Source organism: Paenibacillus sp. BIC5C1, assembly GCF_032399705.1.
Classification (GTDB): Bacteria; Bacillota; Bacilli; order Paenibacillales; family Paenibacillaceae; genus Paenibacillus; species Paenibacillus taichungensis_A.
In genome coordinates, this window is the sequence record NZ_CP135922.1 from 6,803,209 (window position 1) to 6,860,879 (window position 57,671).

49 protein-coding genes and 1 pseudogene (2 of these 50 only partly in view) are annotated in these 57,671 nt (G+C 48.8%); 18 read left to right on the forward strand and 32 right to left on the reverse strand.

Translation table 11 applies throughout. From position 1 onward, the window contains the following. Positions 1 to 202, forward strand: partial view of a response regulator gene (locus tag RS891_RS30390; RefSeq protein ID WP_315794002.1) — the 3' end only. 728 nt of this gene lie to the left of the window's left edge; only the last 202 of its 930 coding nucleotides appear in the window; its start codon lies off the left edge, out of view; its stop codon occupies positions 200 to 202. A 123-nt stretch (positions 203 to 325) separates the two neighbouring features. On the opposite strand, the gene RS891_RS30395 is transcribed toward RS891_RS30390, so the two are convergent. Then, the gene (locus RS891_RS30395; RefSeq protein ID WP_024629767.1) at positions 326 to 502 is read right to left on the reverse strand and encodes an aspartyl-phosphate phosphatase Spo0E family protein; all 177 of its coding nucleotides are present in this window, start codon (positions 500 to 502) and stop codon (positions 326 to 328) included. Between the two features lie 472 nt (positions 503 to 974). On the opposite strand from RS891_RS30395, the gene RS891_RS30400 reads away from it, so the two are divergent. From RS891_RS30400 to RS891_RS30415, 4 genes and pseudogenes are all read left to right on the forward strand, one after another. Beyond that, positions 975 to 1,598, forward strand: coding sequence for an acetate uptake transporter (locus tag RS891_RS30400; protein ID WP_062322933.1), 624 nt, complete (start codon positions 975 to 977; stop codon positions 1,596 to 1,598). Positions 1,599 to 1,785: 187 nt separating this feature from the next. Then, positions 1,786 to 2,253 (forward strand): hypothetical protein, encoded by a 468-nt coding sequence (locus tag RS891_RS30405; RefSeq protein WP_315794003.1) that lies wholly within the window; start codon positions 1,786 to 1,788, stop codon positions 2,251 to 2,253. A 74-nt stretch (positions 2,254 to 2,327) separates the two neighbouring features. After that, a complete protein-coding gene (locus tag RS891_RS30410) occupies positions 2,328 to 2,597 on the forward strand; it encodes a helix-turn-helix domain-containing protein (RefSeq protein ID WP_315794004.1) in 270 nt (89 codons plus the stop codon). Positions 2,598 to 2,696: 99 nt separating this feature from the next. Beyond that, positions 2,697 to 3,207 (forward strand): annotated as a pseudogene (locus tag RS891_RS30415) (acyl-CoA thioesterase). A gap of 18 nt (positions 3,208 to 3,225) precedes the next feature. Here RS891_RS30415 and RS891_RS30420 read toward each other — a convergent pair. Continuing rightward, positions 3,226 to 3,864 carry a TetR/AcrR family transcriptional regulator gene (locus tag RS891_RS30420; protein ID WP_113053142.1) on the reverse strand — a complete coding sequence of 213 codons (639 nt, stop codon included), beginning with the start codon at positions 3,862 to 3,864 and terminating at the stop codon, positions 3,226 to 3,228. Between the two features lie 195 nt (positions 3,865 to 4,059). Here RS891_RS30420 and RS891_RS30425 point away from each other — a divergent pair, with 195 nt between their 5' ends. After that, positions 4,060 to 4,827 carry an SDR family NAD(P)-dependent oxidoreductase gene (locus RS891_RS30425; protein WP_113053143.1) on the forward strand — a complete coding sequence of 256 codons (768 nt, stop codon included), beginning with the start codon at positions 4,060 to 4,062 and terminating at the stop codon, positions 4,825 to 4,827. A gap of 126 nt (positions 4,828 to 4,953) precedes the next feature. On the opposite strand, the gene RS891_RS30430 is transcribed toward RS891_RS30425, so the two are convergent. The 3 genes from RS891_RS30430 to RS891_RS30440 form a co-directional block, all read right to left on the reverse strand. Then, positions 4,954 to 5,205, reverse strand: a complete 252-nt coding sequence (locus RS891_RS30430) for a hypothetical protein (protein ID WP_029880845.1) — start codon at positions 5,203 to 5,205, stop codon at positions 4,954 to 4,956. 116 nt (positions 5,206 to 5,321) lie between these two features. Further along, positions 5,322 to 6,623 (reverse strand): sensor histidine kinase, encoded by a 1,302-nt coding sequence (locus RS891_RS30435; protein WP_113053144.1) that lies wholly within the window; start codon positions 6,621 to 6,623, stop codon positions 5,322 to 5,324. After that, complete coding sequence (locus RS891_RS30440; RefSeq protein WP_113053145.1) at positions 6,623 to 7,300, reverse strand: response regulator transcription factor; 678 nt, start codon at positions 7,298 to 7,300, stop codon at positions 6,623 to 6,625. The genes RS891_RS30435 and RS891_RS30440 overlap by 1 nt, the downstream gene beginning before the upstream one ends. A 242-nt stretch (positions 7,301 to 7,542) precedes the next feature. Here RS891_RS30440 and RS891_RS30445 point away from each other — a divergent pair, with 242 nt between their 5' ends. From RS891_RS30445 to RS891_RS30455, 3 genes are read left to right on the forward strand one after another with little or no spacing between them, the layout of a single operon-like run. Next, positions 7,543 to 8,361, forward strand: coding sequence for a polyphosphate polymerase domain-containing protein (locus RS891_RS30445; RefSeq protein WP_113053146.1), 819 nt, complete (start codon positions 7,543 to 7,545; stop codon positions 8,359 to 8,361). Continuing rightward, entirely contained in the window at positions 8,354 to 9,037 is a 684-nt protein-coding gene (locus tag RS891_RS30450; protein ID WP_315794005.1) for a DUF4956 domain-containing protein, read from the forward strand. The genes RS891_RS30445 and RS891_RS30450 overlap by 8 nt, the downstream gene beginning before the upstream one ends. A gap of 22 nt (positions 9,038 to 9,059) precedes the next feature. After that, a complete protein-coding gene (locus RS891_RS30455; protein WP_315794006.1) occupies positions 9,060 to 11,378 on the forward strand; it encodes a carbohydrate-binding domain-containing protein in 2,319 nt (772 codons plus the stop codon). A 262-nt stretch (positions 11,379 to 11,640) separates the two neighbouring features. Here the strand turns inward: RS891_RS30455 and RS891_RS30460 are convergent, their stop codons facing one another. Together RS891_RS30460 and RS891_RS30465 are read right to left on the reverse strand one after the other, a co-directional pair. Then, positions 11,641 to 12,219: a class I SAM-dependent methyltransferase gene (locus RS891_RS30460; protein WP_315794007.1), complete on the reverse strand. Its 579-nt coding sequence runs from the start codon at positions 12,217 to 12,219 to the stop codon at positions 11,641 to 11,643. Between the two features lie 155 nt (positions 12,220 to 12,374). Then, positions 12,375 to 13,046, reverse strand: coding sequence for an FHA domain-containing protein (locus RS891_RS30465; protein WP_113053150.1), 672 nt, complete (start codon positions 13,044 to 13,046; stop codon positions 12,375 to 12,377). Between the two features lie 221 nt (positions 13,047 to 13,267). On the opposite strand from RS891_RS30465, the gene RS891_RS30470 reads away from it, so the two are divergent. Further along, positions 13,268 to 13,423, forward strand: a complete 156-nt coding sequence (locus tag RS891_RS30470; protein WP_181586560.1) for a hypothetical protein — start codon at positions 13,268 to 13,270, stop codon at positions 13,421 to 13,423. Between the two features lie 384 nt (positions 13,424 to 13,807). Here RS891_RS30470 and RS891_RS30475 read toward each other — a convergent pair whose 3' ends face one another. After that, positions 13,808 to 16,405 (reverse strand): DUF2339 domain-containing protein, encoded by a 2,598-nt coding sequence (locus tag RS891_RS30475; protein WP_315794008.1) that lies wholly within the window; start codon positions 16,403 to 16,405, stop codon positions 13,808 to 13,810. A 250-nt stretch (positions 16,406 to 16,655) separates the two neighbouring features. Next, positions 16,656 to 17,690 carry an LCP family protein gene (locus tag RS891_RS30480; RefSeq protein WP_309304326.1) on the reverse strand — a complete coding sequence of 345 codons (1,035 nt, stop codon included), beginning with the start codon at positions 17,688 to 17,690 and terminating at the stop codon, positions 16,656 to 16,658. Between the two features lie 110 nt (positions 17,691 to 17,800). Between RS891_RS30480 and RS891_RS30485 the strand changes: the two genes are divergently transcribed. Beyond that, positions 17,801 to 18,775, forward strand: coding sequence for an aldo/keto reductase (locus RS891_RS30485; protein WP_113053153.1), 975 nt, complete (start codon positions 17,801 to 17,803; stop codon positions 18,773 to 18,775). A gap of 95 nt (positions 18,776 to 18,870) precedes the next feature. Here the strand turns inward: RS891_RS30485 and RS891_RS30490 are convergent, their stop codons facing one another. From RS891_RS30490 to RS891_RS30500, 3 genes are all read right to left on the reverse strand, one after another. Beyond that, entirely contained in the window at positions 18,871 to 19,332 is a 462-nt protein-coding gene (locus RS891_RS30490) for a MarR family winged helix-turn-helix transcriptional regulator (protein WP_113053154.1), read from the reverse strand. A gap of 99 nt (positions 19,333 to 19,431) precedes the next feature. Next, positions 19,432 to 20,109, reverse strand: coding sequence for a TIGR00266 family protein (locus RS891_RS30495; protein ID WP_315794009.1), 678 nt, complete (start codon positions 20,107 to 20,109; stop codon positions 19,432 to 19,434). Further along, positions 20,106 to 20,501 carry a winged helix-turn-helix transcriptional regulator gene (locus RS891_RS30500; RefSeq protein ID WP_053782581.1) on the reverse strand — a complete coding sequence of 132 codons (396 nt, stop codon included), beginning with the start codon at positions 20,499 to 20,501 and terminating at the stop codon, positions 20,106 to 20,108. The genes RS891_RS30495 and RS891_RS30500 overlap by 4 nt, the downstream gene beginning before the upstream one ends. 163 nt (positions 20,502 to 20,664) lie before the next feature. Between RS891_RS30500 and RS891_RS30505 the strand changes: the two genes are divergently transcribed. Both RS891_RS30505 and RS891_RS30510 read left to right on the forward strand, forming a co-directional pair. Then, the gene (locus RS891_RS30505) at positions 20,665 to 21,864 is read left to right on the forward strand and encodes an MFS transporter (RefSeq protein WP_113053156.1); all 1,200 of its coding nucleotides are present in this window, start codon (positions 20,665 to 20,667) and stop codon (positions 21,862 to 21,864) included. Positions 21,865 to 22,064: 200 nt separating this feature from the next. Next, a complete protein-coding gene (locus RS891_RS30510; RefSeq protein ID WP_315794010.1) occupies positions 22,065 to 22,910 on the forward strand; it encodes an aldo/keto reductase in 846 nt (281 codons plus the stop codon). 251 nt (positions 22,911 to 23,161) lie between these two features. Here the strand turns inward: RS891_RS30510 and RS891_RS30515 are convergent, their stop codons facing one another. The 9 genes from RS891_RS30515 to RS891_RS30555 form a co-directional block, all read right to left on the reverse strand. Next, positions 23,162 to 25,261 carry a glycosyl hydrolase family 18 protein gene (locus RS891_RS30515; protein WP_113053159.1) on the reverse strand — a complete coding sequence of 700 codons (2,100 nt, stop codon included), beginning with the start codon at positions 25,259 to 25,261 and terminating at the stop codon, positions 23,162 to 23,164. After that, complete coding sequence (locus RS891_RS30520; protein ID WP_315794011.1) at positions 25,262 to 26,833, reverse strand: chitinase; 1,572 nt, start codon at positions 26,831 to 26,833, stop codon at positions 25,262 to 25,264. 371 nt (positions 26,834 to 27,204) lie between these two features. Next, complete coding sequence (locus RS891_RS30525) at positions 27,205 to 28,299, reverse strand: pectinesterase family protein (RefSeq protein WP_315794012.1); 1,095 nt, start codon at positions 28,297 to 28,299, stop codon at positions 27,205 to 27,207. Continuing rightward, positions 28,296 to 29,408, reverse strand: a complete 1,113-nt coding sequence (locus RS891_RS30530) for a glycoside hydrolase family 88/105 protein (protein WP_315794013.1) — start codon at positions 29,406 to 29,408, stop codon at positions 28,296 to 28,298. Before RS891_RS30530 ends, RS891_RS30525 begins: the two co-directional genes overlap by 4 nt. Positions 29,409 to 29,452: 44 nt before the next feature. Next, entirely contained in the window at positions 29,453 to 30,436 is a 984-nt protein-coding gene (locus RS891_RS30535) for a LacI family DNA-binding transcriptional regulator (protein WP_315794014.1), read from the reverse strand. A gap of 32 nt (positions 30,437 to 30,468) precedes the next feature. Beyond that, the gene (locus RS891_RS30540; RefSeq protein ID WP_315794015.1) at positions 30,469 to 32,064 is read right to left on the reverse strand and encodes an extracellular solute-binding protein; all 1,596 of its coding nucleotides are present in this window, start codon (positions 32,062 to 32,064) and stop codon (positions 30,469 to 30,471) included. A gap of 55 nt (positions 32,065 to 32,119) precedes the next feature. Next, the gene (locus RS891_RS30545; RefSeq protein WP_315794016.1) at positions 32,120 to 33,001 is read right to left on the reverse strand and encodes a carbohydrate ABC transporter permease; all 882 of its coding nucleotides are present in this window, start codon (positions 32,999 to 33,001) and stop codon (positions 32,120 to 32,122) included. Positions 33,002 to 33,030: 29 nt separating this feature from the next. Then, entirely contained in the window at positions 33,031 to 33,948 is a 918-nt protein-coding gene (locus tag RS891_RS30550) for an ABC transporter permease (protein ID WP_063565906.1), read from the reverse strand. A 474-nt stretch (positions 33,949 to 34,422) separates the two neighbouring features. Continuing rightward, a complete protein-coding gene (locus RS891_RS30555) occupies positions 34,423 to 35,316 on the reverse strand; it encodes a helix-turn-helix domain-containing protein (protein ID WP_315794017.1) in 894 nt (297 codons plus the stop codon). A gap of 118 nt (positions 35,317 to 35,434) precedes the next feature. Here RS891_RS30555 and RS891_RS30560 point away from each other — a divergent pair, with 118 nt between their 5' ends. Next, a complete protein-coding gene (locus tag RS891_RS30560; RefSeq protein WP_113053167.1) occupies positions 35,435 to 36,661 on the forward strand; it encodes an MFS transporter in 1,227 nt (408 codons plus the stop codon). An 85-nt stretch (positions 36,662 to 36,746) separates the two neighbouring features. Beyond that, positions 36,747 to 37,526: an ABC transporter ATP-binding protein gene (locus tag RS891_RS30565; RefSeq protein ID WP_315794018.1), complete on the forward strand. Its 780-nt coding sequence runs from the start codon at positions 36,747 to 36,749 to the stop codon at positions 37,524 to 37,526. A 115-nt stretch (positions 37,527 to 37,641) separates the two neighbouring features. Here RS891_RS30565 and RS891_RS30570 read toward each other — a convergent pair whose 3' ends face one another. Both RS891_RS30570 and RS891_RS30575 read right to left on the reverse strand, forming a co-directional pair. Further along, on the reverse strand, positions 37,642 to 38,370 hold the full coding sequence (locus RS891_RS30570) for a class I SAM-dependent methyltransferase (RefSeq protein ID WP_315794019.1): 729 nt from the start codon (positions 38,368 to 38,370) through the stop codon (positions 37,642 to 37,644). A gap of 145 nt (positions 38,371 to 38,515) precedes the next feature. Next, complete coding sequence (locus tag RS891_RS30575) at positions 38,516 to 38,956, reverse strand: MarR family winged helix-turn-helix transcriptional regulator (RefSeq protein ID WP_315796494.1); 441 nt, start codon at positions 38,954 to 38,956, stop codon at positions 38,516 to 38,518. A gap of 207 nt (positions 38,957 to 39,163) precedes the next feature. Between RS891_RS30575 and RS891_RS30580 the strand changes: the two genes are divergently transcribed. Continuing rightward, positions 39,164 to 39,604 (forward strand): GNAT family N-acetyltransferase, encoded by a 441-nt coding sequence (locus RS891_RS30580; protein ID WP_113053170.1) that lies wholly within the window; start codon positions 39,164 to 39,166, stop codon positions 39,602 to 39,604. 440 nt (positions 39,605 to 40,044) lie between these two features. Here the strand turns inward: RS891_RS30580 and rlmN are convergent, their stop codons facing one another. The 3 genes from rlmN to greA form a co-directional block, all read right to left on the reverse strand. Further along, on the reverse strand, positions 40,045 to 41,139 hold the full coding sequence (rlmN, locus tag RS891_RS30585; protein WP_113053171.1) for a dual-specificity RNA methyltransferase RlmN: 1,095 nt from the start codon (positions 41,137 to 41,139) through the stop codon (positions 40,045 to 40,047). Between the two features lie 175 nt (positions 41,140 to 41,314). Then, positions 41,315 to 42,670: a sodium-dependent transporter gene (locus RS891_RS30590; RefSeq protein WP_113053172.1), complete on the reverse strand. Its 1,356-nt coding sequence runs from the start codon at positions 42,668 to 42,670 to the stop codon at positions 41,315 to 41,317. A gap of 412 nt (positions 42,671 to 43,082) precedes the next feature. Then, entirely contained in the window at positions 43,083 to 43,559 is a 477-nt protein-coding gene (gene greA / locus RS891_RS30595; RefSeq protein ID WP_113053173.1) for a transcription elongation factor GreA, read from the reverse strand. Positions 43,560 to 43,797: 238 nt separating this feature from the next. On the opposite strand from greA, the gene RS891_RS30600 reads away from it, so the two are divergent. Together RS891_RS30600 and RS891_RS30605 are read left to right on the forward strand one after the other, a co-directional pair. Continuing rightward, a complete protein-coding gene (locus RS891_RS30600; protein WP_315794020.1) occupies positions 43,798 to 44,670 on the forward strand; it encodes an arylamine N-acetyltransferase family protein in 873 nt (290 codons plus the stop codon). 81 nt (positions 44,671 to 44,751) lie between these two features. Beyond that, entirely contained in the window at positions 44,752 to 45,444 is a 693-nt protein-coding gene (locus RS891_RS30605) for a 4'-phosphopantetheinyl transferase family protein (protein WP_315794021.1), read from the forward strand. Positions 45,445 to 45,531: 87 nt separating this feature from the next. On the opposite strand, the gene RS891_RS30610 is transcribed toward RS891_RS30605, so the two are convergent. The 6 genes from RS891_RS30610 to dhbC form a co-directional block, all read right to left on the reverse strand. Beyond that, positions 45,532 to 46,998 (reverse strand): MDR family MFS transporter, encoded by a 1,467-nt coding sequence (locus RS891_RS30610; RefSeq protein ID WP_315794022.1) that lies wholly within the window; start codon positions 46,996 to 46,998, stop codon positions 45,532 to 45,534. Next, positions 46,995 to 47,231, reverse strand: a complete 237-nt coding sequence (locus RS891_RS30615) for an MbtH family protein (protein ID WP_064641631.1) — start codon at positions 47,229 to 47,231, stop codon at positions 46,995 to 46,997. Before RS891_RS30615 ends, RS891_RS30610 begins: the two co-directional genes overlap by 4 nt. A gap of 12 nt (positions 47,232 to 47,243) precedes the next feature. Beyond that, positions 47,244 to 54,482, reverse strand: coding sequence for a non-ribosomal peptide synthetase (locus RS891_RS30620; protein ID WP_315794023.1), 7,239 nt, complete (start codon positions 54,480 to 54,482; stop codon positions 47,244 to 47,246). Continuing rightward, a complete protein-coding gene (locus tag RS891_RS30625; RefSeq protein WP_315794025.1) occupies positions 54,479 to 55,528 on the reverse strand; it encodes an isochorismatase family protein in 1,050 nt (349 codons plus the stop codon). Before RS891_RS30625 ends, RS891_RS30620 begins: the two co-directional genes overlap by 4 nt. A 77-nt stretch (positions 55,529 to 55,605) precedes the next feature. Next, positions 55,606 to 57,219, reverse strand: coding sequence for a (2,3-dihydroxybenzoyl)adenylate synthase (locus RS891_RS30630; protein ID WP_315794026.1), 1,614 nt, complete (start codon positions 57,217 to 57,219; stop codon positions 55,606 to 55,608). 3 nt (positions 57,220 to 57,222) lie between these two features. Further along, positions 57,223 to 57,671, reverse strand: partial view of an isochorismate synthase DhbC gene (dhbC, locus tag RS891_RS30635; RefSeq protein WP_315794027.1) — the end only. 886 nt of this gene lie beyond the right edge of the window; only the last 449 of its 1,335 coding nucleotides appear in the window; the start codon falls outside the window, past its right edge; it ends in the stop codon at positions 57,223 to 57,225.

Here is a 57,671-nt window from a genome sequence, read left to right on the forward strand (position 1 = left end):
CCATGTCGTATCGCTCGGACTCACGGATTACACACATCCGAACTTCGAGAATTACGCGTCAAAGTTCTTTGACTTTACGGAGATTCGCAAGAAAATGCTGGAACTGCAAAACAATGTGGAGCCCTCCTTGTCCCAGACCCGCATTAACACCAAAAAGTTCGTTCAGGTACTTTATCTGGAAGCGAAGCGGCTGTTGCATTAAAGAGTAACAAAAAAAACATGCGCTCATGATTGAACTGGAATGATACAGCATTCGATCTTCCTGCTGCCTATTCCAGCTATTATCATGTGCGCATGATTGCAAAAAATAGCTCATCTATATCCATCAAGCCCTCGGCTTGCTTAGATTCATTCGATTATACTCATTGATCAATTCATCCAGTACCATGGACTGCTGAAGCACATCGGGATGCCCAAACCTACCCTCGTTATGCTCTACCAACATATGAAGGTTATGTCTGGCTTTCTCTATTTGATTTTTCAATTCCAAACTCATAACCATCGCTCTAATCCCTCCCTATTTCTGTGTTACATTTTAGGTTTTCCTGTCAATCTATAGTTGGATTAACATATGGCATAGTTCGCATGGATGTTTTGTATCCTTCTCCAATTTTTGAAAGTCTCTATAGCCATCTCTAGAAGACGATGAGAAAATGGCTCTGCAACGCCTAATTGAAGGTTGGCTTACAATTTCACGAGCAAATTATCCCCACTAACTTCATATTCAAACAGTTGTGTCATTATTGTGTATGTTAAAAAAACCAATCTCTTCGTTCTTAATCTTTAACACGAGCCTCACAAGGGATCGGATAATCATCCCAAAGGTAATAAAATCCCTTTTCATATGTAATTCATTCAGGTACAATAGGGCGATGTGTGTGTCCGGACCAGGCGGATACGAAATAAGAAGTATAGAGGACGATTCAGTTCGAACGGATCATCCTGATTTGATTATTTGGAGGCTCATCAACACCATGCAAACCGATTCACAGACTAAAGTCAAAATCATAAACGCCGATCCCAGCGCAATGGGATTATTTGGGTTGGCCATCGTCACTCTGGTCGCTTCTTCCCAAAAACTTGGCATTACAGACGGCCTTAGCTACGCCATTCCTTGGGCGATTTTCCTAGGTGCATTTGCCCAATTGTTCGCTTGTATTCAAGATTCCAAACGTAACAATACCTTTGGCACAACTGCCTTCGGCGCATATGCATTCTTCTGGTTCGCCATGGGTGCCAACTGGCTGATCAAAATGGGCGTGTTTGGCTCCACTCTTGCGGAACAGGCAGATGGAAAGCAGCTCGGATTTGCTTTTGCCGGATATCTCGTGTTCACCCTGTTCATGACGCTGGGTGCCGTTGAAGCCAACAAAGTATTGCTCATCATTTTCATTCTCATTGACTTCCTGTTCCTTGGCCTGACCTTTGACGCTTTCGGCGTAGCTCCTCATATCTTCCATACCATCGCAGCTTATGCTGAAATGGGAATCGGAATCGTGTCGTTGTACGGCACAGGTGCTTCCGTACTGAACGCTCACTTCGGCTATACGTTCTTGCCTATCGGCAAGCCGTCTGGCATTTTCAGACCCAAGGCTTAATATACAACATCAAACCGCCAGCGCGCCGGTCCGCGCCTGGCGGTTTTTTTTGAATCATGCTTCACTTGAATAGGGATACAGCTTCTTTTTTACTTTTTACCATTTTTTTCATTGCTTTTTCTGAAAAAAAAGTATAATATTAACATGTATTAGACAACATTATACTAGGTGAGGGAGTTTATAACAAATGAGAAACAAAGCAAGATCCGCAGTTTTATCCTTAGCACTAGCCGCAACTTTGGCGATTCCAGTAGTAGTTAGCGCTGATAGCGTCCAGCTAAATCCGGCAGATGAGACAACGCCACCAATTGTTACTCCGTTCGCTATTGGTAACACACAGCCGCTCACAACTGTGAGCTCTGCTTCTTCTACCGCCCCCGCTTCTTTCTCGGTTCCAGCTGGTTACGGACATGGTAAATTCTACTTCCTAAACAATGGAACAAGCAATCTAACTGTTACGATGCAACACTCATCAGGATTAGAGTATATTGCAGCTACTGTTAAGCCGGGAGCAGCATATACTTGGAGAAGCACGGCGGATTATCCGCAAGGTATGCGCGGTGGTGACTATAAAATCTCATTCCATTGTTCCAATGGTGTAAATGTAAAGTGGTCTGCATTCGCTTCCAATAGCGCCACTGAAGCTAACGGATAAAACATTAAAATCCGTTACGACTGATTATTCACAAAAAAGGATTCGAGGCCATTATCGGCAGCTCGAATCCTTTTTTGTGTATTCGAAATGTAACAGTGTATGACAGTCTATTATATTGGTACATCAGACGGCATGTCGTCGACGCTAGAAGCGCCCTAGCTTCCGATAATATCGGTGAACGAGCAGGACTCAAGCAGTCGGCTATTGCCCGTCTGGAGAGCTCCGCGCAGATTCCGCGCTTCGATACGCTCCAGAAGGTGGCTTTTGCACTTGGCTTGCGCTTTGAACTGGTTCCTGATGGCGAGGAAGAAGTGACCGACACCTATACTAGAACTAACATATAGAGAGGATGGACGCGGCATATCTTGCAACGTCCATCAGCCATACTGTCAAGAGGACTACAAAGAATGAGAGAGATACCTAAACCTACGGAATTAGATCAAGTGGAGAGAAAGTATGTGCGCGAAACACGTTGTTTCAAGACGGCAAGAGTATTTCCAACCGATGTAAATAACCATAATACCTTGTTTGGCGGCAAACTCATGTCCTATATCGATGACATTGCATCCATCGCCGCATCCAAGTTGTGCCGGGTAAATACCGTTACGGCTTCGACCGATTCGGTCGATTTCTTGTATCCGATTAATCCGACGGATTCGGTGACGTTGGAATCCTTCGCATCGTGGACGGGACGAAGTTCGATGGAGATTTTTGTGAAGGTGATCCGCGAGGATCTGAAGACGGGGGAGAAGAAGATTGCGGCGACCGCATTCCTTACCTTTGTCGCTTTGGATGAAAATAACCGTAAACTCATTGTTCCTCGCATCATTCCGGAGACGGAGGAAGAGAAGAAATTATACGACTGCTCCAGCCCGGGCGGCCATGCGGAAACAACGGCGGGCAGAAAGCAAGAACTTCGCCGACTTCCTCACCGTTAGTTATCCTTGGGAATAAGAGAATCAGGCACGCTATTCAGTCCTGAAGCATGCGTTCATGAATGGTCCGGCCCTTCTGCCCTGGTTCAATCAGGAGACGGGTCGGTTTGATATTAATGAGCGCAGTCAGCTGTTCTCCCATGTAGTGGGAAGAATACTTGAAACCAATCTCCGCCCAATGCATAATCACACCAACGGTTGCAGATACCAGGTAACTTAGCATGATGTCGTAATTAATAGTGTAGTTACTATCTTCGGTCACCAATATAAAATCTTCGGTTAAATATGTTCTGAACATGTTGCAGAGTCTGGTTCCCATATCCCCATGCATCGTCATCAAGGCCCGAAAGATATCTTGATGTGCTTCAATATATTCAAATACAGGCATCGTTGATGGCAGCAATGCCGTCATATCTACTTCTTTTAACTCCGCATATGGTGATGCATAAGCTTGCCCCACACCCTGCATGAAATCATCCAGAATAAATTGCAGTAGCTCGGGCTTGCCTGGAAAATGTAAATAGAACGTTCCCCGGTTGTAATCCGCCCGCTCCGTAATGTCACGAATCGTGACGGCTTCAGCTCCCTTTTCCAATATCAAAGACACTGTCGCAGCAATGATGGCATCCTGCGTTCTTCGTGCCCTCCGATCCTGAGGGTGTTCGATAATCAACATTTCCACCTCCTCTGTCCATTATTGTAACCTAAATGAACACCGCTTACATCCCTGTCCGATAGCTGACATATGCGATGTCAATGATGATTGTCACATTTCTATGTATATCTTAACATTAAGACAGGAACGATAGACAACAGGTTGAACGTTTACTCACAGTTCACCTGATTTCATTTTATAAGGAGCGAATACATGATGAGTACATCATATACCCAAACAGCCATTATTACAGGAGCAGCCGGAGGCATCGGTAAAGAATTGGCACGTCGCCTTGCTGAACGCAAAATCAATCTGGTGCTGGTCGATCTGAACGAAGAAGCCATCCAACAAACCATCACGGAACTGGAACTCGACAAAGAGCACGTCATTGCGGTGAAAGCAAACGTATCTCAAGAATCCGACGTGAAAAATTATGTGCAAAAAGCACTGGATGCTTTTGGCCGAATCGATTATTTTGCCAACAATGCCGGGATTGAAGGTCCAACCGGACTGATCGAAGATCTAAGCGTTGAAGCCCTCGATCTCGTATATAACGTTAATGTGCGCGGTGTATTCCTTGGTTTGCAGAACGTCATCCCTGTCATGAAAAAACAAAAATCTGGTGCGATTCTGAATACCTCTTCCCTTGCAGGTCTGATGGGTGCTCCAGCCGTATCTCCATATATTATGTCCAAACATGCCGTGGTTGGCCTCACGCGTACCGCTGCGAATGAACTGGCACCTTATGGTATTCGGGTTAACGCGGTATTGCCGGGCACTATTAATACCCGCATGATGCGCCAAATCGAAGCAAACTCCGGTAATGTGGAAGATTATCAATCCGCTACCGTATCCGCAATTCCAATGGGCCGCTACGGTGAACCGGAAGAAGTCGCAGCCATCATGAACTTCCTGTTGTCCGAAGAAGCTTCGTATGTCACCGCTTCCCTCTATACTGTCGATGGCGGTATGATGGGGCAATAAGAAGAATAGGGCTAGTCCAACGGGGCTGGCTGGTTAAAAGGTTTTTCCGAATGTACAATCAAAATGACCTCAAATTCCACAATAACGTGGAGGCTGAGGTCATTTTTTTAATAGATTGATTTAGATTTAGTCCACGTAGCCTGCGAGACCTTTTTCCATCAAGTAGTCCATTTCAGCATCCAGAATGCCTTCAACGGTCAACTCATCCAGTTTCACATCTTTGCGGCTCAGAATGTAGTCGGCCAGATCGTCACCATCGATATCCACATCGCCTTTGGCATTTTCATGCGCTTTGTTAATGTACGCCTGCTCGTGCTTCAGTACAAGAGCGATATTCGCTTCGCTTGCCTTTGTCTTCTCTGCAATATATGCCTTCATTTCCTGTTCATTAATTGAATTTGCTTCAGTCACGTTAAGTCAGCTCCTTGATTCATACGTTCTGTTGCCATTGTAGCATAGGTTAACCCACAACAGTCATGCCTTATTCCTTACCCCTAAGATAAACGAACGTAAAATGTTGCGCCTTCCCCTACCACACTGCGGGCATAAATTTCACCTTTATGCTGCTCCACGATCGATCTTGCAATCGCAAGACCCAATCCATGTCCACCATGTTTCCGTGCTCTGGAGGCATCAGTACGATAGAAACGATCGAATATCCGGTCCAGATGTTCAGCAGCAATGCCCTCTCCCGTGTTGGAAACGGCCAGTACAACATCATTGTTATGTTTCTTAAGCGATACGTTGACCGAGCCTTTGGCTCTGGAGTATTTCACAGCATTATCGAGCAAAATCAGAATGACTTGCTTAATCTGTTCGCTGTTGCCATGGACCATGAGCTGCGGCTCAATGCTGTAGTCCAGAGATATATTTTTCTCAAAAATCACGGCCTCCATCGTTAAAATAATGTTCTCCACCGCATCGCTCATATTGAATTTGGCATGAATCATCGAGGATCGCGAATCATCAATTTGAGTCAGATATAACAGATCATTCGTCAGTCCCGACATGCGTTCCGTCTCCGACTTGATGTAATGCAGCCACTTGGCCTGATTCTCAATCGTATCCTCCCGGTTCGCGAGAAGCACATCCGTGTTGGTATTGATGATTGCCAGCGGTGTTTTCAACTCATGTGAAGCATCGGCTATGAACTGCTTTTGCTTCTCGAAGGCTTCCTTGACCGGGGTAATGGAGCGATTGGCGAAATAGCGGCTCAGGAAGAAGATAACGATCAGCATAATCAAACCTACAACAGCAAAAGTATAAATCAGATTCGTAAGGATGCCCTGTTGGGCCGTCACATCGATGAACACAATCATGTGCCCTGTGCTGCTCGGGTCGATCACATAAGCCCAATCGGTTCCATTCAGCGTGAATTGTCCGGTCTTACGATCCAGATCGTTAACCTTGTTCACCTTTTGCAAAGCTTCAGTATAGAACGTGTCATCCATATCAAACCTGGAGTGCGTATCCGTGATTTTCCATTCACTGTCCGTCTTGATCATGAATGATACGGAGCGTCCCGGCGGCGAGTTCGGGTCACTCCCCGGCGCTCCATTGGCAATGGAATCCGATGGCTGTGATCCTGTCACTGAATCCCTGTCATCACCACGCGGCATCTTGCTGGAGTTGTAAGGACCATGATAGAAATCCGACACTTTGAACAGCTCCATGTTGGTTTCCCGCTGTACATTCTGGTACGTAATGATGTAGATCGTAGCAAAGGCAACCAGCATCATAATCGAGATGGATACCAGATTCACAATCAGAAATCGGTTTCTGAGTTTCTTGAACATCAGGCCGTCACCTCAAGTACGTACCCCACACCCCGAATCGTATTGATGCGGACCGCGGAGTTCAGGAAGGTTAATTTCTTGCGTAAAAACGAGATGTACACCTCCACATTGTTATACTCCACTTCCGAATCGAACCCCCACAACTTCTCAATAATCTGCTCTTTGGAAGTAATGGCCTGTTTGCGAGTGATTAACAGTTCCAGCAGTTCATTTTCCTTCAGATTCAGCTTGATCTCCTTTCCTTGAACACTCAGCTTCAGCTGCGTGGTGTTCAGTTCGATGTCACCAAACTTCAGTCCATCCTCTGGAACGACTTCTCCCTTCCTTCTCAGGGCTGCCCGAATCCGGGCGAGCAATTCCTCCGTGGCAAAGGGCTTTGCTATATAATCATCCGCTCCATAATCCAGCCCAGTCACTTTGTCTGAAATTTCTCCTTTGGCTGTGAGCAGAATGACAGGCGTATGATTGCCTTCGCTGCGCAGTTTCTTCAGCACGGTAATTCCGTCCATTTCCGGCATCATGATGTCCAGCAACAACAGATCATAGATTCCACTCAGCGCATAATCCAGACCCGATCTCCCGTCATGCACCATGTCTACAGAGTAATTGTGTTTTTTCAATATTTGCGATACGGCTTCTGCCAAATGAACCTCATCTTCCGCAATAAGTATTCTCATCGGTTCTTCATTCCTCTGCATGAATTGGTTTCGATATAAGTCAATCTATTATACCAACGATTGTAGCAACCGAACCTTGAATCAATCTTAATTTCAGTTTTTTCGCGAACTATTAAAGGAAGGTAAAAAAAGATCAACGGAATGTAAAATCATTTAAGATTCATTCAAGGTTGGCGCTCTAAGATACAGACATGGAAGCAATACACGATGCAACAAAACATGGATGAAAGGACTGAACCCCAATGGCAATTGAAGTATTCAACCGATATGAGAGCAAATATCTCCTGACAGATGAGCAATACGAGAACTTCTACACCGATCTGCTGAAGTATATGGAGCTGGACGCCTATAACAAGAAACACGAATTCTACTCCATCAGCAACCTGTACTTCGATACTCCGCAGGATTCCCTAATCCGCGCCAGTCTCTCTAAGCCCAAATACAAGGAGAAGCTGAGACTGCGGGCATACGGAGTTCCTGAAGAGAATGCGAAGGTATATCTGGAGATCAAAAAGAAAGTATTTGGCTTGGTAAACAAACGCCGAACTGCCCTGAAGCTGGATGAAGCCTATGCATTCGTTCAGACAGGCAAGGCTCCTGATCTCGCCGATTATATGAACAAGCAGGTTATCGAAGAGATCAAGTATTTCCTTCGGCTGTACGATCTGGAGCCAAAAGTATATCTGGCGTATGAACGCAAGGCGTTGTTCGATAAGAACAGCCGCGATCTCCGAATCACCTTTGACACCAACATCCGCAGTCGCAGATACGATCTGAAGCTGGAGCAAGGAGATTACGGTGAACCTCTGGTGAAAGACGGTCGCTGGCTGATGGAAGTCAAAGCCGAAAAAACCGTTCCGATGTGGCTCTCCCAACTGTTATCCGAACACGGCCTATATCGCACCGGATTCTCGAAATACGGCAATGAGTACAGACATCTGGCCAGAACAACCAACCTGAACTACCAGACGGAGCGTATACTCGTGCCGGGTACAGACTTTAACCCATCCATAGAACAAGAAAAAACAATCACAGAAAGAGAGCGTGTCCTGTATGCTTGATTCCATCTTTAGTTCTGCACTAACCGATACAACTCTGACCTTCAGCAATGCCATTATTACCATCGGCCTTGCCATCATTATGGGGGCCATTATCAGCCTGACATACATGAAGACGAATCAGAGCACATACTCCCAAAGCTTTACACTAACCATGGTTGTCTTGCCAGTCATCGTAGCCATCATCATTCTTCTGATCGGCAGCAACATTGCCCGTGCATTCAGCCTCGCCGGTGCCTTCTCCATCATCCGATTCAGAAGTGCGCCTGGTGACCCGAAAGATATTGCTTATGTTCTGTTCACCATGGCTTCGGGTCTTGCCTGCGGTGTAGGCGCATTCGGTTATGCTGTGTTATTTACCATCATCCTGTGTGTACTGATGTTTGTTCTGAGCCGCTTCAATTTCGGAGCGAAGAAAAGCCAGCAAAAAACATTGAAGGTGACCATTCCCGAAAATCTGAGTTACGAAGAAGCACTGGAAGAGGTATTCCACAAATTCAATGTCGTGCATGAACTTAAAAAAATCAGAACAACCGAGCTTGGCAGTCTGTACGAGCTGGTCTACAACGTGACCATTCATGAAAGTGTCAATCAAAAAGAATTTCTCGATATGATCCGTACCCGAAACGGTAATCTGGATATTTCATTAACCATGAGTCCAACAACCACTGAATATTAAAATTCGAAGGGAACGATAGAATATGAAAAAGAAAATCATAACTGGCAGCAAACTGTGGTCCGTCGCCATGATTACAGCAATGGTTACCGCTTGCAGCGCTCCGGCTGCAACCAGCAGTACGGCAAACGCCGCCGTGTCAACGACAGGGACAACCAAAACCGTATCCGTCAGTGAACAAACCTCGGTGAAATATGCCGATCTGGTCACGATGGATGCAGACGACACCAATGTGAGCTGGAGTGCAACAGATTCTACAAAGATTAAGTTGAACGGGACGACCGCTTCCATCACAGGATCGGGTGCAAAAGCAGCCAATGGATCGGTAACCATCTCCGCAGCGGGTACCTATGTACTTAGCGGCAAGCTGACCGATGGACAGATTGTGGTCAATGTTGCAGATAAGGGCACTGTACATCTGGTGTTAAACGGAGCCACAATCAATGATAACGATAGCGCAGGTATCTATATCCAGAAAGCGGGCAAAGCCATCATTACGCTGGAGGAAGGCACCGAGAATGCCGTCTCCGATGGCAAAACATACGTATACGCCGACGATACAACGGATGAGCCAGATGCAGCAATCTTCAGCAAGGCAGACCTGACGTTTAATGGTACAGGCAAGCTGACGGTGACAGGTAACTATAATGAAGGTATTACGAGCAAGGATGATCTAAAAATCGTCAGTGGCACAATTAACGTCAAATCGGCCGATGACGGCATCAAAGGTAAAGATATGGTTGCCATTCAAGCCGGTACCATTACCATTGATTCAGAAGGTGACGGCATTAAATCCACCAACCACACAGATACAACCAAAGGTTTCGTAGCCATTGCTGGAGGTACATTTAACATCCAGAGCGGCAGCGACGGCATTCAAGCGGAAACTGCATTGGTTACGGATGGCGGCACATTTAACATCGTAACCGGAGGCGGCAGTGCCAATGCACCAGAAAAAGTAGAAGAAGGACCATTTGGCGGCGGTGGCGGTGGCGGCTGGGGTGGCGGAACACCTCCAACGGATATGGGTACACCACCGGATGGAGAACCACCCGCTGATATGCCGAGCAATAATGGAACGAACGCTACAGGTACAGCACCATCCGGCTCGACCAATGCACAAGCACCTGCTGATTCCAATGCAGATGCAGACACAAGCACAACAACAGAAGAAGAAACGACGAGCGCTAAAGCACTTAAAGCCGGCGTGGATCTCACCATCAATGGCGGTACGTATACGATCGATTCCATGGATGACTCTCTGCACAGCAACAACAATGTGACTGTCAATGACGGCAAGTTCAGCATTGAATCGGGCGATGACGGCATTCATGCAGATCAGGCGCTTACGATCAACGGTGGAACAATCGTGATTGCCAAGAGCTATGAAGGTCTTGAAGGAGCAATCATTACTCTGAACGATGGAAATGTGGATGTCACTGCATCAGATGATGGCGTGAATGCGTCGGGTGAAATCACAGCAACGGATGAAGATGCCGATGCTGCGACGTCTACAGATGACAGCACGCAGGCAGAAGACACTACTGCTGCTTTCAACAACTCTGTTACTGAGACGAAAGGCACAACATCAACTACCGATCTATCCAATCAAAGTACGAACGCGGATAGCAATGGCCGTCCACAAGGTGGTGCGCCAGGTGGAATGATGGGTGAATCTGCCAGCAACAGTGAACTTCATATCAACGGTGGTTCCCTTACCGTCAATGCTGGCGGCGATGGACTGGATTCGAATGGCTCCATCTATATGACAGACGGAACCGTCATTGTGAACGGTCCAACAGACAATGGCAACGGCGCGCTGGATTATGACGGTGACTTCGAGCTCAGCGGCGGATATCTGGTCGCAGCGGGAAGTTCGGGCATGGCTCAGGCCACATCTGAAGCATCGACTCAAAATACCATTGCCATGACGTTCCCTGAAACGCAAAAAGCAGGAACACTGGTACATGTGGAAGACAGCGAAGGCAACAATATCCTGACCTTTGCTCCAGCGAAAGACTATCAAACGGTAGTTGTCAGCTCCGCGGATCTGAAAAAAGACGGTTCTTATGTGATCTACTCCGGCGGATCATCAACTGGCAAAGCAGTGGATGGACTTTACACAGACGGAACGTATAGTGGTGGAACCAAAGTGGTTGCCTTCCAATCCACAAGCAATGTAACTTGGGTGAATGAATCTGGTGTAACAACTGCCAATTCAGGTATGGGTGGTCCAGGCGGAGGTCGTGGCCAAGGTGGATTCGGAGGCGGCAGAAACAGAACAGAGTCCGGTACATCAGGTGCAACAACCAACACCACAGGTACAACGGATAGCGCAAAATAAGCTAAGATTCCGACCATAAATGACCCACATAAAAAGATGATTTAAAAAACAAGGGATGTCCCATAAGTCATGAATATGACGTGGGCCATCTCTTGTTTTTGATATTTTGTTCTCTAACGAACCTGGTACACGCTATTCACTCCCATTTCCCTTGGTTTGAAATCTAACGAATCGAAGTGGCGTTATTTCGTCAATTGGGCCGATTTTGTAGGTTCTGACAACGTATTGTGAAGGAATAACGTTGCTGAGGTTCGTTAGGCACTCAAAACGTATAGACATACACCTTCGTACGCAGCGTATCCCGGCATGTAATCGTCCGTAGCGGTATCTTGCCTGGCAATGCAAAACAGACGCTAATTACCTTTGCTCCCGGCGGCAGCTCCCGATTGAATTTGTCCACGAGTCGGTTCATCGCTCCAGGGAACAAATAACAGATGACGCAATCTGCGTGTTCATATGAACTCGTATAGATGTCGCCACGGATGAATCGCAGCCGCCCCTCCAGAGAATGGCGCTTTCCCTTCGCTCGCCGTAAGCGAACACTTAGAAAAGCAATCCATTGGGAGGCCCATAAAGGAATGATAGAATTTTCAATGCCCGTTAGCCGTTTGCCTGGGCAATGCCTTACGACGTCCAGTGCGAGCGTTCCCCACCCGGAGCCTGCTTCAATGACGTCGCCGTAACCGGGAATGCGGTTGACCTCCTGAATGACTGTCTGCCTGACGATGCTGGATGTGGGCATCGGTGAGATTCCATTTTTCCAACTGACCAGCACGATGGAAATTACAGATATAAGTGTCACCACAGCAATCAGCCATGGTATAAATTGAAATATGAACATAACCTCAACCCTTTGGAGTTTAATTAAGAGGCGGCATTTGCACCTTCATCATAACAAAAGAAGCTTCCCCAGGTCTAAAAAACCTGACAGAAGCTTCCTTCATGTTATTCTATTTTGGTTTAATCTCATTCCATCCCGCTGCTCATTTCACTCATTCAGTCCGGCACATGGGACTTCATGTATACACCCTTTTTGTACACCGATTTAATTGTAAAATGAACTCCCAGCTTGCGATTCGTCCGGTAGATCAACGAGTTGATCTCGTCAATCCCTACAGACTCACTCTCCAGCATGCTTCGCTCCGGCCACACTTGGCCGACAATCTGCTCCCGTGTCACAAAGTGATCCAACTGGCTGTACAATAGCTTGAACAGTTGGTACTCCTTCTTGGACAGTGGAATCTCCACTTCTCCAATCTGCACGGTTTGCAGGTGATCCTGTAAACGCACGCCCTCGCCCAGCAGGTCAGATAGCCGATATTCTCTCGTTTCTTCGAGATCCCCTTCTACGCGAAGCTGAATCAAGCCGTTGACCAACGTCAGGCTGTCTCCTTCGGCAAAAGGGTATTTCTCATAAGGAACGAGACGCTGCCCGTTCAATTCCGTTCCATTTTTGCTATCCAGATCCTCAATCCACAGTTGCTGCTGCACATCATAATGAATGCGGCAATGCCGCTTCGATATCAACTGATTGTAGACAGACAAGTCCAATTCATCTCCACCCGTGTAACGCCCCACTGTAATGGAACGCCCCTGGCTGACATAAGCGAACGAACCGTCACTTTCCTGCCCTGGCGTACGAATGACGATTTTTGCCGTCTCCCGCATGTTATTCTCCCACCTTCAAATATCACTCTATCTCTATGAGCGTTCCGTTCATAAATAATGATAAATTCATCAGATTTGTTCCATTGTTTGCATCCATAATAATTTATATAGTGTATACAGGCATCGTTATATGCTTTTCTCTACTATACCAGACGTTGTGCCTTTTTTCTCATAACAGTCGTATGCATGCCTTAGCCCAATCAACAAGAGAGGTCCCTCATATGAACAAAAAAAACATTTTCATATATGTGCTGCTCGCCTTCACCCTGTCCATTACATTAACTGTGCTCTCCCGCATCAATGATGATCGCGGAGAATCATTGAAAGGCATACCCGTAACCGAAACATCATGGTTGCAACTGAATACCCAGCCGTAAGTATACTCTATTATAACGTGATCAACAGAAAAAACGTTTCATGAATGTCATCTTATGCTGGGTCATGCCACCCTGAATGAGGATCATATCTTAATCCATTCAGCAGAATAAGGCCCCTGGACGCTAACAACCAGCGCTCAAGAACCTCATTTTAATGCATTTTTAGGATATGGATACCGATAAGTTCATCCGATTATGACTTTTGTCAGAAGCGATGTTGCAACGGCATTCCCTGCACTTAACGCCGCTTTTTGCTGATACCAAATTTCCTCCACCCATAGACAATGAGCGCTACAGGGCCAGCAATCCATAACAATTGCCATAACATGATACTCAGGTCAAATCCCATGTTGCATCCCTCCCCCAAAGATTGTGAATACTGCATCAACTATCCTTAAATTGGTTCTTTTCATCCTCCGGCAGATCGGATTCATCAGACTGTTCGGTCTCTCTAACATGAATTTCCTCCATCCGGCTTGACACCTTCTGATACAGATAAGAAATTCCAAGCAACAGTACGCCAAAGCTGAAATAGGCAATGATCTTGCTGCCCGATGTAAGCAATCCCACATCATAGAACACCATTTTCCCGGTGGAAAACAACGTCAGTCCCAGACCTAGGCGCCGAATCATTACATATTTTCTGCGGAACCCATAGGCAATGTACAGGATCGCAAGCAGTAGATAGATTAGGCTGAATAACAGCCCTACATCTCCCCACTGGAATTGGATCGTCAGAAACACAGTGATGACACCCAGCAGATAGACCCCTGCGATAACCGGATACCATTCAATGCTTTTGAACTGCCCGCGGATTGCCGTGATTAGCAGATCTCTTCCAGCAAAAAACACGCCCACATTAAATATGATTAATACAAGTAAACCTACGACTTCAGCCGCGGTGTGCTGCTGAACATCCGGCTGCAGTGCCGGCATGGATAACGTTACTGCCAGAGCAATACAACAGCCCACCGCATGCAGGAAAATGATATAACCCTGCACGATCCGATCACGCAAAAGCCTCACTTTACCCAATCCATAGGCCATGGCAATGGTCAGCGCAGCGAACATCAGCCATTTGTAGAACAGGTATAACAGAAATGAGTCATCGACTGCTTTCATATACAATTCATTTGATTCATACAGCACATATAACCACAGATTGGCGAGTGTGACGTACTTGAATGCATTCAAGAAGCCAAGCTCTGTCTGGCTATAATGATACTTCTCCCCGGATAGGGAGCCGTTGCGATCCAAGGCGTAATAGAGCGTAATAAGCAGCGCACCCAGCGTAATGCAGGAGTATTTTAGCATGAAATAGGATTGCTCCCCCATGATGAACAGCACCAGCACGTCATAGTACACAAAGGTGAACATGCACAGAAGCACGATTCCCCATCCAGCACGTTCCACCAATTTGAACCGCTTCAGATGTCCGAGCGTAACCAGCAGAACTCCTTCGATCAGCCAACCCATAGACAGCCACTTCGCACCAAACTGGAACGGTATAATCAGAATGGCAAAAGTCAGGGAAGTCACGTAGAACAATAGAAGGGTCTGCTTTTCCTGAGGCGTCCTCTGCTGGATAAAACGGGCGAGTCCGAAATAGACCAGAGCGAAAATCAGAGCTAGCAAGCCTTGTGCGTCATTCCAGCCCGCTGCATCGAACAATACATACAGCATCAGGCAGCTGATGCTCGTATTCATGGCGAGCAAAGCAAAGTCCCACCAGGTTAACTTCACCCGATGTTTGAAGGGATACGCAAGTGTAATGCCGAGATATAATGCAAATGTCATAATGGAATACACCATGCCGATCTTCTCACTTGGTGAAAGCCATAACAGGATGAGCATGGACGGTGTGTTGAACAGAAAACTGATATAATGCACAATCGGCCACCGTTTGCCAAATGAAATCAAAACAATAATTCCGTTTAAGAGCAAAAGATAGATCATGGCAACATAAACAGCCGAACCTTGAAGACCGAAATAGGCCATGTAGGAGATTAACGGCAGATACCCTCCAACCAAGCCAAGTGAACAGATGGTCCTGGACTGATACCTCAACGATAGCAGCACGGATATGGCCGAAACCAACACTGACAAGGCAAGTCCCGTATATAACCCGATGATATGCAATAAAAAATAGCTGTAGAAAATGGAACCAAACAGAACAGAAATCCCGCCTCCGAGCAGACCCATCGCGAACGTCTGTCTTTTACGCCGGAATAGCCATTCTCCCCCGGCAAGCATTAGCGCACCAAGCAGGAAGAACGCTCCGCCTTTCACCTCATCGCTGAACCAGGTCGCGTATGAGTAGCGAAAAGCCGCCCCCACACCAAGAATAATGAGCAGGATGGCGACCTTGTTGATCCAGCTTAAGCCAATCTTCATCTCCATCCGGTTCTGGCGAATGCGCCGCTGAATGGTCTCTTCGCTTAAACCTTCCTCCGCCATATGCTCATATCCTTGTTGCATCTGACTGCGTAGTGCCTCTTCTCTCTCCCACAGGGTCTGTCTATGCGCCTCAATTCGTTCCTGCACCTCAGCAGCCAGATGAGCAATTCTCTCCTTCATCTCACGGGCATCACCCTGAAATTCCTCTGAAGCCCTGTTGAATATGGCATTTAAATTCACTTTGGCGCGATGTTCATGCGCCGCGAGTCGATCATTATGTACACTCGTCTTCCCTCGAAAATACGTCTCCATCTTCTCCTGGGATACACGAATAAGATTCAATTTCTCATCCAGCATCTGTTCAGACAGAGCCATCCGAAGACGGGCATTCTCTTCCTCCATCTTGCGAGTGCGTACTTCAAGCTGTTGCAGCTTGAGTTGATGCGCTTCATATTGCGCTCGGAGCTGTTCATTCTGTACGATCAGATCATCCGATTGATACTCCTGAAGCAGGGCATTATATTCCTTTACCAGCTGCTTCTGCTGCTCCTGAACCTGGTGAAGCCGATCCTTGAACTCTTTCATGAGCTTCCTCCGTTGGTTTATGTTGAATTCATTACCTATATTTTACTATATGTATGCCATAAAATGGGGTTTCAGGAATAGAATCATTTAACCGTTCTCTGCGGATCGGAAGTCGTTATGGGATTTATACCAAATGCATACATAACAAAAAGCCCGGGAAGCATCAGCTTCCTGGACTCTAATTCATTGATATAGTCATACTGTACACGTATACAACTTCTGGTCATCTTACTGAGAATCGGATACTTGCTTACGCCGGATCTTTCGTATCCGCCGTCTCCGGCTCCATAATTTCAGTGGTATCTGGGTCTAGCCAGTTCGCGAGCAGGGTTCGCACATATTGCAGATCGCTCTCTGACAAATCATAGTACCACGTCCCGCTGCGCGTTGCGCCTTCACCCTTAAGCATGTAATTGCTGATTGTTGGCGTGCTGTCTTTCATATATAGAGACTCGGCAAATTTCACGATGAAATCCGAGTTCATGTTGGTTGTAAAATTCGATCCGGCAATCTGGATAACGTCCGGGATCTTGGTCAGATTTTTGACCTCAAGCGCACGATTCATGAAGGCACTTAAAAAAAGACGGTGCCGCATCGTCCGATTGAAATCGGAATCTTCCCGGTAACGCACATAGCCCAGCGCTTCTTCGCCGCTGTATATCGGTTTGTTCGCTTCAACAAACAGCTTCTCATGTGCTTTCGATTTGTTCTCAATATTTTTCTTGATCGGCAATTCAACACCGCCAACCGCATCAACAATATCCTTGAGTCCGTTAAAATTAATCGCGGCATAGAAATCGACTTTGTTTTCCAACAGATGCTCCACAGTATCCATCGCCATCTTTGCTTCACCATGCGCATAGGCTGAGTTAATCTTCGACTTCACATCCCGGCCGATAATATCGGTATAGGAGTCACGCGGAATGGACAGCAGCAACACTTTATTTTCTTCCGGACGCACAACAGAATAGATCATGGTATCCGATCGGCTTGGTTCGTTATCCCGTTGGTCAATTCCTAGCAACAACAGCGAGAATGGATCGGTATGTTCTACAACGGGTGCATCCTTATCGCCAACAGGCTTGAAGGATTCATCGAGCGTTTCCTTTACGGTTTCCGAAGCAAACAGATTAAATGCAAACACAACGAGTTGCTTTTGATAGATAAATCCGAGTCCCCCCAGCACAATCAAAGTACTCAGGATGATAATCAAAGGTTTCTTCCATCTCTTCTTCGGTTTCTTCGGCTTCCGTCTGGTTAAATGTGCAGCACTGTTCTCCATCATATCTCCTTTAATAACGGTCTTAGAATCATTTAACTATATTAATAACACGTTTTCAATAGATTACGTTATAATCTGCTATACAAGAAATGACACAGAAGGAGCGATGAACGATGGAATATCGACGTTTGGGGAATAGCGGTCTGCGCGTTTCCTCACTTGGACTGGGCACCAATGCCTTTGGTAAACGGGCGGATGACCCAACTTCTATCCGCATTATTCATGCGGCACTGGATCAAGGAATCAATTTTATCGATACCGCCAACATCTACGCCGGAACGGAATCGGAGCGGATTATCGGACAAGCCCTGGCAGGCAGACGTGAAAACGCTGTGCTTGCTACCAAAGCCGGTCTCCCCCGGCACGAGGGTCCCAATGGGCGCGGTTCATCCCGCTATCATTTGCAGCAAGAGCTTGAACATAGCCTGCGGCGTCTGCAAACGGACTATGTGGATCTGTATCAGATCCATACCTTTGATCCGCACACACCACTGGATGAGACACTGCGCACATTGGACGATATGGTCACTTCCGGCAAAGTCCGCTATATCGGAGCTTCCAACTATGTAGCCTGGGAGCTGATGAAAGCTCTGGGTACCAGCGAGCTAAAAGGATATGTACGTTATATCTCGACCCAAACCAGCTACTCGCTGGCTGATCGCACACCTGAGCTTGAACTTGTACCGCTGTGCCTTGATCAAGGCGTCGGCATCATTCCATATTTCCCGCTGGCTGGCGGCATTCTAACAGGTAAATACAATGGCGAAGCTGGCGTGCCTTCCGGTTCCAGAGCGGATACTGATCCGGCCTTCAATCGTTTCTTGTTGGAACATAATATTAAATTAGGTGAGCAAGTCAGTGAAAAGGCATCGGCGTATGGCTGCTCCCCAAGTGTCCTGTCGCTCGCCTGGCTGTTGGCACGCCCTGCTGTTTCGACGGTTATCGTTGGTGCAACGAGCACCGAACAGCTGGAGCATAATCTGGCTAGCGTGGACATGAAACTAACCAATGATATGATTTCCGAGCTCGACCAACTCAGCGACTCTTTCCGCTATGGTAAGCCATTTGCGACTTATCGGATTGATTGAATCAACACAAAAAACCTCCCGGCTAAAAAGCCCGGGAGGTACAAATCCACTACACATTGTAGTCTAATAAACCATAGAAAAATTCTTTCTATGCATTAAACATCTGTTTTATATCGAATAAATTCCTGCATGATTTCCATGTATTCGTCCTTACGGTCACTTAACACATCAAAGAACACCTTGTCCGCAGCTTCAACAAGATGAATACCTTCAAGCGCCAAGCGGGTTCCTTCCGGCGTTGTTGTAATAATATTCGCACGGGTATCGGTAAGATGACGCTTGCGAGTTATCAACTCTCTCTTTTCAAGAGCACGGAGAACTTGAGAAGTAACGTTAACATCCACATTGGCAAATTGCGCAAGCTGGACCTGAGTTACTCCTTTACCCTCGTTGTCGCGTTCATTGAGCCACACACAGGCATGTAATAATACAAATTGGGGTTGTGTTAATTCCAAAGGCTCGAGCACCCTGCGTATTTCCTTTTGCCACATCGTAGTAACCTGCCATAGCAGATAACCCGGACTTTCCTGAGCATTTTTATATCGTGAGCTTTCCATCTCAATATACCTCCATCATTACACCTTGAGCTTCATCTTTTCTTATAACGTTTGTCGGAACGCATGTGTTTCAACGTAGTACATTTTCAGCGGAAAACATTAACGCGAAGGAATAAATTGCTTGACCCATTGGCCAAATCCATGCGGATTACGACTCTGAATCAGGACTGTCCCTTCACCCCGAAATCGGCATACTAGCCCTTCTCCACTGGTCACGCTGGATAACCAGCCTTGTGATGCTTTCTCAATACGATAATCCATATAATTGGGCCATGCCACCAAATGGGCATTATCTACGATTACTTCTTCACCCGCAGCCAGATTGATCGCATGGATTGCACCATAGGATGATAGGAACACGGTTCCTTGCCCACTGATCTCTATAATAAAGAAACCCTCTCCCGAGAAGAGACCTTTCTTCAAGTTTTGCATTTTGGTATTCACCTGGATGCCTTCGGTTCCGGCCAGAAATCCATCTTTCTGTACGTAGAGTGAATAGGAACCATCCAGTTCAATCGCCTCCACATCCCCCATGCTGGAGGGTGACAACAGAATTTCCGCAGATCCGCCTGTAGCCGTTAATTCCTGAAAAAAGAATTTCTCGCCACTGATCATCCGTCCGAATCCGGCAAACATACCGCCTTCAGCCGATCCCTTCAAGTCAACAGTTGGTGTCATGGATACCATGGCCCCGCTTTCTGCCTTGAACCGTTCTCCCCGTTGCAATTGCACTTTAAGCATAGCAAATGCACCATCATATAGAATTTCATAGTTCATGGCTTCATCAGCTCCTTGTTGTCCGTGTTAAAATCATTTAACCCATTATCCTCCAACACGGAAGATTTGTCTCCGTATTCCTTAATAATATGTTGATCTCCCCAGTTACATAGCGCATTCAGAATCGGTTCCAAACTTCGCCCATAGTCACTCAGTTCATACTCCACCTTGGGAGGTACCTGATTGTACACAATGCGGTTCACGATCCCGTCATCTTCAAGCTCTCTCAGCTGCTGCGTTAACATTTTCTGCGTAATTGCGGGCATAATACGCTTAAGATCACTGGTCCGTTTCTTCCCATGTGTCAGATGGCAGAGAATGACGCACTTCCACTTGCCGCCAATGACCTCAAGCGTCGCTTCAACTGAAATATTATACTTCTTTCTGATCATGCTGCATGTCCTCCCTGGAATTCTTTTTTCGAAAAGCAATTGCTATATAGGCACTAAAAAGTACGTAGGGTACTAAAAAGTACGTACTATTCATTTTATGTCGAATAACTCATAATAGCATTTGCCGGTACGCAAATCTACATTCTGGGGAGTTGAATAAGACATGCTACAAGATTCAAAACGCAGTACCTGGGCACTGCTGGCGCTGGCAATCAGTGCGTTTGCCATCGGCACCACTGAATTTATCAGCGTTGGACTGCTGCCCCTTATTGCAGATGACCTGGGCATTTCCGTAACGACAGCGGGACTGACCGTTACTTTATATGCATTAGGCGTAACCTTCGGGGCACCAATTCTGACCTCATTAACGTCAACGGTGTCACGCAAGACGCTGCTGCTTGCCATTATGGTTGTTTTTATCGCTGGTAACACCATGGCGGCGCTCTCGAGTGGAATTACCATGCTGCTCATTGCTCGAATTGTCTCCGCTCTGGCACACGGCGTATTCATGTCCATTGGTTCCACCATTGCGGCAGACCTGGTTCCTGCAAACCGCCGGGCGAGCGCCATTGCCATCATGTTCTCTGGCTTGACCATTGCTACCGTAACCGGTGTACCGCTGGGTACACTCATCGGTCAAAACTGGGGCTGGCGCGCAGCTTTCATTCTTATCGTTGTCGTAGGTGTTGTGGCCTTCATTGGCAACATGCTTCTCGTCCCATCCACGTTGCAACGTGGAACGCGAACTGCATTCCGAGAACAACTGAAGCTGGTGACAGGCGGACGGTTGCTGCTGGCTTTTGCCATTACCGCTGTGGGATATGGGGGAACGTTTGTGGTATTCACTTACCTGTCCCCACTATTGCATGATATCAGCGGATATTCCGAGAAAACGGTCGCGGGAATTCTGCTGCTGTACGGAATCGCCATTGCTATCGGTAATATTATTGGAGGGAAAGCCGCCAACCGCAATCCACTCCGAGCACTCTTCTATATGTTTATCATTCAGACCGTCATTCTGGGCATACTGTATTTCACCGTTCCATTTAAGCTGGCAGCATTACTCACCATACTCGGCATGGGTCTGCTTGCCTTCATGAATGTGCCAGGGCTTCAGATGTACGTCGTAACACTCGCAGAACGATATGCTCCACAAGCCAAAGACGTCGCCTCCGCCTTCAACATCGCAGCCTTTAACGCAGGTATCGCAATCGGGGCATATTTGGGCGGTGTAATCACGGACTCCATCGGTCTAATTCATACCACATGGGTTGGTGCAATTATGGTTCTTGCCGCTGTTCTTCTGACTGGCTGGGCAAGAGTGCTTGATCGTAAAGATCCCTATTCTCCTTCTGAGATGTAAGACAGGACCGTCAGAAATCAGCCAAAACATGCGTCTTTCCAGCGTTAAAGTTACAACTCGGAACCGGTTTCGCCCTTTATTTTAATCTAGTATAATACGTTAATTCGAATTTAATCTACTATGACTTAATGAAGGATATCAGGAGTTATCGTTTCACATCGTTACTACCATTTTGATTCATAATATGAGGAGGACTTCACATGACAGCACAACATTTACAATCTACAGTAGCTTTAAATAACGGCGTTCATATGCCTTGGTTCGGACTTGGTGTATTTCAGGTAGAAGAAGGATCTGAATTAATCGAGGCCGTCAAACAAGCGATTGCTCACGGTTACCGCAGCATTGATACAGCCGCTATTTATGGCAACGAATCCGGTGTAGGACAAGCCATTGCCGAGGCATTGAAAGAGAATAATCTGAAACGTGAAGAACTGTTCATTACGTCCAAAGTGTGGAATGCAGACCTCGGATACGAGGAAACTCTTGCTGCTTTTGATGTCACGCTGAACAAACTGGGACTGGAATATCTGGACCTGTATCTGATTCACTGGCCAAAAGCAGGCAAATATAAAGGCGCATGGAAAGCGATGGAGGAGCTGTACAAAGCAGGTCGAATTAAAGCCATTGGCGTCAGCAACTTCCAGATTCATCACCTTGAAGATCTGTTGCAGGATGCTGAAGTGAGGCCAGCAATTAATCAGGTGGAGTACCACCCTCGTCTGACTCAAGCTCCGCTCAAAGCATTCTGTGAGAAAAACGGAATTCAATTGGAGGCTTGGTCCCCGTTGATGCAGGGTCAACTTCTGGATAATCCGGTTCTGACCGAGATTGCCACTGCGAAAGGTAAATCGGTAGCACAAGTCATCCTGCGCTGGGACTTGCAGAACGGTGTCATCACCATTCCGAAGTCTACGAAGGAAAAACGTATCGTCGAGAACTCTTCCATCTTCGACTTTGAATTGTCCAATGATGAGATGGAGCGTATTAGGGCTCTGAACGAAGATGTTCGCGTTGGACCTGATCCTGACAACTTTGATTTCTAATTGAAGATTGAAATTATGTAGGTGTAAATTTCCAGATGAAATTTAGAAGGGCAAATCCTTTTTGGAGCCTGCTTTAACATGCAATTGCCAAAAACCGCCGGATCAAGATCCGGTGGTTTTTGGTCTTCCCTTTTCTTATTTTCTTCTGTTTTAGCGCCGAGAAAAAATCCATGTGTCATATTCTCTTTCCACTAAACTAATCTCGCCAACACTGCACGCTTCAATTAAAAATGTTGTAATTAAATTTTTAACTATTGAAGCTGCCACAAGGCAGGAACGTTGGATGGTTCCCACCCTGCCAAGGAGGTATGGGGCTGCAAACATTTATACGTCTTGCCGCTATATGTGACCAGTTGTCCCGCAGTATAAGCTGTGTTGACCTGCCATGCGGATACACCAGGATTCGTCGTTTCGGCGGCTGTCTTCACACTTACCGCGTTGCTCGCTGCAGACACGTTGCCTGCCGCATCCTTTGCTTTTATCGTAAATGTATACGAGGTATCCGCCGTAAGCCCGCTGATTGTTGCCGTCGTACCGGTTACCGTTGTTGCCAGTGATGTTCCGTTGTACACATCATAAGCCGTTACACCCACATTGTCAGTGGATGCCGTCCAGCTCAGCGTTATGCTGGATGTGGTTTGAGCAGTCGATGCAAGGTTCGTTGGTGCAGTTGGCGCTTGCGTATCGCCTCCCGGCTGAGCCGTTGTGCTTACGGTTACAGCATTACTGGCTGCAGACAGATTACCTGCCGCATCTTTTGCTTTTACCGTGAAGGTATATGAAGTCCCCGCTGTAAGTCCACTAATTGTTGCAGTCGTTCCGGTGACGGATGTCGCAAGATTAGCGCCATTATAGACGTTATAACCGGTAACGCCTACATTATCCGTTGATGCGTTCCAGGCCAGTGTCACCGAGTTTGCTGTCACGCCTGTCGAGCGGGCATTCCCGGGTACGCTTGGTGCCGTCGTATCTACTGGAGGCACTGTACCCCCGGTAGGCAGATCGGCTTTCAGTTTGTTTTGAAGTGTTTTGTTACGGTCACCGCTGAGCTCCCAGAACATCGCTCCGCCGAGCCCTTTGCTCTTGATATAAGCCGTTTTGTAACCAACGGACTCCGCATCGTCATAACTGATAAAGCGCTTGTTGGACGCATTATAGAGATATGGCACTTTAGCCGTGTCATTCCAGTAACGCGTGTATCCGTTTTTGTTGATGTAATTGGCCTCTAAATCATAGAAGTCGAAGGAGCCTGCTTCCCATGTTCCAACGGAAGAACCACCTGAACACGTCTGATACTGTCCGTTGCCTGCCTGTGCGCATCCATCCCAGCCACGACCGTAGAATGGAACACCAAGCACGAGTTTAGCGGCCGGTACGCCTGCATCCAGATGCCCTTGTGCTCCGGCTGCGACATTAAATGTATTGGCATCTGGCACGCCAGCAGCTGAAGCCGCAGGATCATAGTTCAATGGCGCATTATGTGCGCTGATCTTTTGCCATGCGCCGTTAAAATCGTATGTCATAATGTTAATCCAGTCCACGATGGCAGCAATTTTTGCAAGCTCCGTATTGGCTGCATAGGTCGCAGACGCACCGCTTGCAATCGTAAGCAGATACTTCTTGCCGTCCACAGCTCCCGCTGCATCCAATTTTTCACGAATTTTGCTCAGGAGCAATGTGTAGTTTTGCTTATCTTCAGGACGTTTGCTGTTACCATCGAGTCCGCCTGATACCGGGTACTCCCAGTCCAGATCTACCCCGTCAAAATTATACTTTCGCAGGAAATCGACAGCAGAGTTTGCAAAGACCTCTCGAGTTGCAGCAGTCGCGGCTACATCGGAGAAGCGGTTGGACCACGTCCATCCTCCAACGGAGATAATAGTCTTCAGGTTAGGATTGGTTTGTTTCAGCTTGTTCAGCTGATTGATATTGCCTGCAATGGGTTGATCCCACGTATCCCCTGCAAATGTCTTGCCCGTATCGATCCATGGATCGCCGAGCACGATTGTTCCGTTCGGTACATTGATCGTTTGGCTTTTTTCATTCTGACAGGTCCAGGTTACAGGATTGGGGCCCGAAGGATCCGGATTTCCATGAATGCCGTTCCAGCAAATATCTGCAAAAGCATAGTTGATATGTGTCACTTTGGTCGGGTCGATATCGGCTACATTATAGTTTCTCCCGTACGCAGCCCAGGACGGGTAGTACCCAACAATTTTATAAGAATCTGCCGCTTCGGCCGTAGCAGGTTGGAGCGCAAAGGAAGGAACGATGACGGATAAGAGCAGGGACAGACCAAGGAAAAACTTTGCAGTCTTCTTAAAAGCAGTGCGTTTATTTAAATTTATCATTTAATACACAACCTCCTCTGTCTTTTGCGTGCTAAGTCCATTCAGGAATGGACGATGTGCGTTCGAGAACTGGTTATTCGTATACGCGTCCCAGTTGATTGACCAGGTCATAATGCCTCTGAGACCGGCATAGCCCGCAGGCTGGCGCAAGGTATAGGAACCGCCGTATGATACTCCTTTGATCAGATAGTTCAATGCCTTCTGCAGCTCGGCTGGCGCTGTATAGCCACCTCCAGCCGCCTGCTGGGAAGCCGGTACACCAATCGCAATCTGGTCCGGTCGCAGAGGGCTAAAGAATGGACCCGAGCTTCCGCCTACGTTAAAACCTTGAAGCAGCATTTCAGCCATGGCGACATGGAAATCGGCTGTTCCTTGAGCGTAAGATCGTCCATCCAGCCCCACCATCGAACCGGTGTTATAGTGCTGCACATGCAGCAAGGTCAGATCATTGCGCAAGGCATGAATCACTGGAAGATACGCCCCCCAAGGACCACCATAGTTCAGATATCCGCCCTGTACATAAGCCGTTTCCGGCGCAGCCGTCAGGATAAAATTGGCGCCAAAGTGCGATTTAAGCGCTTTCACGCCGTTAATCAGGTTAACGATCTTCGGAGTCGTTGGACTGCGGAAGTCGGTATCGCCTGCATTTAAAGACAGGGAGCTTCCTTCAAGATCGATGTCGAGGCCATTGAATCCGTAAGTCGAAATGATGGATTTTAGGGAATCCTCGAACTGTTGTCTCTTGGTTGCATCCGTGAGCTCAATCGTGCCATTGGCTCCTCCCATGGAAATCAGTACCTTCTTCCCTTGGCTTTGAAGGTATGCAATGTCCGACTTGAACTCTTCTACCGTAGCGTTATACGGAGTAAAAGCGAGCGTTCCGCTGCCGGGTGAAATCGGCTCGGCAAAGGAGACATTAATAACATCATAGGCTGTTGAAACGTTGCGCAGTTTAATGTTGGTAGAGCCATTATCGAAGTTGTGCCAGTAGCCGATCAGCCATTTGCTGCCGCTAGGCCCAGGATTCGAAGATCCGGTGGAAGTGGTAACGCTGAGAGAGGCGCTTGCTGCGGACAGATTGCCTGCCGCATCTTTTGCTTTGACAGTAAAAACATATGTGGTGCCAGCTGACAGTCCTGTTACTACAGCCGTAGTTGTTGAAGTGTTCGCCGCGAGAGTACCGTTCCGGTACACTTCATATCCGGTTACGCCCACATTATCTGTGGATGCGTTCCAGGTAAGATTGATCGATGTCTCCGTGACGAAGGATGAGGTTAAACCTGCAGGAACAGATGGTGGTGTCGTATCTGGAGTCGGAGTCCCCCCTCCAGTACCTTCCCCCACGTATTTCCACAATGCAGGCACATTTGAGGGCTCCCATCCGGTCAAAGCCGTATGGGGCTGAATACATTCATAATCTTTATTTAAATAGGTTACTAGATCCCCTTTTTTGTATGCGGTGCCTGCCTGCCACTGGGCAGCGGCGTCTGCTCTTGGTACAAACCACGTAATAATCAGAAGAAATGCCAAAACGAATGTAATGACCGGGCGGAATCGAACAGCTTGATTCAAGCAAAATCCCTCCTGTATTCAGATTATTTTCACCTTGCAAACAACGCTTCACTGGTGCACTTACATGTGATCCGCGATCTTAGAGCTTATAAAGCCGTCTGACGATGAGCGTCGCTTCACTCCCTTCCCTTATCAAAATGGACCTTCCCTCTCGTTTTCTTTTTCTGCAGACATCATCCAAATTTTACAGGGAATTTACAGATCCTCACCCTGTATTTAATCAGTAAAATGCAATTGAGATAAGGGATAAATTATTTCTATAGGGGGCGAAAAATGTAATATACCGCGCAAAAAGGCCGTCTATCAGGTCATTAAGAGACTTGATAGACAGCCTTTTTTTATTTTCATTTTATAAATTAACGGATGTATTACTAAGTTTGTTTCAACTCCGAGGAGGCTAGTTCAAATGACAGCATACCTTCAAAAGGTTCCCACCCATCCTCACCAGATAAAATAATAGGTACAGCATATTCAGCCGCTTCCTGCTCACTGAGTATTTTTGCCCACGGAACTCTCCCCATCACACTTCCAGCCCCAGGTCCGGCACTGTTATATTCGGCATACACAACTGTTGCTTCCGCATCGGTCTTGTTCCAATTATGCCAGCCCTCCTGCTTCACATGCACCCCCATCCAGCAGTTCAGGAAGCAGACTTTGGCATGATTACGCCACGGTCTGCCTAGATATACAGACTGAGCGGGAGCGTTGCTGGTTAGGTCACAATCGATAAACACATAGCCATATCGTGCATCCTCTGGTGTGGAAGCAGCCGTTATCCAACCATTCACTTCTCCCTCAGCAGCAGCAGTATCGCTCAAGCGATTCTTCGCAAAGATCTCACAGCCCTGGAACACCGCAGTAGCTGAGCCAAAAATAAAATCCACATCGCCCTCAATGTAACAGTCCTCATAATATTGGCGCAGCTTTCGCCGCTCTGCACCATCACGCGGCCCCCCGAAGAAACTCCGGTCCATCGGCTGCTCGGGCAGCGGTCCGGTAAAGATCGTGTCCTGGTGACCTATAAATCGGCAATGCCGGAAGGCTGCCCGATCCCCATCCACGTAAACGGCCAATGCCTGACCGACCTCACGACCAGGTCCAGCCGAGTTGATGAAGGAAAGTCCTTCAGCGGTGAAATCATCTGCACCAATAAAGGCCGTGTACGAATGAAAGGTATGATACAACTCCCCGTTCGGGAACTTCTTGAGCGCATAATCATCATACGTGATGATGGTCTGATCGGCTCCCGCACCGACGAGGTGGACCATCGATTTCTCGATATGCAGTTTTTCAACATAGGTGCCTGGCTTGATGCGAATCGTATACTTTTCAGTACAGTCGGCCGGGATCGCATCGAGAGCAGCCTGAATAGAGGGGAAATCGCCGCTTCCATCTAGAGCAACCAGGTAACCATTCCTGAACAGATCAAGATCCAGATCTGACCCGTGTGACAGAGGTTTGTTCATGGCAATCGCTCCATTTCCAGCGCGGCCAGCAGGAGCGGTGCCATACCCATGAACGAGTCACTCACAATCTGCTCGCCGACATAATAACTGTATGAACCATCCCGATCCAGACTGAGTCCTGCCCCGTGACAAATCGCGTTCAGCTTCACGCCTTCCTCCGTTTCTTCCATCAAACGGGCCGTCAGTCCATGCCATCCCTTCTCTGCGGCCTGTCTGAAATGCGGCTCAAGATAACGCAAGCGAACGCCCTTCGCCAAGGCATACACAAACATGCTTGAACCGGAAGCTTCCAGATAATTGCCCTTGCGGAACCCCTGATCCAGCACCTGGAACCAGAGCCCGCTCTTCTGCTCCTGTACACGTACCAAGGCATTACACATGCGCTCGAAGATGCCAATGATTGTGCCCCGTTTCGGATGATGGATCGGGAAGTACTCCAGACTATCTACGATCGCCATCACATACCATCCCATCGCCCGGCTCCAGAAGTGTGCGGAACATCCAGTTACGGAGTCGGCCCAGATCTGCTCCTTCGATTCATCCCAGCCATGATAGAGCAGACCTGTGCGCGGATCACGTGTCTTGCGTTCAATTAACAAAATCTGATGAGCTACTTCATCCCACAGATCAGGTCGATCGAACGTCTTAGCATATTGCGCCAGAAATGGCGACGACATATACAATCCATCCAGCCACATCTGAAACGGATAGATTTTTTTGTGCCAAAATCCGCCCTCCGACGTTCGGGGTTGTCCTGCGAGCTGGGCTGCGAGCAAATGAGCGGCCTCAGCGTATCGTTGATCCCCTGTGGTATCCAACAGTTCGAACAGGTTCTTGCCCTGATTGATCTGATCCAGGTTGTACTCTTCCAGGGAATACGTTCCGATGGAACCATCCTCCTGAACATACAGATCCATATGTCTTTTCATAAAAGAAACATACTCGTCCTTGCCGTATTGCTTGCCAGTGCGTGACATTGCCATTAACGTCATCCCCTGAACATATGCCCAACGTTCCGAAGGAAACACATGATAGCCCTCTCCATCGCATTGCCGGAAAATCATTTCTGCTATTCGCTCCGACCAAGATAACTGCGTCTGTACCTGCATAAAAGAACCCTCCCTGGACCTTGAATGTTGTACTCAGCCTATCATTAATGCTCAGACACCCGCTGCCGACAAATCGCTGTCGAATTGCGATGATTCAGCTTCGGTTGGATAATCACCGGATAATCCACCTGCTCATCACGGATCAGCGATACGATCAACTCTGCTGCCTGTGCTGCCAGTTCATCCAGCGGTGGGCCAATGGTTGTTAGCGCCACCTCGGCATACTGCATATCCGGCAGATCATCATAACCGATTAACGAAATATCATTCGGCACACTGTAGCCTGCTTCCAGCAAAGCCCGCAATGCACCTCGAGTTACCAGGTTGTTTAAACCAATAAACGCCGTTGGTGAGTCGGGTTCAAACGTATAATTCCGAATAGCAAAATATCCGTCCTCCCAGGAGGAATATGCAGGCAGCACATGGCGTTGATCAAAATCAAGGCCTGTGCGCTGCAAAGCTTCCCGATATCCTTCAAGCTTGATATTTTGGGAGTTTCCAATGAAACCAATTCGGCGATGTCCCAGTGACTTCAGGTGCTCAACCGCTTTATATATGCCCTCTTTCCGGTCAATCTTGATGTATGGGGAGTTCGGAGCCTCATCTGTACCAAGCACAAAACATGGCATGTTGAGTGTCGCGAACTTTTTCCAGAAGGCATCTCGATTGTCCAGCGCATAATCCCACAGGATACATCCATCCACGCGAAGCTGGCTGAAGACATCCAGCCCATCATCCGCGACGACCAAAATCATCTGATATCCCCGCTTCTTCAGCTCCGCGTGCAGATTGCCCGAAATATTCGAGAACAATGGATTGCTCAGTTCATCAAGAACAAAGCCGATAATGTTGCTTCTGCCGGTGGAAAGCTGCTGAGCCATAATGTTTTTTCGATATTGATGCTTCTCCGCAACTGCGAGCACCTTCTGCCGCGTCGCCGGTTTGATGCGGGGATCACCGTTGAGCGCCTTGGATACCGTGCTGTAGCTCACTCCCGCCAGTTTGGCAATGTCCTTAATGGTTATCAAAATCAATCAACACCTCTCAACCCTTGGGAAACTTATTGCTGTGCAGCCTTATACCGGTCATATTGCGCCTGTCTGCCGGCAATAACCTGCTCAATGTTCATTTTTTTCAAAGTCTCAATATAACTGTCAAACTGATCCAGACTGGCATCTCCGCTTATAAATTTGAAGTTCATCTCTTCCACATACGTTGTAATATCCGGCATGGACATGCTCTCGACACTCGCCTCATCCGGCAGAGCGTATACAAACGGGAACGGCTCGTGGATATAAGGCTCCAATTCCTTGTCGAGCTTGGCATGCCATTCCGCCACAACCGAATCAGCAGAATCCGTTGACTGAATGTTCGGCAGATTCACGGGACCAATGCCGAGCTTCTGAATGTAGTCGTTATCCTTGCCTTTGTCCGTAAACGTCTTCACGCCATTCTCTTCGGTGTACGTATCATCCTTGATACCCCACGTATAATATGTCTGCGCTTCTTCACTCACCGCGTAATCCAGGAATCGGAAGGCGAGCTCCGGATTTTTGCTGTCCTTGGAGATTCCAAAAATGCCGCTCACCGGTGTACGTCCAATATAGAACTGGTCACCATGCGGTCCTTTCAATGGCAGAATGCCTTTGAAGATGGGCTCCGCCGGATCATAATCCTTGAACAGCGGGCTGTAGACCATGGACATGTACCAGCTAAAATTAAACGTGGCTCCGGTTACATCCTGCGAGATGCGAGAGGTCACCTGATCACTTGTGGTACTGGCATAGTCAACCCCGAGCAGGCCTTCTTTGTACAGCCCGTTCAGGTACGACAGATATTCCTTGTAGGCAGGCTCATAATAGCTGAAATGCACCTTACCCTGGTCATCCGCATAGAACTGATTGGACAGATCCAGGCCAAAAGCAGGGCCAAATGCCATCGGCACAAACTTGGATTCCATGGACAACGGTATTTCATCCGCCTTGCCGTTACCGTTCGGGTCGTCTGTCTTGAATTTGCGCAGCATCGCTGTGAACTCATCCAGTGTCGTTGGTTCGTTCAGTCCCAGCTTCTTCAACCAGCGTTCATTCACCATAAACAAGGGCATGTAGTTTTTCGTAAGCGTTTGCTGCGGAACATAATACATTTTACCATCTGGCGTCGTTAAACTGGCTTTGACGGATGGGGATTCGTCGTATATTTTTTTGAGATTCACACCATACTTCTCCACCAGATCATTCAGCGGAATAAACAGACCACTGTTAATGTATTTCATGAGCTGATCCTGATCCGGCAGATAGACGATATCCGGCAATCCCGTTCCGGCCGCAAGCCTTGGATTCACCGCATCCGCGTAATTCTGCGGCGGAATGAGATCCCAATCGACTGTTACCCCGGCATTACTTTCAATTTTCTTCACAATCTCGGCAGTAGAGAGATCCACGTTGGTCGTCCATGCGTTGGTCCCGAGAATCGATAGCTTGGCATCTTTCTGGTCGGTTACCGGACCTGCTCCCGTGTAGTTGAACGTTGGCTCCGAGCTCGGTGGGACACTTCCCTTATCTCCCCCCGCTCCTGTACTGCTGCTGCATCCGGCGAGACTGATAGCAAGAATCACCGCGAGCACACTTTTTCTTCCTGCCCCTCTGATTATCATCCGTTATTCCTCCTTGTTATGAACAACCTTGGGTGATGCATGGTGATCAATAAGGCTATCCTTTCACGGCTCCGAGGGTAATCCCTTTGACGAAGTACCGCTGGATAAAAGGGTAAATCGTAACGATTGGCAGGATGCTGACCACAATCGACACATACCGAACCTGAAGAGTGGATACCGCAAGCGCGCCCGTGGTCATCGTACCACCCATTTTTTGCATGACCTCCGGTGATGCCATGATCAGCACCCTCCGCAGGAACATTTGCAAGGGCTGCATATCCTGTTTGCCCAGATATAGCAGGGCTGAGAAAAAGTTGTTCCAGTGGAATACGGCGTAATATAACGTCAGCACGGCAAGCGTTGGCTTGATAATGGGTATCGCCAGGCGATACAGCATCGTTAGTTCATTGGCCCCGTCTATGCTTGCACTTTCGAAGATTTCATTTGGAATACCCTCGAAGGCCGAGCGGCAAATCATGACATTAAACGTAATGACCAGCACAGGAAGCACCATCACCCAGCGGGTGTTATATAGACCCAGTGACGTAATCAGCATGTAGACCGGAATGAGTCCACCCGAGAAATACATGGTGAAGGCGATGAAAAAGTTCAGCTTTCTGCGCAGGAAAAATTGCTGTCTGGATAACGGAAATGCAGCGATGCAGGTAGCTACAATATTCATCAGAGTACCTATAACGGTGTACCAGAGGGTGTTATAGAAGGACAGCCATAACTCCCGGTATTGCAGCACCATCTGGTACCCGGACAAGGTGAATCCTACCGGCCACAACGCAACCTTTTGTTTGTCGATCGCATCAACTGAACTGAATGAAATGCTGATCACGTACAGAAAAGGATACAGCGTAACGACGACTGCCAATATGGTCAGCAGGTAGACAAATCCATAGAATAACCGGTCACTTCTTGATTTTTGCATACAGGTCTCCTTTGGGTCGGGATGTGGTCTTACCAGAGTGACATCTTGGTCAGACGTCGGGTCATCGTATTAGCCGCGAACACAAGCACAAAGGTAATAATAGAGTTGAACAGGCCGACGGCTGTGGCAAATCCGTAGTTCTGCCCTTCAATCCCCATCCGGTACACGTAGGTGGATAACACGTCTGCAGTCTCATAGGTAGCGCCATTATAGAGCAGATATACTTTCTCGAAGCCTACACTCATAATGCCGCCAAGCGACAGGAGCAGCAGGATGACAATCGTTGGTTTGATGCTGGGAAGCGTCAGGTGCCATAGCTCCTGGAATTTGTTGACGCCGTCAATTTTGCCGGAATCGTACATTTCGGGGTCAATGCCCATAATGGCTGCAATGTAGATAATGGAGCTGAAGCCAAAGCTCTGCCAGATATCGGAGCTGGTGAATATCGTTCGGAACCATCCGGCGTCCATCATGAAGTTCACTTTCTCCATGCCGAGCTTGGCAATCAGGGTGTTCACGATCCCGTCCGTGGGTGATAAGAAGTTAATAATCATGCCAGCGACAACGACGGTCGAGATGAAATGCGGAAGGTAGGTGACGGTCTGGGCGAAACGCTTGAAAGTCTGATTCTTGATCTCTACAATACAGACGGCGAACAGAATGGGGATGGAGAAGCCAAACAGGAGCGGCAGGAATGCGAGCAAAAACGTATTGCGCAGCAGCCTCCAGAAGTAGATGGAATTCACGAACTGATCAAACCACCTCAGCCCCACCCATTCCCCGCTGAACATTCCCTGCCCAGGCATGAAATTGCGGAAGGCCAGCAGCATGCCCGGCATGGGAACATACATGAAGATGACGTAATACAGAAAAATGGGTGAGAACATCAGCAGCAAATATTTATCCCGTTTGATCAGGCTGAACAGCGTGGACATGCGATTTTTCAATTCATAGCACTCCCCTTCACATTAAAATTACAACGTTTGAATTCTTAAACAAAAACATGCCCCATCATTCTTAATTCAGATCATCCCCTTATATAAAAAACCATAACCTACCTTTACAAAAGGGATATTACGACAGTTAATAAACGATTGAATACGTAGATTTAAACACAGAACCATAATTACAACGTTGTAATTTATCCCTAAATGTATACGCTTACACAAACTATTTTTCCCATCTTAGCAAAGACCATCTGGTTTGGCAACAACAAAAATCAGTGTTTGCTTGCGAAGAGATCTACATGCTTTTACCGATCTGGGAGACATGTTAGCGGGCAAAAAAGGCGCGAAAAAAGGGCAATGAACGTATCCCTTTCGTTCTGCCCGGTTCTTGTCCTGCCTACGCCAGCGTTCTGGCGCAGCGCAGGATTGTTCTATTTTTGAAACGTGTACCTGGAGCTTCAATCTCTTCGAATTCTACATCTGGTTTCGATACTCCATCGGTGTTACACCCGTCACGCGCTGAAACGCCCTGTAGAACTGACTGACATTGGAGAATCCCAGCCCAAAGCTGATGGTGGTCACTGAATCTGTTGTATGGCGCAGTCGTCGGGTGGCTTCCTCCACACGCAAATTCAGCACGTACTGATACGGCGTTGAACCTGTCAGTGCCTTGAAAGAACGCATAAAGTGATATCTGCTCTGGTGCGCAACCGCCGCCATCGATTCAATGTCCATTGGACTTGTATAGTCACTGTGTATATACTCCAACACGCGCCGCAGATGGGGGTCGATGAACGCACCGCCGTTGCTGCCTGATCGCTGAAGCAGATTCGAAAGCTGCCCGCAAACCAGACCGGCCCCCACGCTCCCAGCTACACCTGTTCCTGCCGTTTCCAGCGTAAGGTTACTTCCAATCGGTGGACCAGCCAGCATCCGTCCAAGATATGTCTCTACCGCAAGCTCCGTTTCCTGTATCTGCAATGGTTCAGGCGCATCGTCCAGCAAAATGGCGTTCCAGCCTCGAAATAGTCTGCTAATTTCAGCAGGATCGAAGGTTTGTGTGGTCCGAAATTCGGTCTGCGCCCCTTGCCTTCCTGAATCCGCCAAGCCGCCAACAGGCGGATTACGAAACTTGATCACAATAACCGCCGAATCCGAACCAATCTCGAAAAAGTGCTCCATCCGGGGATGCGCAATAATTCCCAGTCCTGCTTGCAGTGGATAAGTCTGCTGTTCCTGCACCAGATGGCATTGTCCTCTGACAGGCAACGTAACCTGATACCAGTCATCATGCACATGGGGTTCATTGGCGAATCCGCCAGAAGCCTTCCACAATTCCAATCCATTCAGCATCATGTTTAATTCCATCGTTTCCTCACCTGCTGACATTATAGCAAATCGTGCTCACTTTCCAAGCACTTTTCACAAAGACAATATCTATCCGTATCTTTTATCATGGTAAAAAAATAAATCGAGGTGATCTCCCGTGGCACAAGCCGCTGTAAGCAAAATGCAAATCAATCATTCCGCCAATTGGGCGCTTGCCGGAGTCAGCTTCGCCCATTTGCTGAATGATGCGATGCAGACTGTTGTTCCGTCTGCTTTTCCGCTGTTCCAGCAGACCATGCAGCTCAGTTTCGCCCAGATGGGCTGGATTGCCTTCACATTAAATATTACCGCATCGGTCCTTCAGCCGTTGGTCGGTTATATGTCTGATCGCAAGCCCATGCCGATCCTTCTGCCTGGTGGCATGTTATTCTCCCTGATCGGTGTTCTCGGCTTTGCCTTGTCTTCCGAGTTATGGATGCTGCTTGTCTCCGCAGCATTGATCGGTATAGGCTCGTCCATCCTGCATCCTGAATCCTCACGCGTCGCCCATCTGGCGGCAGGTCGAGGACGTGGAATGGCACAGTCCATCTTCCAGGTAGGTGGCAACACAGGTCAGGCTCTCGCCCCATTGCTGGTTGCCTTTATCCTGCTCCCGCATGGACAGCTTAGTTTTCTGTGGCTCATGGCTTTTGCCCTAATCGGGATCATTATCCAGTCTTCCGTTAGCCGTTGGTATAGAGACAAATTGGCGGATAATCGCAGCCGTCAGCAACAGTCTGTACAGGCAAATGGCATTGCGCAGCCTGCTGCCCAGCCTTTAAGTCGGGGGTTTATCGCTTTTACAATGGGAATCCTCATCCTGCTGCTGTTTTCCAAATTCGTGTATATTGCCGGTATGACCGGATACTATGCCTTTTATTACGCGGATGCGTATAATCTGCCTCTCTCGCAGGCCCAGATCTGCCTGTTCGTTCTGCAATTTGCGGGCATGGTTGGAACCTTGCTCGGCGGCCCACTGGCTGACCGTTATGGACGCAAACCGATGATCTGGTTCTCCATCGCGGGTACTGCACCATTTTCACTGCTGCTGCCTTATGCGGGACCTGCTCTATCCATGGTACTGTGCGGCATCATCGGTTTGATTCTGATGTCCGGCTTCAGTGTCATCATTGTCTACGCACAGGAATTGCTGCCACGTCATATTGGGACAGTATCGGGATTGTTCTTCGGCCTGTCATTCGGCATGGCGGGACTCGGCTCGGTTGTGCTCGGTTCATTGATTGATGTGACCAGCATTTCATTCGTCATCAAGCTATGTTCTTTTTTGCCGCTGCTCGGGGTATGTGCCGTATTCCTGCGCCGGGATCGCCCAAGAAACGCCTAATATGCATTGAAACGTCCGTCGTTTTGTGACTACAATAAGGTCAGAATAATGAAGACAGAGGCTAAACAGAAGGAAGGAATAACCCATGATCATTGATGTACAGCATGTTACTTGGAACAGGGGACCGATCACCCTGTTGAACGATGTCAGCTGGCGTGTAAACGAAGGCGAACATTGGGCATTGCTCGGCCTGAATGGTTCCGGTAAAACCACACTCTTGAACATGATCACCGGATATCTCTGGCCCACAGAAGGTACGATATCCGTGCTCGGACACCGTTACGGGGATGTGGATTTGCGAGAGCTGCGGAAGTCGATTGGATGGGTCAGCTCCTCCCTTCAGGAGAAATTGTATGGCACCGACCGCACCCAGTATGTCGTGATCAGCGGTAAACACGCCACGATCGGACTGTACGATAAACTGTCAGACGAGGATCTGGATCAGGCACGGGAATTGATGCATACGCTCGGCTGTCAGCATCTGTGGGATCGCGAATACCGTACCTGCTCTCAGGGGGAGAAGCAGAAGCTGCTCATTGCCCGGGCCCTGATGGCCAACCCACGTGTACTCATTCTGGACGAACCCTGCAATGGACTTGATCTGTTCTCCAGAGAGCGGCTGCTGGAAAGTATCAGTGAGCTGACGCAGAAACCGGATACACCTTCGCTCATCTACGTGACTCATCATACGGAGGAAATATTGCCTGTGTTCAGTCACAGCCTGCTGCTCCGACGGGGCGAGATCGTGAATAGCGGATTGACCAGTGAGTTGATGAACAGAGATGTACTGAGTAACTTTTTTGAATCACCAGTGGATGTGGATCGGCATGGAGAACGTGTCTATGTCAGAGCATCGGATAAATAATTTTCTATATCTATTCACAGTCGGAACAGTCAAAGTAGCCCAAAATCTTATCCACATGTGGACAGGTTTTTGGGCTGTTTGGCTATATGATGAATTATCCACAGTTTTCTGTGTATTATTTCCGGGCAGAGAGGAATAAAAACAACGGAATGCGCTGTCTGCGCAGGTACGTCTCCTCGTTTACAAAATACTGACGCTGAGGCGCCGATTCCCTTAGATGCTGAACTTGAAATCCTGCTTGCTGTAATGCCATATAGTAGGATTCTATGGAGCGATGCATTTTTTTCACCGTACCTCCAAGCCATTGCTGCTCCCGAAATCCCTCCACAAAATACCGATCGACGACCCAGTTGGTTCGGACCCCCGAAGGCTGCAACGTCGACGTGATCACAGGATGTTCTAACGAAAATACGAATGTGCCATTCTCTTTTAACGTGCGGTATACCTTGCGGAACAGGCTGTCCACATCCTCAATATAATGAATCGCCAGTCTGGATATGACCAGATCATATGTATCCGCAGGATAGCTCCAATCTTCCATATACGCTTGCTCGATCTGGGCGTTCTGACCCTTTATCGATTCATTGGCAGCCTGAATCATATTCACTGAGCCTTCAATTCCTGTGTAACTGCCACCACGATGTTCAGGACCCAACAGTTCTGCTCCGAACCTCGCATCCCCACAGCCGAGATCTAATATGCTCTTGCCCTCAACGTCTCCGAGTAGCTCCAGCATTACTGGCTTCTCCAACGTATCATTGGCATTCTCCTGCCATTGCCGGCGTTCCATATACTTTTCGAAATTAGCCCCATCGTCGTAAAAATCCGATCCCCGTTCGCTCATTGCGCAACCCCTCCGTTACTGTAAATAAGCTCAGCTCTAATATTCAGCCTGCAAGATTATACAGAAAATCGGCATAGGTTTCTACAGCAAAAAGGCTGTCACCCGAAATAATCCAGCAAACAGCCCTACGCATTAGAAGTAAGTTTCATTCAGATTGATCCATATAAGGCCGGCGGCCACCTTTTTTGACGAATTTCCAATCCACTTCAATGTTGTTACGCATCCGGCGCAGAAGCTTAATCGCAATATCGATCTCTTTCTCCGTTAAGCCCTCCAGCGTTACCTGGTCCGAATGAACACCCTCCCTGCGAATAAAATCCCAAGCTTCCAGACCAGCATCCGTCGGATATAACAGCTTATTCTTTTTATTACCCATTGCCGACTGTTTGACGACAAACCCATCCGCTTCCAGTTTGCTAATGGCTCTAGCCGCAGTGGTACGATCAACTTTGATTAATTCAGCGAGCTGGTTGGGGATAATACCAGGATTCTCACATATGCGATAAAGATACAAATACTGTCCACGAGACAAGTTTAAATGTTGAAATTCAACGTTGCTGATTGAATCCAGACAGCGGGCAATCATGCCGATTTCACGCAACACTTCTTTTTTTTCAGTCAATGTATTCACCCCTCTATAAAATTGTTGCATTCGCAACATAATTGATGATATAACTGAATTAAACGAGTTTAAATCTTAACCATGATAACACATGGAACAGGGATACGTTTATGCTATCTACCAGTTTACCATGCCAGAATAGAATTACTATTGACCAAAGGAGAAACATTCATGAATACAACTATTGTTGAAGCTAATAACCAGGAATTACTCGACGCCTGCTTCGCCATTCGTACCGCTATTTTTGTTGAGGAGCAAGGGGTGCCGGCTGAGGATGAATTTGATGCCTATGATGCACTGGAGACGGAAGCAAAACATATTCTGCTCTACGTAGAAGGTGTTCCAGCTGCTTCATCCAGACTACGTGTGGTCGAAAATGTTGCCAAATTGGAACGGATCTGTGTCATGATCGATTATCGGAAACATGGACTTGGTCGTGTGCTGATCGATAAACTGGAGCAGATGGCTCTCGCTCAAGGACTTGAGAAGGCCAAGCTGCACGCACAGGTACAAGCCTCAGGGTTCTACGAACGTCTCGGATACACGGCGGCCTCGGACGTATTCATGGAAGATGGTATTCCTCATCTGCTGATGACCAAGAAATTGAATTGAATTTGAGAAGGGCAAAGAGAGCACCCTCCAAAGTCAGGAACACGACTTGAGGATGCTCTTTTGAGTTCTAAGGACCCCGCAAGCGCTATTCAGGGAGATTCAACCGCTTTGAAAATGTAACGAACCGTACACACCTTATTTTCTCTTTAACAGCCTAAAATGCACTTTCTTATGCGCCTTTTACTGCAATAACGCGGCTGACATTCGTTAGAATTTCTAATTCGTGCATTTTGCCACAATAAGGTGTGTTGTGTTCGTTAGATGTAGCGCCACATGGGGGGGTTAGTTAATTTGTTCTGCTAACAGGAGCTAACCTCTACTCCAGCCTGTTCAAACACCTGGGCAAAACCAAAAAAAACGCGCCACCCCATACGTGGATGGGCGGCGCGAGTTTCACCTAACAGAAGCCAGGCGTTAACCTGACTTCTGCTCTTGGTCCCTTATCCCAAAGCCAGACGGCCTGGCTGAGATTCGGCGGCGTTATTTTTCATCTGTTTACTGCGCAATTGTCCGCAGGCCGCATCAATATCGGTACCATGTTCCATGCGTACAGTGGCGTTAATGTTGTTCTTTTTCAATGTATCATAGAAGCCCAGAATGGACTCTTCCGTACTCCGCTGATACTGACTGTGCTCATCCACCGGATTGTACGGAATCAGATTGATACTGACCATACTCTTGCGGCTGGACAACAGTTCAGCCAGTTCTGCCGCATGTTCCCGCTGATCGTTGACGTCCCGAAGCAAAATATATTCAAACATAATACGCTTGTTCGTCGTAGCCAGGTAATAATCCACCGCGTCCATCAATTGTTCAATCGGGAACGCCCGGTTGATCTTCATAATTTGCGTACGCAGCTCGTTATTTGGTGCGTGCAATGAAATCGCCAGGTTCACCTGCAAACTGCTATCTGCAAATTCCTTGATCTTGTCAGGCAGTCCGCTCGTGGATACGGTAATCCGTTTGGCCGCAAGTGCCAGACCTTTACGATGCTTGATCACTTCAATAAAATCAGTCATGTTCTGGAAATTGTCAAACGGCTCACCAATTCCCATCACGACCACGTTAGTTACCCGCTCACCTTGACCAGCCGCATCAAGATACTGTTGTACATGCATAATCTGTTCTACAATCTCACCACCGGACAGATCACGGCTCTTCTTAATCAGCCCGCTCGCGCAGAAACTGCAACCAATGTTACATCCCACTTGAGTGGTTACACATACAGTGAGACCGTATTTTTGGCGCATTAAAACTGTTTCAATCAGATTTCCGTCCTGCATACGCAGCAAAAATTTCACCGTGCCGTCAGCGGATTCCTGCTTCACATGTTCACTCAGCGAGTTCATGGTGAAATGCTCGGAAATGACATCCAGACATTCCTGACGCACGTCTGTCATATCTGTAAAATCATGCACACGCTCCTGATATAACCATTCCCAGATGCGGGAAGCACGGGATTTCTTCTGTCCGTGCTCCGGCAGCCAGTCACGTAGTTGCTCTAATGTTAATCCATATATGGATGATTTAATCATGTTATTGTCCTCTTTTCGCAAAAAGCATATGGCTCATCGGTTTATCGAAAAAACCTCTACTCTGTATTGTCCCAAAATTGACGAGGGAACACAAGGGCTTTTGCATTTCTTCCAAGAGGTTTTATCAATGGCAAATCTGCACAGTAAATTACTTCTCCACTTCAATTCCAATCGTTTAGAAGTGAATAATACCTGAGGTGTGCAGCAGAACCAGAAGCACCAGGATTGGCGCTACGTAGCGCAGCATGAACAGCCATACCCGGAACCAGCCTGCACGCAGGCCGGATGCTTCGGCAGCCTTTTTCCAGAAGTATCCGGCAAAAATAGTAACCAGCAATCCACCAATCGGAAGCAAAATGTTGGATGCTACAAAGTCCATCCAGTCGAACACACTCTTCGAGCCAATCGTCCATTCAGGGAACAATCCGAGCGACAATACCGAAGGAAGCCCAACGATGAAGACGGCAAGTGAGATGGTCCATACCGAGCGACTCCGGCTCCAGGATAGTCTCTCCATGAAATATTTCACCGGAACTTCCAGCAAGGATACCGCCGATGTTAACGCCGCAATCGCCAGAAGCACGAAGAACAATCCGCCAAACACGAAGCCCAGCGGCATGGCTGAAAAGGCTGCCGGTAGAGCCACAAAGATCAGCGATGGACCCTGATCCGGTGCAATCCCGAAGGAGAAGGTCGTTGGGAAAATGATCAGACCTGCAATGAACGCATAAATCAGGTCACCCGCACCTACAGCAACGGTTGCTGCACCAAGTGATTGATTTTTATCAACATACGAACCGTATGTCACAAGAATACCCATACCCAGCGATAGGGAGAAGAACGCATGTCCAAGCGCAACCAGCGCAGATTCGGTCGTAAGCTGCGAGAAGTCCGGATTCAGGAAGAAGGAAACTCCTGCACCAGCTCCTGGCAAAGTCACTGCACGAACCATCAGGATAATGAGCAGAACCAGCATCGCTGGAATCAGTACCTTGTTAAACTTCTCAATCCCATTCGATACTCCTTTGGCTACGATCCAGCCTGTGATCAGGACTGAAATCAACTGCCATACAATCGGCATATAGCCGCCTACAAAATCACCGAACTGCCCAGCATAGTCAGGATTGTTATACAGCGTGCCGCTGAATGACGTCACTGCATATTGCAGCGTCCAGCCTGCAATGATGACATAAAAGGAAAGAATGATAAACGGCGTCAATACTTGCAGCAGACCAGCCGCAAGCCACCCTTTTTGCCCACCCGCTTTAATAAAGGCCGTAGCCGCGCTTCCTCTGCCGCTGCGACCAATCGCAAGTTCAGCCAGCAATACGGGTAGACCGATCAACAGGAGACAAACGATAAAGAGCAGGAAAAACGCGGCTCCCCCGTTCTCTCCCGTAATATAAGGAAACTTCCACATGTTGCCCAGACCCACTGAACTACCAATGGCAGCCAGGATAAATCCGGCCTGCGAGAAGCGTTCACCTTTGTTGGGTCCGTCTTGATCCAGATTAGGCTTACTAAAATTCATCGTATCTACTCCATCACTTTAAAGTTTTCCCGTAATTATATACTACTCCACCTGTCAGGTCATTCGAAAATCGAAATTTGTCGAAATGTTATTTACTTACAAGTATGTGTTTATTAAATAGGTTGGCCTTTCCTTCTTCGTTTAACATAGAAAACACCAGGGGACGTGTAGTCTACTGAACTCCTAATATACAGTATGTGATAAAAAGAAGCATGCCAACCCTGCCCTGTCGTTCGGTAATTCCGCAGATGGCTGTGATCCATATCGTGGATTCTGCTCTGGATTTTTAAATGCCCTGACCCTTGAATTTCTGAATGGACGGAAGAAACGTAGCTGAATATGATTCTGCAAGAATAAAAAAAGAGGCGCTCCAGCAACCATTTACATGGTTACCGAAACACCTCTATTTCGATTAAATTTTAATTTCAAGCAATTCATATTTGATAACGCCCATTGGCGCATTGACATGAATGACACTGCCTACTTCTTTGCCCATCAGTTCTTTGCCAAGCGGGCTTTCATACGATATTTTGTTATCAGCAACATCCGCCTCGGCTGGACCAACCAGCATGTATTCAATCTTCTCGGCGAATTCAATATCATTAAGCAGAATGGTTGAGCCAATGCTTACTTTGTTTGAGTCGATATTGTCCGAAGTGATGACTCTTGCTTTGGTCAGCATTTTCTCCAGAATCAAAATGCGTGTTTCCATAAAAGCCTGATCATCTTTGGCTGAATGATACTCACTATTTTCCTTCAGGTCACCGTAACTGATCGCGAGTTTCAGACGCGCTGCCAGTTCCTTACGCTTCACCGTCTTTAATTCCCTCAGTTCGTCCTCCAGCTTTTCCAAGCCTTCCTGTGTCAAAATCACTTCATCATTAGCCATTTTTTCCATCTCCTAATCCTGCTTTCTATCTATATTCTAACCTATATCCACTCCAAACGGTTAACATACCAAGAAAAAGAAATAAGGCTCCCATTCATGGAAAGATGTGTATATGCCTCCTTAGACTGTACCGGTACAATTAAAGTAAACTAGTATATTCATTTCATCCTTTCACTTTTAGAATGAATTCAGGGCAGCAGTTTATAACAAGTCCACTACATGACTCGAGGTGATCTGGATGAATGTTACATTGAATCCATCTGAAATACAGGCCTATCTGAAACGGATAGGCATTCATGATATCAAAGAACCCACACTGGCATTCCTATCTGAAATCCAGCAGGCACATGTGCATTATCTATCCTGGCAAACGGTCGATATTTTTGCAGGTCAGCCTGCGGGCATTGATCTTCAAGAATCGATCCAGCTTATATTGCAGGGCCGCAGTGGTTACTGTTTTCATCTAAATGGGGCTTTCAGCGTTCTGCTTCGTTCTCTGGGATTTACGGTGCATTGGCATCGTGCCGGGGTTCAGCCATACGGAGAGCAGCCACGTGTGAACTCGTTCCATCTCGGTCTGTCCGTCTCTTTGCCAGATGCAGACCCGAATGTGGAACGTTGGATTGTGGACGTCGGTCTGGGCGGCATGCCCTTTGAACCGCTTCCCCTTCGTTATGGAACCTACGGATCGGCCCCGTTTACGTATACATTAATGCCTTCATCCGTTGCTCCTGGCGGATGGAGACTTGAATATGAGCCGAACGGGCCAAGTGAGGGTGTCGACTTCGCTCCCGAAGAGCTTACCAGCCTGGAAGAGTTCATTCCCAAGCATGAATTCTACAGCCAGTCAGCCGATTCGCCTTGGTATAACGCATTTTTGCTCCGTCAAAGGCATGCTCTCCAAAGCAGCGAACTACGTGGATGTATGCTCCGGACGCATGACCGCGATGGTATTCGCAAAATGGAGATTCAAACCTACACTGAGTGGAAAGACGTATTGGCTGAGAAGTTCTATGAACCGTTGTTGAATTACACAGAACTTGAACGTAAAGAAATGTGGGAACGGGTACAAGCTGCACATGAAGAATGGAAAAGAACACAGCAGGTATGAAGCGGCACGGGCAGACCCAATAAACCGATGATTATAAAGGAAAGTATGCAATCCATGCCGAATACATCGGTCAGGTGATAAATGATGATAACTATTCAAGTTCTTCAAGTTCCGGCACAACTGCCGGAGTCATACTGGAATCTTTTTCTGTCGCGAGTATCTGAGGAAAGACGAGGACAAGCTGCACGTTTTGTACATCAGGCGGACGCCTATCGCTCTGTTCTGGGCGAAGTGTTGACCCGTGTGACGCTAAGCAAGTTGACTGGCCTAAAGCCGGGAGATCTTTCCTATACACGTAACCAATACGGCAAACCTTCCCTCAATCTCAGTCACCATGCTGGTGTTCAATTTAATGTCTCGCACTCTGGCGATTGGATTGCATTAATCTCTGGCGGTGACGCTGATCTGGGTGTGGATGTGGAAAAAATAGCGCCCATCGATATGAAGATTGCAGAGCGTTTCTTCTCTCTCACAGAGAGCGGATTTCTGGCTGAGGAGCCTGCCGAGATGCAGCTGGAGACCTTCTACCGTTTATGGACGCTGAAGGAAAGCTACATCAAGGCCGCAGGCATGGGCCTGTCCATGCCTCTTGATTCATTCTCCATGATCCGTAATGCTCCTGGTAACTGGCACTCCCCAGAAGCAGCCGCTTATGCATTCCTCAGCCTGCGACTGGATCACGGGCATATGTTAGCCGCATGTTCCGCAGGAGAAGATTTACCTGCCCAGCCGGATGTCATCACAATCGAAGAGTTGTATCAGGCATTATTATGAAGGAGGGGTTACAAACCCCTCTCTTCCAATAACAATCATGCTTAAAATCCCTGGCGAGCCCGCCAGGGATTTTTTCAAAACTTGGGACTATTGTGATTCCTGCGTCAATGATGGAGATTTCTTTTGCCTCCGAAAGAGACTCTGACCGCTGTTTTTCCGTATCGTTGCAGCCGCATCAGCATCACTGATTTTAAGGGCAAAGCATAGGCCAATCAACAAAAACGTAGCAGCCCCCAGCAAAGCCAACCGGTAAGCCAGCATATTGGGCTCCATCGCTCCAGCCGCAGTAACCGTCGTTGTACCCACGCCAGCCAGAACAGCAGACAATAACGCCATTCCGATCGCGGAACCCATCCGATTTTGCACCGTGAACCAGGTGGAGGCACGTCCCATGGAAGGGGGCGGGATTTGGGCAAATGAAGCAATCTGTACCGCGCCTACCGTCTGCCCCAGGAAGATCCCCACTCCGAACAATAATGAACGAATGAACCACGGATTCGTATCCACTGTAATCTGACTAAGCGTAATGAAAATCACAGCCGTGCAGATCAAACCCATGGATATCAGCTTACGCGGACCCAGCCGCGGATAGGTCCAGGGCACAAGCTGCGAAGCGATCATAAGTCCCAAAGCTTCCGGAAATGTGGTTAGCCCTGTCTCCAGCGCAGAGGCGTTTAGCACGTTTTGATACATCAACGGAAATACATACAACATGCCCAGCAGACCCGCTGCTCCGCATACGGATACCAGACCCGAATAGCGGAATAAACGGTCTCTCAGCAAACGCAGATCAAGCAAAGGCTGCTTCGCGCGCAGTTCGGCAAACACGAGCAACGTGAGCAGGATGATCCCTGTAAGGCCGGCTCCAATAATAAGAGGGGAAGTCCACCCTCGCAGCGGACCCTGACTAAGAGCGTACATCGTCAGGGCGAGTCCTGGGGCAGATAATAACCACCCCGGTACATCCAGTCGACCGGCTCCCTGTTCTCTGTGCTCCTTCAGATACAGCATTCCGAAGATCACCGCCGGAATGCCGACGGGCAGATTTACATAGAAGATCCATCGCCAAGAAAGCTGGTCCACAATTAATCCGCTCACAATCGGCCCCAGGGCCGGGGCCAGCGCGATGGGCAGTACGAGCATTCGGGATACCTTGGCCCGTTCCTGGGGAGGAAAGGTTCGAAACAGCATCGCCATCCCTACAGGAGTGAGCAGACCACCCCCTGCACCCTGCAAAATGCGAAAGAATGTCAGCGTACTTAATTGATCGGCCGTTGCACAGAGTGCAGAGGATATCGTAAATAGTGCCAGTGCAGATAAGAAAACTCGTTTCGTTCCCCAGCGATCACCAAGCCATCCTGCAACAGGCAGGAATACAGCCAAACTCACCAGATAACCCACATTCAAGGTACCCGAGGCAGCCGGGGGAATCCCCAGCTCCTCACTGATGGTTCGTAACGCTACGTTCAAGACCGTTCCATCCATGGCTACCATAAACATCGCCAGTACGTAGACAATGCTCACGATGACCTTGGGATTCAGACTGAATTTCATCTGCTAGCCTCATGAACAGCCCCAGGCATACCGATTTCATCACAAAGACTTAACGGTTTCAGGTCTGTCCATTGCTCGGCGATGTAATCGAGGCATACCCGGCGCTTGGCTTTGCTTAGCATTACAGTCCAACCCGCGGGTACTGCAAGAGATGCAGGCCAGAGGGAGTACTGCCCCTCCTCATTGATTAACACCAGATAGTTGCTGTCTTCATATTCAAATGGGTTGCTCATCGCCTTATCCTCCTATTTATGTTGAATTTCGCGCTGATTCAGCTCCTCCAGCTTGGCGGCCAGTGTTCGGCAGATTTCCTCCAGCGGTCCAGGCTGACAGAGGTCTTTGTGACGGCAAGCGATATCATGCCGTTCCAATTGGCCTCCGATATACGCATTCCACATTTCCGGTTCAATCGGGTCAAACCAGTCCGGAATAATGGTGGAACGGAAGAAGATCAGATCCCCCTCGAATCGGGATGGCGTATAGGCCCCCAAGATCCGTACGGAATTTTCATAGGTTTTCCGCAGCTTCATGATTGTCTCTTCATCCAAACTTGCCAGTGCACTGCCCTCACTGCGCAATATGCGCATAGCCGTTGCCATATCCAGCGGTCCATCCCCAATGCTGTCCGGATCATAACCACCCAGTGCAAGCAATGCCGTTAACGCTTCTTCCTCATCCGGTTCTCCGCGAATCGGCAGATAGTGGCTCGGATACGCATCCAGCATGGCGAGAAACTCCACTTCTTCCCCTTCCGATTGCAGCTGCACCGCCATGGCATGCGCAACATTGCCTCCGAGGGACCAGCCCAGCAGGCGGTAAGGCCCCTCAGGCTGTACAATGCGGATATGATGGATGTAGTCTGCTGTCATATCTTCCAGTGTAGACGGAAGTTCCTCAACCTCAGCAATTCCTCTGGCCTGTAACCCGTAGAGCGGATACTCCATGCCCAGATGTTTCATCAGCCCGGCATAACACCAGCTAAGTCCTCCTGCGGGATGGACACAGAATACAGGTAGATGCTCCCCATGCGTTCTGAGCGGCAACAGCACCTGAAGCGAGCTTTTTCCGGAATCCGAATCCATCTCCAATCGCTCCGCCAGTCCCGCTACCGTAGCTGTTTCGAACAAAATGCCGATGCCCGGCTCCCGTCCCATCGCTTCACGAATGCGGCTCATCAAGCGAACAGCCAGCAGCGAATGGCCACCCAGCTCGAAGAAACTGTCGTCAATGCTCACACTCCGCATGCCCAATACTTCGGCAAACAAATCACAGAGGATCTGCTCCTGCGGGTTGCGAGGCGCTCTGCCACCTGTCGTTAATTGCATGTCCGGTGCGGGCAGTACCTTGCGATCCAGCTTGCCATTCGGTGTAAGCGGCAGGCTCTCCATCGCTACAACCGCAGATGGAACCATATAATCGGGAAGACTGGCAGACGCATGACGACGCAAGGCCGTCGATTCCGATATCATCCCTGTGTCCGAAGCCGGAACGATATAAGCTACAAGACGCTGATCTCCCGGCTGGTCCTCACGGACGATTACAGCAGCCTGGGCCACGCTTGGATGCCTTGCCAGCACTGCTTCAATCTCGCCAAGCTCAATGCGGAATCCCCGAATTTTCACCTGCTGATCCGCCCGGCCCAAATAATCGAGCGAGCCATCATGCAGACGCTTCGCCAAATCTCCTGTCCGGTACATACGATTACCTGGCGGACCGTATGGATCAGCAACGAATCGCTCAGCTGTAAGATCAGGTCGATTCCAATAACCACGAGCCAGACCTGCCCCGGATACATACATCTCTCCGGTTACTCCTGTCGGCACAGGCTCCAGTTGATTATCCAGCACGTATACCCGCAGATCCGGTATGGCGCATCCAATCCAGCTGCTTGCACCTTCGGTAGAACTACCTGCATGCAGTTCCTTGTAGCTGACGTGAACCGTTGTCTCGGTGATGCCATACATATTGATGAGTTTTGGCGCATCATCAGCATGGCGCTCGTACCAATCATCCAAGCGGCCCAGCTCCAGTGCTTCGCCTCCAAAAACGACATAACGAAGTGCGAGCTGCTGTCCCCAGACCGGATTTTCCCGGTCAGCCTGCATAAGTTGGTAGAACGCAGATGGCGTCTGGTTCAATACGGTCACCTTTTGCTCAGCGAGCAATTCCAGGAACGCTCCAGGTGAACGGCTGATTTCATGAGGAACAACGACTAATCGCCCTCCATGCAGCAGCGGCCCCCAGATTTCCCAGACGGAGAAGTCAAATGCATAAGAGTGGAACAAGGTCCACACATCACTCGCGTCAAAGTGGAACCAGTGCTGCGTGGCATCCAATAAACGGATGACATTGGCATGCGGAATCACGACCCCTTTGGGCTTGCCTGTCGAACCTGAGGTATAGATCATGTAAGCCGGACTCAGTGGTGTTACACGCCCATTGCGTTCACGATCCGCAGGGTTTCGATCATCCAGCATCCCCAATTGCTGCAAAGTATGCGAATCGTCCATATTAATACACTGAATTTCCGATACCTGTGGAAGCAAGGTGAATACCTCTGTACTCGTTACCATGACTTTCGGTGCTGCATCTGTCAGCATATGTGTCAACCGATCTGCCGGATAATTGGGGTCGAGCGGCAGATAAGCGGCTCCTGCTTTTAACACAGCGAGAATGCCCACAACCATTTCAACGGAGCGAGGTAAGGCCAGCGCTACCATATGCTCGGGTCCCACGCCTTGAGCGATCAGTAATCTGGCAAGCTGATTGGCTCTTGCATTCAGCTCCCTGTAATTCAAGGTAATATCCCCACAGGTCATGGCAGTCGCACCCGGATGAGCCGCTGCTTGTATTTCAAAGCGCTCGGCTATGGTCAGTTGTGCATCCTCACTCAGCGTAAAGGACCATTCTTTTTCAAGCTGTGCCTGCTCTGTCGGGGTCACGACATGAAATCTGCTGATTCGTTCATCCAACTGCTGCACGGCATCTTCAAGCACCTGCATCAATCGAATCACAAGTTCACCTGCAGTAGATTCCCGGAAGAGATCCGAACTATATTCCAGCACACCTTCAATTCCGCCTGGAGATCCGTTATGCTGACGCTGCTCTGTCAGCTCAAGGGTTAGATCAAATTTGGATGATCCCACACCATGCATGCGGGTTTCCGCCGCAATACCCGGCAGTTCAAGACGAATATCCGGTGTATTTTGCAGCACAAGCATCACTTGGAAGAGCGGATGTTTGGAACGGGATCGAGGCGGATTTAACACTTCAACCAACCGTTCAAAGGGTAGATCCTGATGTTCATATGCAGCCAGGTCGACTTCCCGCACACGGGCCAGCAGTTCGCGGAATGTTGGATCACCTGAAATGTCGGTACGCAGTACAAGAGTGTTAATGAACATTCCGACGACTTCATCCAGCGCATCATCGCTCCGTCCGGCAATCGGTGTTCCTATCGCGATATCCGTTCCTGCTCCCATTCGGGTAAGCAGCAAGGACAGTGCCGAGTGCAGCACCATGAATAGGCTGACTTTATTCTCACGTGCGATGACCATCAATTGCTCATGCAAACGTTGACTGATCGTAAAAGGCACCGACCCACCGCGATAACTGGACACGACTGGACGGGCGTAATCTGTAGGGAATGTAACCTGCTCTGGTAAATTGGCCAGCTGGTTACTCCAGAATTCCATCTGTCTTGCAATCAGACTGTCCTGCTGTTTCTCATCCCCTAGCAATCTCTCCTGCCACACCGCATAGTCGGCATATTGAATGCGCAGCGGCTCCCAGGTAGGTGAAACACTCCGCAAGCGTGACGCATAAGCCTCCGACAGATCGCGGATGAGCGGTGACAATGACCATCCATCCCCTGCAATATGATGCAGCAGCAACAGCAGCACATGCTCATCCGGGCCAGTTCTGAACAACTCGGCACGGATGCCTGGTTCCGTGGATAGCTGGAAGCTGTAGCGTGACGCTTCTGTCAGAAGCTCGGGAAGCTCCCGCTCCGCAGCAGCGGTTATATTCAATTTCACTTTGACGTCAGCAGCATTCAGAATATGCTGGCTCGCAGAACCCATTTCAGGCGGATACAACGTTCGTAATGTCTCATGACGGTCTACAATATCCTGCAGGGCGTTCTCCAGAGCATCCGTATCCAGCCTCCCGGCCAACCGGGCAACCAGCGGAATGTTATACGTCGGATTGGCGCCTTCCAGACAATACATAAACCACAATCTTCGCTGGGCAAAGGAGAGCGGAAGCTCCCCCTGACGTGGAACAGGCTGAATAACAGGTCTCACCGATTTTGCCTGATCCAATCGTTTGGCCAGGCCTGCGGCGGTTGGAGCTTCAAACACACTGCCAATGGTCAGATCTGCACCGAATACATCACGGATACGTGCTGTAATTCGTCCAGCCAGCAGGGAGTGCCCACCCAGTTCAAAGAAATCATCGTCAATGCCCACACGACCAACACCAAGAATCTCGGCAAACAGACTGCACAGAATTTCCTCCTGTGGTGTGCGCGCCTCCCGCCCAGTGGCATTGGACTGCAAAGTAGGTACAGGAAGCCGTTTGCGATCAATCTTTTTATTCGGTGTCAGCGGCATCTCGGGCAGTAGCGTGAATGCAGAAGGCACCATGTAATCCGGCAATGCATCCGCCACGTAAGCTCTTAGTTCTGCCAGATCCATACGATTCTCGGGTTCAGACTCAGCCACTACATACGCAGCCAGTCGCTGGTTTCCCGGTTGGTCCTCGCGAGCCATGACCGTGACCTGAGCTATACCTGGATATCTGTAGATTACCGATTCAATCTCGCCCAGTTCTATCCGGAAACCTCTAATTTTGATCTGATGATCAGCACGACCCAAATAATCGATGGAACCATCCGGCAGCCATTTCGCCAAATCTCCTGTACGGTACATCCGACTGCCTGGCTGACCGAAGGGATTGGCTACAAAGCGTTCTGCGGTCAGATCAGGCCTGCCCAAATACCCGCGCGCAAGCCCTTCGCCTGCGATATACAGTTCCCCTGCTACACCCGAAGGTACTGGCTTCAACCCTTGATCCAGCACATATAGCTGCGTGTTGCGAACCGGACCACCAATCGACGGTTTCCCCATCGCCCCTCTGTCGAACGAAGCAGCCGTGGAATAAATGGTCGTCTCGGTCGGACCGTACTGGTTATTGACGTGACACCCCAGCTCCTGCAAAGAAAGCCTCAGTTCCTCCGTCAGCGCCTCTCCTCCGGTAATCACGGTTAGCCCATCGAATCGCCCTGGCCGGCTCGTCACCAAAGACTGCCATAACGTAGGCGTAGCCTGCATGATGGTCGTTCCCAGCTCTCTCATTTTCCCAGCGAGAGCTACCGGATCAAGAATCGTCTCTTTATGCGCAATATCCAGCCGGGCACCCGTCGTTAGCGGCAGGAAGACTTCCAGCACGGATATATCAAAAGCAATCGTGGTCACCGACAGCCAGTGATCCTTCGGAGCCACTTGTAGTCTCGTCTTCATATCCTCAAGCAGATTCGCCAGTCCCAGATGGGTTACGGCTACGCCCTTGGGCTTACCGGTAGAACCTGAAGTGTAGATAATATACGAAGGATTGAGCAGAGAAGCTGTATTTGTCAGATCATCACTTTCGGGATTACTTCCAGGCTGGCGACTCACTGCTGTAGCAGTATTCGGTTCATCCAAGACCATCATCGGTACACTGGATGTTGTCGGCAAACTGGAAACCTGGTTCATTACCGTCACCACACAAGCAGGATTGGCATCCTCCAACATGTAGGTCAAACGCTCTTCGGGGTAATCAGGGTCAAGCGGCAGATAAGCGGCGCCCGTTTTGTGGACAGCCACAATGGCAATGACCACTTCAAGCGAACGAGGCAGAGCAATGGCCACCCGTTGTTCCGGTCCTGCCTGATATCGTTGTATTAATTCATGAGCCAACTGATTCGCCCGTTCATTCAGCTCTGCATACGTCAGGGACGCCCCTTCGAATGTCAGCGCCGTTGCGGAAGGCGTGCGGCGGACCTGCTGTTCAAACAGTGCTGCCGAATTGCTATCGGCTGTCACCTGTCCCGTTCCATTCCATGTCACCAATACTTGCTCACGTTCGGCAGGGAGCAGCAATTCCAGTCGCCCCACCGTTCCCGTCTCCATCCCCTCCTGCATCACCAGGTTCAGCAGCTGCATATAACGAAGCTGATGGTTCAGCAGTTCGGAATCATTGTAGATGGACGGATTCGCGTCAAAATCAATACTCAGCCCGTGACCATGCCCTTGGTCTACAACATGGATGGACAGATCGTCCACCGGGCCCGTGGACAGGTTGTGAATCATGCCGCGCTGCCCCGCAAAGTTCAATTCATGGTGGAATGGCATGACATTAATCATGGGTCCGAACAGGCGGCGATTCTCTCCAAGCAGCTTCAGATCACGCCGCAGATCCTGGTGCCGATAGCGTTGATGTTTGCGTACCGTCCGAATCTCCTGCACAACCTGTTTCAGCAACTCGGACACGGTCAGATCCGACTCTACGTTGAGACGCAGCGGAAGCACATTCATGACCATACCCGGAACCCGCAGGGATGTTGATCCCAAACGGCACATCACGGGCAGGGCCAGCACAATATCGGTCACCCCTGTCATTCGGTGTACGTAAATGGCCGTTGCCGCTACAAACAAATCCGGCCAAGTCACACCGAACCTTGCCGCTGCCGCCTGCAATTGCTCGCGCTGCGGCTGTGTTAGCAGTCCGCTCTGTCTCAGGAAATAGGTCGAGGTTCGCGGAGCCCGTTCCCCCAGGCTGACAACATCCGGTTCATCTGCATACCGATCCATCCAGAACTGACGATCCTGCTCTTTGTCCACCGAGCCAAGATAAGCCTCGTCTTCCTGAAGAACGGCCGTCAACGAGCCAAACGACGCCCCCTGCTGCACTTGATCTACAGCTTCTCCTCTTACACTTGTAGAATATAGACTGGCCACCCTGCGGGTAATCAGCGAAACGCCATATCCATCAATCGCGATATGATGGATGCGCTGATACCAGTAATAACAATCATGGCTTACCTGGAACAAGGCCTCCGTGAAGAGTGGACCTGTCGCCAGATTGACGGGATTGGCCAGATCTTTTTTCATCCAGGCCAGTGCTGCTGTGTGGGGTTCCGGCTCCTCCCTTACGTCGATGACATGAAATGTCCAATGATTCGGGTTGTTGTTCAAAGACTGCCATGGACCTCGTTCATTTTCGCCATAAACCATATTCAGCGATTCTGCTTCCGAGACGGTCTGTCGCACACTTTCTTCGAAGCGTCCGGTGTCTACGCTACCCTCGATGACCACATACTCGGCGGTATTGTACATCGGATTGTCCGGATTCAACTGCTGAGCGAACCAGATGCCAGACTGTGCAGCGGACAGGGGCCAAGACGTGTTCCGACTATGCGACGTATGCACGGCCCCGCTCAAAAGTAGTCTCCGTTCGGGAGCACCTTATTTTTGGCCTTGTCCAGCAACGCTGCCCAAGCAGCCAATGTAGGCTGCTCCGCCAGATCCACGAACGTTACCCCCGCGCCTTCCACACGAAAGCGCTCAGCCAGACTCATAATACGAATGGAATCCAGTCCCCAGTTTTGGATCAAATCATCGTGCTCCCCAATGTTACCAGGCTGCTCCTGGAGCATCTCGCCGACCTGATTTCTTAATGCTTCCAATGTCACATGGTCAACGCTATCATGTCCGTTTTGGAGCTTACCCGCTGCGGATGCCGTTTGCTGCTCAGCCTGTAATACATTCACTTGAGCGGGTGTAGCAGAGGCTTGTTCACCTTGTTTACCTGCATCCGACTTTACTGTTCCTTTAATTACGCCTTCGGCCGTGACATGTAGCGACTCAAGCAAACGCCCGGTTGTCAGTGTCACCGCGCACCGTTCTGCTGCATAAGTCAGGGCCATGCGATGTTTTTCCGCCGAGAAATCAGCTACTGCATCCGCCACCAGGAATGCCTGAATGTCTCTCATAAAGGCTTCGCAGGAGGTCATCAGACATCCGATATGAGCATAAATGCCGCAGACGATCAGTTGATCGCGACCATCCCGCTGCATTAGTTCAAACAGTTCTGTCTTCTGGAAGGCGCTGTATCGCCATTTGGTCATGAATGTATCCTGCGGGGCAGGTGCGAGTGCATCAATAATTTCTTTTTGTACAGGTCCTCCATCAATTCCTGCACCCCAAAAGTCCAGCTGTAACCCGCGCTGCTCCGGAGTCTGTCCGCCCGGTTGAGCAGAGTAAACCACCGGAATGCCAAGCTCATGACACTTCGCACGAAGCTGTGAAATATGATCGATCAGCTCCACAACAGGGGATTGTCCTGCCGTAAAGGCGTTCATAAAATATTGCTGCATATCATGGATCAGGAGTACCGACCGCTTCGCATCCGGTGTCCACGTTACCTTGTTGACGGGAAGCTCCGACTCTACAGGCATTGCATAGGGTTGAATCTTTGGAAGTGCCATGAATATCCCTCTTTTCAGCTTTATTGATCACAATCAAGTTCATCACTGTGTGTAGTGCTATCTATCCGAAATAACAATCAGGATATGGGCTGTTTGGCCGTAATCATCTCGCGCAACGCTTTTTTGCTTACTTTGCCAACTTGAGTTTTGGGAAAAGACTGCACAAACTCAATCCGATCCGGTATTTTATAGCTCGCAAGCCCCCGATTACGCAGAAAAGATTTCACTTCGGCAGCTGACGGAGCTTCACCGCTCGGCACGATAAATGCACAGGAGCGCTCGCCCAAATATTCATCCGGCATGGATACCAATGCCGCATCATGTACGGAAGGATGGGCAAGCAGATGATTTTCCACTTCCTCGGCTGCCACTTTATCGCCGCCACGGTTAATTTGATCCTTCGCCCGTCCTTCCACAACGAGATATCCATCAGCGGTAAGACTGGCAATATCTCCTGTACGATAGAAACCGTCTGTGGTAAACGATCTGGCATTATGCTCCCCAGCCTTGTAATAACCTCGAATCGTATAAGGCCCTCGTGTCAGTAAATGCCCCGATTGTCCCTGTTCCACATCCATGTCCTCGTCATCCACAATTCGTACTTCGTCATACGGAGACATCGGCTTACCCTGAGTGTTAACGATGACATGCAGCGGATCATCCAGACGGGTGTAGTTCACCAGTCCCTCCGCCATGCCGAACACTTGCTGCAAAGTGCAACCCAGGACGGGTTGGACACGTGCAGCCACCTCGGCGCTGAATTTGGCTCCACCAACTTGAAGCACCTCAAGTGAGGGAAGTTTAATTCCCCGGGTCGCCGCCGCATTTAACCATATAAGCGCGAGTGGCGGTACAAGAGACGTTATGGTCACCTGATGACGCAAAATGAGAGGAAAAGCTTCATCGGGACTGGACCCGCGTGACAGTACAATGGTTCCACCCGCATACAGCGTACCCAGAAAGCCCGGGGAGCTCATCGGATAATTGTGTGCTATAGGCAGAACGGCCAAGTAAACACTCTCTGGGGTAAGTCCACAGACCTCCACACTTCTTCGCAAACTGTAGATGTAGTCATCATGGGTGCGGGGAATCATTTTGGACAGACCAGTACTCCCGCCAGACAACTGAAGAAAAGCAACGTCCGAAGAAATTGGCTCATACGGCAGGGTGATTGGTGCTGCATAGACATCTTCCACAGCCGTGAATCGCCCCGCTTCTCCCGCCACGAATACTTGCCGAAGTCCCGGAACCTCTGCCTGAACCTCTTCTGCCAGCGTGCGGTAATCAAACCCTCCATCCTGATCAGGTATCACGTATGCTACAGCCTCAGAGAAACGGGCAAAATACGTAATCTCACTCTTCCGGTGCAAGGGCAGGGCGTATACCGGCAGTGCACCAATGCGGAATAAGGCAAAACACACCTCAATAAATGCCGTAATATTGGGCAGCTGGATAATAACCCGATCATGCTGTCGTATTCCCTTGGCATGTAAGCCAGCGGCCAGACGATCCACCCGGTCGTTCAGCTCAGTGTAGGTTAATTGTTGTTCGCCACTGATAACGGCTACCCGATTGCCATATAGATCAGCACGCTGGCGGAGCATTTCTCCAAACGTAATTCCTTCCCAGCAGCCTTCCTGACGATAACGTTCGGCAATTTCCTCAGGCCAGGCCTGAAATCCTGACAGCATCACTCATTCCTCCTTTATACTGGACACAGATGAATCCAAACCCATGGCGAGCAGCATTGTTCCGAATTTCGCTGAGGTCTCTGCCAGCTCCGCTTCTGCTGTAGAACCTGCCACAATACCCGCGCCAGCGAACAGTTTAAGCGTATCGCCTTCCACTTCCGCACAGCGGATCGTTACAGCCCACTCGCCGTCACCGTCACTGTCACACCATCCCACCATGCCAGTGAATAATCCCCGTTCAAACGGTTCCTGTTCTCGGATGGCTTCCCGAGCGGCCTGTACAGGTGTTCCACAGATTGCTGGTGTAGGATGAAGAGCAAAGGCAAGTTCCAGTGATGATGTGTTCACATCAGCAAGCTCTCCGTGAATTTCCGTGGATAAGTGCCACATGGTCCGTGTCTGGATCAAGGAAGGTTCGGCCGGGACGGATAGCTGCTTGCACAGCGGACGCA

Bases quoted from the DNA above. Each gene is read 5' to 3' on its own strand.
- RS891_RS30395 (WP_024629767.1), bottom strand. From the start codon at position 502: ATGGTTATGAGTTTGGAATTGAAAAATCAAATAGAGAAAGCCAGACAT.
- RS891_RS30400 (WP_062322933.1), top strand. From the start codon at position 975: ATGCAAACCGATTCACAGACTAAAGTCAAAATCATAAACGCCGATCCC.
- RS891_RS30405 (WP_315794003.1), top strand. From the start codon at position 1,786: ATGAGAAACAAAGCAAGATCCGCAGTTTTATCCTTAGCACTAGCCGCA.
- RS891_RS30420 (WP_113053142.1), bottom strand. From the start codon at position 3,864: ATGTTGATTATCGAACACCCTCAGGATCGGAGGGCACGAAGAACGCAG.
- RS891_RS30425 (WP_113053143.1), top strand. From the start codon at position 4,060: ATGAGTACATCATATACCCAAACAGCCATTATTACAGGAGCAGCCGGA.
- RS891_RS30430 (WP_029880845.1), bottom strand. From the start codon at position 5,205: ATGAAGGCATATATTGCAGAGAAGACAAAGGCAAGCGAAGCGAATATC.
- RS891_RS30435 (WP_113053144.1), bottom strand. From the start codon at position 6,623: ATGTTCAAGAAACTCAGAAACCGATTTCTGATTGTGAATCTGGTATCC.
- RS891_RS30440 (WP_113053145.1), bottom strand. From the start codon at position 7,300: ATGAGAATACTTATTGCGGAAGATGAGGTTCATTTGGCAGAAGCCGTA.
- RS891_RS30445 (WP_113053146.1), top strand. From the start codon at position 7,543: ATGGCAATTGAAGTATTCAACCGATATGAGAGCAAATATCTCCTGACA.
- RS891_RS30450 (WP_315794005.1), top strand. From the start codon at position 8,354: ATGCTTGATTCCATCTTTAGTTCTGCACTAACCGATACAACTCTGACC.
- RS891_RS30455 (WP_315794006.1), top strand. From the start codon at position 9,060: ATGAAAAAGAAAATCATAACTGGCAGCAAACTGTGGTCCGTCGCCATG.
- RS891_RS30460 (WP_315794007.1), bottom strand. From the start codon at position 12,219: ATGTTCATATTTCAATTTATACCATGGCTGATTGCTGTGGTGACACTT.
- RS891_RS30465 (WP_113053150.1), bottom strand. From the start codon at position 13,046: ATGCGGGAGACGGCAAAAATCGTCATTCGTACGCCAGGGCAGGAAAGT.
- RS891_RS30470 (WP_181586560.1), top strand. From the start codon at position 13,268: ATGAACAAAAAAAACATTTTCATATATGTGCTGCTCGCCTTCACCCTG.
- RS891_RS30475 (WP_315794008.1), bottom strand. From the start codon at position 16,405: ATGAAAGAGTTCAAGGATCGGCTTCACCAGGTTCAGGAGCAGCAGAAG.
- RS891_RS30480 (WP_309304326.1), bottom strand. From the start codon at position 17,690: ATGATGGAGAACAGTGCTGCACATTTAACCAGACGGAAGCCGAAGAAA.
- RS891_RS30485 (WP_113053153.1), top strand. From the start codon at position 17,801: ATGGAATATCGACGTTTGGGGAATAGCGGTCTGCGCGTTTCCTCACTT.
- RS891_RS30490 (WP_113053154.1), bottom strand. From the start codon at position 19,332: ATGGAAAGCTCACGATATAAAAATGCTCAGGAAAGTCCGGGTTATCTG.
- RS891_RS30495 (WP_315794009.1), bottom strand. From the start codon at position 20,109: ATGAACTATGAAATTCTATATGATGGTGCATTTGCTATGCTTAAAGTG.
- RS891_RS30500 (WP_053782581.1), bottom strand. From the start codon at position 20,501: ATGATCAGAAAGAAGTATAATATTTCAGTTGAAGCGACGCTTGAGGTC.
- RS891_RS30505 (WP_113053156.1), top strand. From the start codon at position 20,665: ATGCTACAAGATTCAAAACGCAGTACCTGGGCACTGCTGGCGCTGGCA.
- RS891_RS30510 (WP_315794010.1), top strand. From the start codon at position 22,065: ATGACAGCACAACATTTACAATCTACAGTAGCTTTAAATAACGGCGTT.
- RS891_RS30515 (WP_113053159.1), bottom strand. From the start codon at position 25,261: ATGATAAATTTAAATAAACGCACTGCTTTTAAGAAGACTGCAAAGTTT.
- RS891_RS30525 (WP_315794012.1), bottom strand. From the start codon at position 28,299: ATGAACAAACCTCTGTCACACGGGTCAGATCTGGATCTTGATCTGTTC.
- RS891_RS30530 (WP_315794013.1), bottom strand. From the start codon at position 29,408: ATGCAGGTACAGACGCAGTTATCTTGGTCGGAGCGAATAGCAGAAATG.
- RS891_RS30540 (WP_315794015.1), bottom strand. From the start codon at position 32,064: ATGATAATCAGAGGGGCAGGAAGAAAAAGTGTGCTCGCGGTGATTCTT.
- RS891_RS30545 (WP_315794016.1), bottom strand. From the start codon at position 33,001: ATGCAAAAATCAAGAAGTGACCGGTTATTCTATGGATTTGTCTACCTG.
- RS891_RS30555 (WP_315794017.1), bottom strand. From the start codon at position 35,316: ATGGAATTAAACATGATGCTGAATGGATTGGAATTGTGGAAGGCTTCT.
- RS891_RS30565 (WP_315794018.1), top strand. From the start codon at position 36,747: ATGATCATTGATGTACAGCATGTTACTTGGAACAGGGGACCGATCACC.
- RS891_RS30570 (WP_315794019.1), bottom strand. From the start codon at position 38,370: ATGAGCGAACGGGGATCGGATTTTTACGACGATGGGGCTAATTTCGAA.
- RS891_RS30575 (WP_315796494.1), bottom strand. From the start codon at position 38,956: ATGATTGCCCGCTGTCTGGATTCAATCAGCAACGTTGAATTTCAACAT.
- RS891_RS30580 (WP_113053170.1), top strand. From the start codon at position 39,164: ATGAATACAACTATTGTTGAAGCTAATAACCAGGAATTACTCGACGCC.
- rlmN (WP_113053171.1), bottom strand. From the start codon at position 41,139: ATGATTAAATCATCCATATATGGATTAACATTAGAGCAACTACGTGAC.
- RS891_RS30590 (WP_113053172.1), bottom strand. From the start codon at position 42,670: ATGAATTTTAGTAAGCCTAATCTGGATCAAGACGGACCCAACAAAGGT.
- greA (WP_113053173.1), bottom strand. From the start codon at position 43,559: ATGGCTAATGATGAAGTGATTTTGACACAGGAAGGCTTGGAAAAGCTG.
- RS891_RS30600 (WP_315794020.1), top strand. From the start codon at position 43,798: ATGAATGTTACATTGAATCCATCTGAAATACAGGCCTATCTGAAACGG.
- RS891_RS30605 (WP_315794021.1), top strand. From the start codon at position 44,752: ATGATGATAACTATTCAAGTTCTTCAAGTTCCGGCACAACTGCCGGAG.
- RS891_RS30610 (WP_315794022.1), bottom strand. From the start codon at position 46,998: ATGAAATTCAGTCTGAATCCCAAGGTCATCGTGAGCATTGTCTACGTA.
- RS891_RS30615 (WP_064641631.1), bottom strand. From the start codon at position 47,231: ATGAGCAACCCATTTGAATATGAAGACAGCAACTATCTGGTGTTAATC.
- RS891_RS30625 (WP_315794025.1), bottom strand. From the start codon at position 55,528: ATGGCACTTCCAAAGATTCAACCCTATGCAATGCCTGTAGAGTCGGAG.
- RS891_RS30630 (WP_315794026.1), bottom strand. From the start codon at position 57,219: ATGCTGTCAGGATTTCAGGCCTGGCCTGAGGAAATTGCCGAACGTTAT.